The following is a 57671-nucleotide window of genomic DNA, read 5'->3' on the forward strand; positions in this document are numbered from 1 at the left end:
TGGCGTAGTCGGTGATGACGGATGGGAGAATATTCAGGTAGGGCACGGACTGGGTATCGGCAAAGCCTTCACTGAATTTCAAGAATGGGTAAAGAAGCTTAAGAACAGGGGTATTATCATTGCAGTATGTAGCAAGAATGATGAGAGTAAAGCCAAAGAACCGTTCGAGAAAAACCCTGAGATGGTCCTCAAACTTGATGACATTGCAGTTTTTGTTGCTAACTGGGAGAACAAGGCAGATAACATTCGCACCATTCGGGATATTCTTAACATAGGATTTGACTCGATGGTGTTCCTTGATGACAATCCCTTCGAGCGCAATATGGTGCGCGAACATGTTCCAGATGTCACCGTACCCGAGTTGCCCGAAGATCCGGGTGAGTATTTGGAATTTCTTTATACACAGAATTTATTTGAGACAGCCAGCTATAATGAAGGTGACAAAGATCGTACTAGACAATATCAGGTAGAAGCCAAGCGTGTATCGCTACAGAGGAGCTTTACCAATGAGGCCGATTTTTTGAAGTCACTCAATATGGTGAGTGAGGTAGGTGGTTTCAATAAATTCAACACTCCTCGTGTGGCGCAGCTGTCGCAACGCAGCAATCAGTTCAACCTTCGTACGGTACGCTACACAGATACCGAAATTTCTGCCATTGAAGCGGATGAACGCTATGTTACTTTCTCATTTACCTTGTCCGACAAGTTTGGCGATAATGGGTTGATTTGTGTTGTCATCGGTGAGAAGCAGGACATGGGAACACTCTTTATCAACACCTGGTTTATGAGTTGCCGTGTACTGAAGCGTGGCATGGAGAACTTTACACTTAATACGATTGTGGATTACGCTCGTACTCATGGTATCTTCCGTATTGTGGGTGAATATCTGCCTACTGCTAAAAATCAGATGGTAGAGGAGCATTATCCACGTTTGGGATTCTGCAAGATAGAGGGTGTCGAAACTGCACAGTACGAACTGTTGGTAGAAAGTTATCAAGTAAGAGAGTGCTATATAAAATCAAATAATTCGAAATAGATTAACAAATTGGAGCGAAATAGCTCCTCTACTTTCCATATTAAAAAATCATCTAAAAAACAAAGAACAATGGAGAAAACTGAAATTTTAGTGAAGGTGCAGGACATCTTCCGCGATGTCTTGGATAACGAAGAGATTGTATTAAATAATGATACTTCTGCCGATGACATTGAGGAATGGGACTCATTGAGCCATATCCAGCTTATTGTAGCCATTGAGAAGCATTTTAAAATTAAATTCACCTCAAAGGAAATACTCTCTTGGAACAATTTGGGAGAGATGATTGCTTGTATTGCCACTAAATAATCATAGCAAAAACAAGGGACAATAATGGTCGTTAATTCAATCAGCTTCCTTCTCTTTTTTGCAGTAGTTTTCATTGTATATTACCTGCTGAAGGGAAAGGATGGAAAAAGACAAAATCTATGGCTGCTTGTTGCCAGTTACTTTTTTTACGGGTATACTGAGTGGCGCATGCTTCCACTGCTCATTTTTACTACCTTATTCTTCTATGGTCTGGGTATTGCGATAGGATATTATAATGAAAAAGATGAAAAGAAAGCTTCTTTTTTGACTACTTTTAGTGTATTGGGAGGGATAAGCATTCTTCTTTACTTTAAGTACCTCAACTTCTTTGTTGAATCATTTAGCAACTTTTTTAATGCAGTCGGCCTTCATACCAATGGGTATGCTTTTTCTATTATAATGCCGCTTGGTATAAGCTTTTTTACCTTTAAGCTTATCAGCTATGTGATAGAAGTTCATCGCCGACACATAGAGCCTTGTCGTAATCTTGTAGCTTTTGCTACTTACATTGGTTTTTTCCCTACTATCTTGTCCGGTCCGATTGACCGTCCCAAACAGTTCTTAGGACAACTCTCTCATAGTCGTACGTTCGACTATGCTATGGTTGTAGATGGAAGCCGCCAAATTCTGTGGGGGATGTTTAAGAAGATGGTGATAGCCGATAATTTGGCCATGATTACTTCCGGTGCATGGGGTAATTATGAGAGTTTACCAGGAAACTTGTTGTTTGCGAATGCTTTACTCTACACCTTTCAAATGTATACAGATTTTTCAGGCTATTCTGATATGGCTATTGGTGTAGGTAAACTTTTGGGTATCAAAGTTGCGAAGAACTTTAATTACCCCTTTTTCGCCCACAATGTTGCAGAATATTGGCGTCGTTGGCATATGTCGCTCACTTCATGGCTTACTGACTATGTCTTTATGCCTTTAAATATACGTTTTCGAGATTGGGGGCTCAAAGGCATATTGTTGGCGGTTATCATAAACTTAATGGCAGTAGGAATGTGGCATGGTGCAAACTATACCTTTGCACTTTTCGGTCTCTATCACGGTTTGCTTTTCATTCCTTTGGTAATGAATGGTTCCTTTATGAAAAAACGCAAGGAAATAGTGGGTAAATATGGCTTGCCCCGATTACAAGATCTCGGAAAGATGTTAGGCACCTATCTGCTCGTTACTCTGGGTTTGATAATCTTTGCAGCACCCAGTGTAACCGTGGCGGGTGATTATGTGTGGCGGATGATAACAGAGATGGCTACAGTACCTAATCACGGAATAATTGGTCAATTTATTATTTCGGAAAAGACATTGCTTGTTCCTGTACTTACTTCATTGGCTCTGATAGTTATTGAATGGAAGAATCGAAAGAGGGAGTATGGGCTTTGCCTGGTAACGGATGTAAGCAATAAATATGTACGTTACCTGATTTATCAAGCAATCATTCTTGCCATCCTTTTCTTCCAAGGTGTAACAGCCACCTTCATGTATTTCCAATTTTAAACTATACAAAGAATGATGAAACAATATATATTTAAGTTGCTATGGGTCGCTGTTCCGGCGTTGATATTTTGTGTCTTTTCATCGTGGGTGCTGTATAAGGGTGGTGAACTCAAAACACTTGATAGAGTAGTAGAAGAGATGGCGGAAGCTCGTAAACAAGGTATTGAAAAACTTGTAGGTTGGGGGTATCAAGACAATGATAAAGCTTTTAAGTTGAGGATGTCTAATAAGTTGCATCCCGATATCCTTGCAGTGGGTACTTCGCGTGTAATGCAATTTCGGGAAGAGTGGTTTGCTGATGAATATTCTTTCTATAATGCAGGAGGTTGTGTGTTTCGATTAGATGAGGTGCGACCCTTTCTGGAACGTCTTACTTTTACACCTAAGGTAGTTATACTTTGTTTGGATCAATTCTTTTTTAAGGAGGTTTGGGGCGATGGAAGAACTGCTAATTATGAATATAACTATGATTTCAATAATATTATATTGTCTAATTTATCTAAAGTAGTAAGTGATTTTGTTACGTGCAAAATTGGCTTTGAAACCTTGATAAAGGATACATTATGTATAGGCATGAATGCTAAGATGAATCAGAATGGTTACCGTCCTGACGGCTCTTACTATTATGGTGCAATCTATGCGGAACCATGCAAAAATTCCGATACCGATTTTAATCAGTTGTTGTCTATTATTGATAGTGGGACAGACTCTCGTTGGGATTATTGTCAAGTGGTGAATAATCAATCTTTGAAGACACTTGCGAATCTGATTACTTATTGTCAACAAAACAGTATTCTTGTGTTATCTTATTTACCGCCCTTTTCGCCTAAAGTATGGAACCATATGGAGGGAATGGGAGATAAGTATATCTATATGCAGAAACTATATGATGAAATCTCTCCTATATTTGCTTCATATCCCCAAGCCTTTTTTTTCGATTATAGTGATGGTGGAATTCTGAATAGCCCCAATCCTGAGTATATTGACGGCTTTCATGGTTCCGATCGTACTTACTTGAAAATGGTGATACAGATTGTTGAAAAGTATCCTGTTTTATCTTGCTACTTTAAAGATGGTAAATGTCTGAGTGATATACTACAAAACTATCCGGTTGTAGGGGTAGCAAGGGAATAAATTATTAGGCTCTTATCGTGTAGTTGATTAGATATCCCTTTGTTCGGACCTACATAACCAAAAATCCTTATTTATTGAAGAATTTATCCCTTTAATATAGGTTTATCTACTTTACGATTATACCCATCAATGCAAGGATTGGTGTATTTATATGTAAAAGCCTAAATGTTATCAGGAAGAAGTAGGTTTGAAAATAAGGTAATCAATGCTTTAACTAAAAGAAGTCTTCTTAGATATAAAACAAATAATAAAATCAATATGAAAGTCGTTATTCTTGCTGGCGGATTCGGTACTCGAATATCTGAAGAATCTGCTTACAAGCCTAAGCCTATGATAGAAATAGGTGGGATGCCTATTTTGTGGCATTTGATGAAAGTATATTCATACTATGGAGTTAATGAGTTTATAATCTGTGCCGGATATAAGCAGCATAAAATTAAAGAATGGTTTTCGGACTACTTCCTTCATACATCGGATATTACTTTTGATTTTACCAATGGCAATGAAGTGATTGTGCATCAAAAGCATATTGAGCCATGGAAGGTAACGGTTATTGATACGGGGCTTGGCACAATGACCGGTGGAAGAATCAAGAGGATAAAAGACTATGTGGGAAATGAGCCCTTCATGCTTAATTACGGAGATGCAGTGGGCGATGTAAACCTTAAGGAGTTGCTGGATTTCCATAAGAGTCATGGTAAATTAGCCACTGTTTCGGTATATAATTTCGGTCAAAATAAAGGTGTATTAGATATAAAAGACGGAACAGTCAGAGCTTTCAGAGAAAAGTCTGATTTAGATGGCAATCTGATTAATATTGGTTTTTTCGTATTAGAACCTTCAGTGCTTGAATATATTGAGGGAGATAACACGGTGTTTGAGCAAGAACCTCTGAAGCAATTAGCCGCCGAATCGGAATTAAAGGCTTTTGTTCATCATGGCTTTTGGCAATGTATGGACACTCTGCGCGAGAAACAACATTTAGAGAAACTTTGGTCCACGGGAAATGCGCCTTGGAAAATCTGGAAATAATTAGTAACGATTAATAATATGGCATTTAACAACGTATATAAAGGTAAGAAAGTCCTTGTGACCGGCAATACTGGTTTCAAAGGTAGTTGGCTCTCTGCATGGTTGCTCATGGTGGGTGCTGAGGTTTATGGCTACTCTAACGACGTTCCTACCAATCCCTCAATGTTTGAAACACTGGGATTGGACAAAAAAATTCATCACCATTTTGGTGATATTCGCAATCGTGAGGAGATGAACGATTATGTGCAGCGGGTAAAACCAGACTTTCTTTTCCATTTGGCCGCACAAGCTATAGTCTCTACTTCTTATAAAGAGCCTTTCGATACCATTACAACCAATGTAGTAGGTACTGCTTCCGTGCTTGAAGCTATCCGCAATATTACTTGGGAATGTACTTGTGTACTTCTTACCAGCGACAAGGTTTACGAAAATGTAGAATGGATTTGGGGTTATCGTGAGACCGATGCAGTAGGTGGTAAGGATGTATATTCAGGTTCTAAAGGAGCAGCCGAACTCACCATCAAATGCTATTGGAATTCATTTATTCAGTCTATGCCTAACATTAAATTGGGCGTTGCCCGTGCAGGCAACGTGATAGGTGGTGGCGATTGGGCCAAAGACCGCATTATTGTAGATTGTGTAAAAGCTTTCTCGAATCAAGAAACTGTGGAAATCCGGAGTCCGAAGGCAACCCGCCCTTGGCAGCATGTATTGGAACCCTTGAGTGGCTATTTAAATCTGGGGCAGTATCTTTATGAAGGTAAGGTAGAGAACGGCGAGCCTTTTAACTTTGGTCCTCGTGCAGAGCAAACCAAGACTGTATTTGAATTGGTACAAGATTTGGCTACATTGTGGGGGTTGGATAAAGATCAAGCTGCTAAGCTGACAGGCAATGTTCCTTTTAAAGAAGCAACCCTACTTAAACTTAACTGTGATAAAGCTCTTGTTTATCTCAATTGGCATTCTACCCTCCATTATGAAGAGTGTGTAAAGTTTATTGCTGATTGGTACAAGGCTTTCTATATTGACCGTTACGAAGATATGTATGCTCTTACTGTAAAGCAGATTGAGGCATACGTAGATTCTGCAAAAAAGCAGGGACTTAATTGGGCGGAATAGTATGGAAGGCGTAACATTGCACCCCTTAAAGCATATCACGGTGCCCAAAGGCGATATTTACCATGCCATGAAGTCTACTGACGAAGGATATTGTGGCTTTGGTGAAGCATACTTTTCTCAAATCGAGCAAGGGCAGGCTAAAGGCTGGAAGCGCCACAATCGTATGACACTGAATCTTATTGTTCCTGTAGGTGCGGTTAAGTTCGTTGTTTATGACGATCGTGAAAGTAGTGCAACGAAAGGTAGTTTTGAAGAAATCATTCTATCTCCAGAATTCAACTACCAACGCTTGACAGTGGCTCCGGGTCTTTGGATGGCATTCTATGGAGTAGGCGAAGGCGTTTCCATGCTTATGGATATTATTCCCGAACCTCACGACCCTGAGGAAGCCAGTCGCGTAGCTCTCAGCGATATCCCTTATAATTTCTAATCCCTCTCAATTATTATGAAGATTCTTATCACCGGTGCTACGGGCTTTATCGGTCAGAACCTATTACCGCAGCTTTGTTCTGTTTGTCCGGATGTTGAAGTTCTGACACTGAATCGTTCTGTAGAAAAGGCTGAGTTATTGTTTCCTCAGGATAGGTTTACTAACTTTGTGCATACATCTGCGGACAATTGGGACATGGTAAGGGCTTTTAATCCCAATATAGTGATTCATTTGGCAGCATTGAGCACTGCCGACAATGACATCCGGATAATAGATTCCTTAATTGCTTCAAATATTACTTATGGAGTTCAGTTGCTGTCTGTACTGTCTAATTGTCCTTCGCTAAAATTGTTCGTAAACACCGGTTCTTTTGCTGAATATAGATTAGGGGTGCAGCAGTTTGATAGCGCATACCTTTATTCGGCCACAAAGACTGCATTCCGAACTTTCTTGAATTATTATGCCGGATTATATGCATTCAAATATATTACAGCAGTACCCTATACTGTGTATGGAGGCAATCCTACAGTGAAGCGTTTGATGGATTACATCATTGAATCGCTGGATGCACCCGCGGCAATAGAGATGACGGGAGGAGAACAAATCCTTGATTTTATTCATGTGGATGATATTTCCCGATTTCTCATCTATGTGATTCAGAATCATTGTTCTTTTTGTATGTTAGAGAAAAACGGAGAAGACTTTCATCTTGGCACAGGTCGGGGTACAACTGTCAGGGAGGTTGCGAAGATTATTGAATCGGTGTCCAAACGCCGTTGTAATATCAATTGGGGAGCTAGAGCCTATCGAGATAGAGACACAATGTATGCAGTAGCTCCTATAGCCAAGAATATAGAATTAATCCAATGGAAAGCGCAGATTGAGCTGAAAGTAGGAATAGAACGTTATTTAAACAAACAATAATATGGCACATACATATATAGATACATTATTCGAGGTGTATCCAAATCGAACCGAATATCTCGATTGGATACAATACGAGTTGGATACACGTGTTTATTACTTTGGTAATCACTTTAAAACGCCATTTGGACACAAACGACAGTTGAAATATCGCATCCGTAATTATTTGGCTTCATTCAAGCGGAAAGTTAGCAATATTGATTTTGATGGAGCTATCTTATCAGAAGCTTACGCAAACTGGGGAATCAATGACAAACTAAAGGAAGAAGGTTATAAGGTGTGTATGCTTCCTTGGCATGCTGATCCGGGTTTCAGACTAAGCACTGAATATGCTGCGGTGGCAAATGGGTTGGATTATGGTGACTTTAATTTTTTATTAAGCGAATATTTCATAGATAGAGTTTACAATTTCCGTTCATTTTTTGAGAATTTTCTTCAATGCAATCATATAAAACTTGTGATTTTTGCAAATGATATGACTGCAATAAATAGAATTGCGATATCTGCTTGCAAAAATGTGGGTGTTAAATCAATGATATATCTGCATGGACTGCCTGCCGGTTCTTACAATGCTATAGATAATAATAGAGCAGACTATTTATGCGTATGGGGTGATAGGATGAAAGAATTGTGTGTTAATGCCGGAGTTAATGCAAATAAAGTGATTGTAATGGGCAATGCAAAATATTCTGGTCAAAAATTCCCAGACACTCATCCTGCTTCTTTTGATAATGTGTTGGTTCTGAGTCGCGCAATTTCCGGTGCGCCAAGTGACAGCGTAAAACGTCCGATTGAGAATAGAGGTCTTTCGATTGATTATATTTATATGGTAGAAGAAGCGCTCAAGCGAGTAGGCGTTAATAAAGCTACGCTGAGACTTCATCCGTCGGAAAACGGAGAGTGGTATAAAAAGTTTATTGATTCTGACTTTTATACATTAGATGACAAGTCTTTGATGGATTGCCTGTCAGATAAAACTGCTATTGTATCTCCTGCTTCTACGGTCATGTTCGACGCCTTCCTATGCGGTATTCCCTTTTTTGCTTTTGAACCACACACAATTATAGGTTATGAAGTTGTCCCCCCTTTTGATGGTAGTGAAGAAGAAATGCCTATTGCGAAATCAATAAGTGAATTGGTTGATCATTTGCAGCATAACATTGTGGCATCACATGCACTGATTGATAAATATATTAATCCGGTTGTTGATATGTCTAAAATAAAAGAACTACTGCCCAATGGATAATAGCTATTCCCTGAAATATCTGAAGATATATATATGGCAGGCGATTTCTTTTGTGCTTAGTTTTGTTTCTCTTTTTATAGTTGTTCCATCGTTAAGCTCCATGCCGGGCGTTTATGGCGTTTATAGTTTATGTGTAGGTATGACTATATTTTTGTCATATGCTGATTTGGGCTTTATAAATGCTGGTACTAAATTTGCGTCGGAGTGTTTTGTAAGTGGAAAAATCGAAGAAGAAAAGTCGTATGTAGGCCAGGCTACTTTTGTTTATTCTGTTATAGCATCTGTAATGCTTTTGCTCTTTCTTTGCTTTTCTTATAATCCATGCATCATTCTGTCAGGCATAAATCCTGGTTCTGAGGAATTTTATATTGCCCAAAAGCTGCTTTTAATTTTATCACTGAGTATCCCGGTTTATGTTGTCCAGAAATATGTATTTCTAATATATAATGTCAGACTATTGGACTATAAAGTTCAAAAGGTACAAATATTGGGGGCATTGGTAAGAATAGCGTCTGTTCCTCTTGTCTTCTTCAATGGTAGATATGATATAGTAGGATACTATGGATTTTCACAAATCGTCTTGTGTTGCGCGGCTGTGTATATGCTTTGGAAATCTAAAGAATTTTCTTACGGATTCATATCTATTTTTCGTGTTTGCAGATATAATAAAGTTGTTTTCAGCAAGATGAAGAGTTTGGCCTTCAGTGGAATTTTAGCTTGTGTGTCATGGATTTTATATTATGAGTTAGACTCTTTGGCTATCGGTAAATTCTTAGGAGTTCAGGCTGTGGCATATTATGCAATTGCTTTCTCAATAGCCTCATTCATTCGATCTGCTTTTGCAATCTTCTTTTCTCCTTATAATGTGAGATTCAATTATTTCGTTGGCGAATCTGACTTTCAGGGTTTGGCTTCATTTTGCAGAACTTTGATTTCGTTTTCTTCAGTTTTGGTTATTCCTCCTTTAATAGCACTTATGTGCTTAGCTAAGCCTTTTGTGTTTGCATGGGTGGGGGATGATTACGCTTCTTCTGTTTTAGTGTTTCAGCTATTGGTTGGATGTTTTTTACTTGCTTATATTACTTATCCATTATCATTCTTGCAAACGGCATTGAAACAAGTAAAAGCAATATCAATTGTAAGTATGATTGTACCAGTGGTGTACTGGAGTGTTATTTGTTTATTGATAGATACTTATGGGCTCTATTCATTTGCATTCAGTAAATTGCTGGCATTTGCTATTTCAGCTTTTGTATGTATATTGTTTTCACTGTCAAATATTCAGATTGGCTTTTGGAAGTATATGAATATACTTTTTCTTCGACCTGTCATATATAGTGCTATTCCGGCTCTAATACTCTCATTAATCGCTTATCATTGTATTCCATTTGGAACTGCCAGAATTGATTTGTTGTTCGTAATGGTATGCGTAATGGGTATCTCTGCTGCTGTGTGGGGACTGAATATATTGATAAATAGATTGTTTAGAGAACGTGTTTTTGCAGTCAGTGCTTCTGTTATGAAGCGTAATAAATAGTTTTTTTGATTTCGCAGTGTCATGGAAAGGTTAGTAGTATTTCTGGATAACGAGATTTATGGTGGCAGTGAGAGGCTGATGTATACTGTACTCACGAGTAAACTTATTAGAGAAAACTATATAGTGAATGCTCTTTATGGATATAATAAACCGATGCATGACGGTTTAGTCAGAGATTATGGTGACCGATATGATTCCATATTTACTTCGGCGCCTATATATTGTAATGAGCTATACATTCGAATACACATGTCACAGCTTCCCAAGCTATTAAAGATGACATTTAAATTTCCATTTTGGCTATTTAAGAAGACTGGATTAAAGATTATCTACAACTTTATAGTTCTTTTGTTCTATGTAATCAGAATGAAGCCTGATTTAATTCATATCAATAATGGAGGTTATCCTGCAAGTGTCAATTGCCGTATCATGGTATTTATAGCTTCACTTCTACATAGGAAATGCGTGATGCATGTGAATAATCAGGCTGTAAAACAGCGCTTCCTTGAACCCTACATGGATCGATTCATCAATCGAAAGGTATCTTACTTTATTGTTGCCTCAAAGCTGGCCAAACATAATTTGCTTGTAAACAGACACTTTGATGTCAATAAAATATCTATTGTGCCTAATGCTGTGAAAGAAGAGTCCATAAAGATTAGTAGGGAGGAATTATTGTCGATCTATGGAATATCTAATGACAAAATAGTAGTTCTCGAACTTGCCTTCTTGCAGTATAGAAAAGGACAGCGTTTTCTTATTGAGTCGATTGAAAAAATTAAAGAAGAGACTCCTTTATTGGGCTCAAAACTTCATTTGATTTTATCTGGCTCTGGCGAGGATGAACAGGTTCTGAAGGAGATGGTAAAGGTTAAGAATATGGGGGATATGATAACCTTTACGGGTTATTGTAACAACCCGATAGATTTCATCAATGCTGCTGACATATTTGCATTGCCATCAGTTGCCAATGAAGATATGCCATTGGTAATATTGTCTGCGATGAAACTGGGTAAGCCCATTGTTGCTACCAACTTTGCTGGCATTCAAGAGGAAATTGAGTCGGGAGTTTCAGGCATCCTTATTGAACCTAACGAGCAGACTATTGTTGACAATCTCGTCCATGCTTTGATAGAGATGAGCCATTGCAACAACATCTGGGGCAAAAATGCACAAGTAAGATACGAAGAGCTTTTTTCTCCGAAAATTTACGAACGGAAGCTCTTGGAAATATATTCAAAAAGCTAAAATTAAAATGAAACATATACTTTTATTAGGCGGTTATGGTTTTATAGGGACTAATATTATTAAATATGTAGATAACCATCTAAAAGATAAATACCGTTTTATTGTTTTTGACCGGCTGCCTACTCATATGTACGGCATATCATTCGAATCGATCGAGAAGACTTATACTGGAGATTTTTCTTCAAGAGCGGATATGGAAAAAATATTTTCTGAAAATCAGATTGATATCGTCATACATTCATTATCATCTACAGTTCCTTCCACATCACTTGACCCTAAATTTGATATAGAGTCCAATCTTCTGCCAACGATACAATTTTTAGAATTGCAAGGGAAATACAAAGTACCGTCGATTATTTATTTATCATCGGGTGGGGCCATATATGGAAACGATAGCTTGTGCGCATTTTCCGAAGACCATTTTTCCAATCCAATCAGTTCATACGGAATTACTAAACTTGCTATAGAGAAGTATCTTTATCTTTATCACATGCAATATGGATTCAATTATCTGATTTTGAGACTTTCTAATCCATATGGTCCCTATCACTATTCGCAAAAACAAGGTGTAATTAATATTGCACTTGAAAGAGCTATGAAGAATGATTCGTTCTCTGTTTGGGGTAATGGTGAAGGCACCAAAGATTATATTTATATAGAAGATTTTTGTAATATCTTGTTTGAACTGCTTGATAGTAAAGTTTATAATAAAGTGCTGAATGTAGGATCGGGTGAAACCGTCTCGCTGAATACAATCCTTCGTATAATTAAATCGTATTATCCGAATTTTGAATGGATAAATACTTCTTCATACCCCAATGATATTGCTAATTTCTCTTTGAATATTAATCGATTGAAAACATTCATTCCGGACATTCGGTTTACTGATATAAATAAGGGAATCAATAAAACTTTAAATTGGCTTCTTCATGGGAAAGATTCTATTTAGCATCATCATACCGTCTTACAATAGCGCATTATTTATACGTCGCTGTTTGGACTCACTTCTTAAACAGACTTATTCAAACTGGGAGGCCATAGTGATTGATAATCATTCTACTGATGACACTGTTTCTATTGTCAAAAGTTATGGAGATAGTCGTATTCAATGCTATTTAATACATAACGAAGGTGTAATTGCTAAGTCTCGAAACTATGGAATCACTTTTGCAAAGGGAGATTATGTTTGCTTTTTGGATTCGGATGATTGGTGGAAAGAAAATAAACTCAATACGTGTCTTCTTTATTGCAATCTTAATGAAGAAGTTTTTATTTATCACCAGTTTGAATTATATAGAGAGGAGCAGAGGGGGCTTCACTCTAATAAATCTCAATATAGAGAATTGCCAAACAGCAACAGAGTACGTAACCTACTTTGTAATGGAAATACGATAGGAACTTCAAGCGTTTGTTTATCTCGCTCTATTCTTACGCGGTATCAATTTAACGAAAGCCCTTTGCTTGCTGGAGTGGAAGACTTTGATTTATGGATTCGTATTTTAAATAATGATACTGTTAAGACATTCTTTATAGACCAAGCGTTAGGATTCTATTATGTAGGTAATACGTTTTCTGCATCTGCCAAACAGCTGACAAAGCTTCGCTTCTTGATTGCTCAATATATAGGATGTTTTGATAAGGCTATCCGTAGAGAAATAATTAAATCATGGTATTTCCAAAAGGCAGTGTATCATTATGTGAACTTCAAATTTCCCGAAGCCATTAAATTCTTTCTTATCTCTGCAACATCTAAGTCGAAAAAAATTCGCTGCATATCTATACAAGCTATTGTTAAAAGCAATTTTTTGAGAATATATAACATTTTGAAATGAACATAACGAAATCTTCATTCTTAGTAGGGTGGCTATGTCTATTTTGCCTATTTTATATTCCTTTAAATTTTTCATCATGGATGTTTAATGCTTTGCCATTAGTGTCAGTAAGGTTAATATTAACATTAGTGCTGGTTTTTGTTTTATTTTCTCGTAAAATTTTAGTTACGAAGTCTGAATTTGCATTCTTGTTATTATCTGTAGCTTATTGCACCGCTGAATGGCTATATAATCCGGCGTATAATAAAAATTTCATAAACGATTTGATATTTTTTATGTTTTGCTTCTCTTTTTATATTATACAAAAAGATATGCAAAATTTGAAAGTTAAAGTTATAAAGGTGTGGGTTGGTATCGTTTCATTAGCCTCTATATCATCAGTGCTTTCGTGTGTCTTATATGCTTTTTTACCTTCGACTTTTTTTCCTGCTGGATATGATGGATATGCAACGGTAATTAACCCTTTGGGATTCATTCATTTAGAAACAGGTGGATTTCGGCCAAGTTGGTTCTTTGCAGAACCAAGTTATTTAGGATTTTATTTAGGCGCCAATTTACTGTTTGTTTACCGTTATTATAAAACAAGATTACCCAAGAGTGCATTTAAACTATTTATGATGATTTATCTATTGAGTTGTTTCACCGTTCAATCAGGTACGATAGTAGTTAGTCTTGCATTCTCTTTCTTAATTTCAATTTTCTATAAGTTGGCATTTAAGTCAACTACTACTCTGTATTGGCTGTTAGTGGCTCTTATGATTGTAGTTCTAATAGTTGTATTAGAACTGGACTTAATGGAGATTTACACATCTTACAATCTTCTTTCTTCATTGGGTGATCGACAATCAAGAATGATTTCATCGGCTGAAATCTATCAAGATATGTCAGCATGGGAATATCTTTGGGGCAAAGGAAGTGATTATGTTGCTCTTCTTAACGGTAGAGGTGAGTCGAATACTTATTATAAAATATTTATTGAGCAAGGAACTGTACCGCTTGTATTGTTTCTGATTTATATTAAATTCTTTCTAAGGAAATCTGTTTTTGCCTTGGCTTTTGTTCTTATTGCTTTTAATTCTACTATCTGCCACTTCAGTCCTATGACATTTTTCTATTTTATCGCTTTATATAATTTCTATGGGAGTCAGCATATGGAAGAATCTCGCACATATAGAATAATAGGCAATAGGGTTGTGGCATTGTGATTTTAAATCCTAAGATTGTAGGTATGCATTTCAATTTTCTTAATAACTTCACTTCAAACTCATCAAATGTTGATACGTCTAAATTTGGAGGTGAGTCTGAAACTATATCATACTTGAGATTCCCTCTTATTGTGTTGGTAGTAATGATTCATTCTAAATTTGACGGGGTTGTAGTTAATGGAGTTGGTTTGATGCACGATGGTGGTTTTCCTTGCTATTCTACAATATCTACCCTCGTTTCAAACATTATTGCGAGTATAGCAGTTCCTTTGTTTTATTTCATTTCTGGATTCTTGTTTTTTTTCAAAACTGCATTTTTTAGTTTTGATGTATATTGTAGCAAAATCAAAAAAAGAGCAAAAACTATACTTATTCCTTATTTATGTTGGAATTTATTTGTTATTCTGCTGTTGCTGGCTGCAGAAAGTGTTTTCCCGGGGCTATTATCAGGAAAGAATAAGCTTGTGGTAGATTATACATTTACAGATTGGCTATGGTCTTTCTATGATACTTCGCATATTAATCCAACTGTAGAAGGTGCTTTTCCCATATGTTATCAGTTTTGGTTCTTGCGTGACTTAATGGTTACTATGGTTTTCTCTCCTATCGTTTATCTTGGAGTTAGGTATTTGAAAGTATTATTTATACTATGCTTGGGCATTTTATGGCTTATTAATTTTTTGCCTGCTATTCCTGGTTTTAGTTCAGCTGCTATGTTTTATTTTTCATTTGGTGCTTATTTTAGTATTCATAAAAAAGATTTTGTTGCAACAATGCGACCATTATTGCCTTTATCATTATTAGCATATCTTTTATTGGTTAGTGTTCGATTTATACCTGGTTGTATGAATTCATGGTACATTGAATACGTACATCATTTGAGCATTATACTGGGTATGTTATGTATGATTGCTATTACGTCATACTTGCTTTGTATGGGAAAGATAAAAAGTCATCATTTCCTGACTAATAGCAGTTTCTTTATCTATGCTTTTCATTCAATGCCATTGGTGTTAATTATTAAGTTGTTATTCAAGGCTATTCAGCCTCAGTCGGATTTTACAATCTGCATGCTCTATTTTTTATGTCCAGCAATTACAATTGTGATAGGTCTTGGCTTATATAAATCATTAGTAATTCTTTTTCCAAAATTTACCGCAATCATTACTGGTGGAAGAAAATAATCAAATTCAAGGTCAACAAACATTAATCGTTTTCTGGTAACCTTTAATTTATGAAGAGTAAAATATCATTTTTTCTTCCCTCATTTAATATAGGGGGAGTAGAACGTGTATTTATTAATTATGCTAATGCACTTTCTGACAAGGGATATAATGTTGATTTTGTGGTTTGCAAAGCTGAAGGTGTGCTTTTAGATTTGGTTTCTTCTTCTGTGAAAGTTGTGTCGTTAGGTAATATTCAGCTTCGCTATTCCTTTTTTAAGCTTAGGAAGTATATCAAGAAGCGTCAGCCGGATTCAGTTATTTCAGGTGGAGACTTTCCGAATATAATGTTGATATTGGCAGCTTCTTTTCTATCAAAACGTCCTCAAATAATAATCTCACAGCATAACTATTATAACATTGAGGTGAAAAATCTAGGATTGTGGGCTCGATGTACAACCTTCTTAATGAAACAAATATATCCGTGGTCTGATGTGGTTATTGCTGTTTCAAAAGGAATCATGACTGACCTATCAAACAAAATCAAGTTAAATCCCAAGCAGTTACTTTATTTGCCTAATCCTATTGATATTGATAAAACTATGCAATTAGGTAACTTACCGGTACCATCATTACCGAATAATTTTATCGTTTTTATTGGACGGCTTAGCAAGGTGAAAAACCTCAAATTACTGTTGAACGCTTTTCAACATATAAAGCATCAAGGTTACGAGCTGCTTATTGTAGGAGATGGACAAGAACGAAGTGAACTTGAAGATTGCGCAAATAATTTAGAGCGAAGTTCTAAAATTCATTTTATTGGAGCTGTTCCAAATTCAATGCCTTATTTAAAGCGTGCTAAAGTGTTGGCTTTACCTTCTTTTTCCGAAGCACTGCCAACAGTACTACTTGAAGCTTTAGCTTTCAGTATTCCTATTGTTACAACGCCTAATGCGGGAGCTGTGGAGATATTGCAAGATGCTAAAAATGCGTTTATCTCAGAATCATTTGATAATGTAGAGGAATTTGCTAGTTTGTTGGATAGTGCCATAGTGCATTGCGCTGAAGATGATAGGTCATTATTGAGTAAATACTACACGTTGAACATCCTACCACAACTGGAACGCATATTACAGTCATGATTTATATTTATTTGTATAAACATTGGTTAGATTCCTACTATTACATTTTTATGAAAGCAGGACATTGTAAGTGAGTTGGAGTACAAAGATGTTGCTTTTTTGAGCGAAATTCAATAGAGAATTGTGAAAAAATTATGAATATATTAATAGACTTTACACAAATTCCCATACAAAAAGTTGGGGTTGGAGTTTATGCAAGAGAAACGTTCCTTGAATTATTACGTGGCACAAATAATAAGTATTACTGTTTAGTTCAAGATGATGACAAAGATATGTTGAATACCTTAAAGTCAAGCAAAATAATCTTCGTCAAATCTAAGTGGTTTAGATTTTTTTTCTTTAGATTCTTCTTAGAGCAGTTCTATATACCATGGATTTGTTATAAATATAAAATTAATATTGTCCATAGTTTGCATTACAGTTTTCCTTTAATTCCATTGAGGGCTAAGAAAGTTGTTACCATTCATGATTTAACCTTCTTTATATATCCAAAAGCGCATACAATCTTTAAGAGGTATTATTTCAGATTTTTTATTCGGTTTGCATGTCGATTTGCAGACGAAATTATATGTGTGTCTAACTCAACATTAAATGATTTAAATCTACACATAAAGCCAATTAAATCTGAAACTCAAGTTATTCCCTTAGCTTGTGAGCAACCAAAAGTTTTTGATCTTGAATCGATAAATAATACAAAGGCGAAGTTTGGCTTGCATAGAAAATATTTATTATTTATCGGAACACTGGAGCCACGAAAAAATATAGTCAACTTATTGATTGCTTTTGAAAAAATAGTAAAAAATGACAGTTCTATTGACTTGGTAATTGTTGGCAAAAAAGGCTGGTTTTATAACGATACTTTGACTAAGGTTCAAGAGCTTAACATAGCCAATCGTGTGATTTTTACAGGCTTTGTTACTACTGAAGAAAAGTTTATTATATTGTCAGGTGCGTATGCTTTCATTTATCCTTCTATTTATGAGGGATTTGGTCTTCCTGTTTTGGAGTCTATTACGTACAACATCCCTACAGTAACAAGTAATATCTCTTCATTACCAGAAGTGGTTGGACAAGCAGCAATATTGATAAACCCCAATAATATTGATAGTATATACAATGCTCTTAAAGAAGTGTTATATAATGAAGATACAAGATTGGTATTAGCTGAAAGATGCTCTAAGCAAGCAAAAAAATTCTCATGGGAAATCACTGCTAAAATGACAGAAAATGTGTATGATAAATATCAAGTTGTTAAATGAGAACTGTGAAAGCTTTATATTATCAATGCATATTAAAAGCATTTACATATCTGGGAGAAATAAAAGAAAGCAGTAGGTAGATTTCGAAAAGAGTATCTCGATGTTTTTTAGTAGTGCTTTATCATAGAGAGTTTTACTATCCTATTACAGTTGATAATTGGGGCTTAGTGTGTGTACTTTAGAATGATTCCCCCCCTTTTTCTATCCAGCTATCTTTTTTATTTAATCGTTTGATTTTTTCACTCAAACGAAAGATACTGTAGTTTTTTTGTATAATGAAGTTTTCCCCTTTTTGAAGAAAATAAATGTTATGAAACTTTCTTTTGTCATTGTTGAATACCATTCAGTGGAGGATATTTTGGCTTGTTCTTCATCCATACAAGAGAATATGGAAAAGACATCTTATCAATTTGAGATAATAGTATCCTCTAATTCATTGTATAATTCCGAAAAGCGGAAACAATTACTTGCTGTACATTCTCTATGTAAATGGATTTTTAATGCTGAAAATGGTGGCTTTGCTTATGCAATGAACCAAGGATTAAAAGTGGCTACCGGAGATATTTTGGTGATTATGAATCCTGATGTAAGATTGAAGTCAGGGATTGGAGAGATGGTTGAATATTTCGCAGCCCATGAAAAAATTGGACTGATAGCTCCTATGATTAGAAATACATTGGGTGACATACAAGATAGCTATCGTCATTTTATTACACCATGGCGTTTCTTGGTTAGACATTTGGTTAGAGTTATTGGGCAAAAAAAATTAAAGAAGTATGATAATCCGGTGAATATGGATTGGGTCTGTGGAGCATTTATGATGATGTCTCGTGCATCGTATACCTTTGCAAAAGGTCTGGATGATGGTTATTTCCTTTACTGTGAAGATATGGACTTATGCAAGAGAATGTGGTTGGGAGGTTATAAGGTAATTTATTATCCGATGGCTGAAATAGAGTACGAAGGAACACGTTCTGCAAGATACTCACTGAAGTATGCTCTTGTATTTCTCAAATCTTTATTAAGATATTGGAGGAAGTTTGGCTGTATTGGTTAAAGATTAAGAGTTCTTAATTTTGCATCTGAAGTTGAGACGATTTATATGGGCTGATTAAGGTGCTTGTAGAAAAGGGTAGTTAGGGATTTATCATTTGGCTATATCTATAGCTGATATACAACAAGATATTCATTCTAAATTGAGAAAGATAGCTCCTGCTTTTTTGAGCGATATGGTGAGGATATGTACTATATTCAACTCAATCCTAATGCATGTGGCATTTCTTTTGAAAAAAATATTGAAAAGGTTTACTTTTTCAAGTGTATCACTAACAGCCATGTTCTCGGTTAATATCTTTTATAGAATATTTTCATGAATATACTTATTACCGGAATCCACGGTTTTGTGGGTTCCAATCTTGTTGTGGCTTTGAAGGAAAGCCATACCCTTTATGGGTTGGATATCATTACTCCCGAAAAGGAGGGTGTGACAAAGACTTTTTCTTGGAAGGATATTGAAACTATTTCTTTCCCAATGCAGAATCTTCCTAAATTTGATGCCATTATTCATCTGGCAGGCAAGGCGCATGATACGAAGAATCAGTCTGCCGCTCAGGTATATTTTGATATCAATACTGGATTGACTCAGAAGATATTTGATTTCTTTCTGGAATCGTCTGCAAAGAAGTTTGTATTCTTCAGTTCGGTGAAAGCTGCTGCTGATAGTGTATCTGGAGACATACTGACGGAGGACGTAATACCGGCTCCGGTAGGGCCTTATGGAGAAAGTAAGATAAGGGCAGAAGAATACATTTTCTTGGAACTAAAAAGAAGGGAAGAATTGAAGGTGGCTGATGGTAAGCAGGTGTATATCTTGCGTCCCTGCATGATTCATGGTCCCGGCAATAAGGGAAACTTGAATCTGCTTTACAATGTAGTGAAGAAAGGTATTCCCTGGCCGTTGGGAAGTTTTGAGAACAGACGCTCATTTACTTCGATTGACAATCTTTGCTATGTGGTGGAAGGATTGTTGGTGAAAAACGCGGCGAGTGGTATTTATCATATGGGGGATGATGAAGCCTTGTCCACAAATGAGCTGATATCTTTGATGTGTGTAGCTTTGGGGCGCAAGCCGCATATCTGGAGGATGAATAAGCGGATGATGGAGTTTTGTGCCCGCCTTGGAACTTTGCTTCATCTGCCTTTGAATACGGAACGCTTGCAGAAGTTGACGGAGAATTATGTGGTGAGTAATGCGAAGATAAAGGCTGCCCTTGGCATTGACAAAATGCCGGTGAAGGCGGAAGAGGGAATCGTGAAAACGATAAAGTCGTTTGTTACTCATGTTTAACTATTATATACTGTGTTTGTTGTATGTCCATAAAGAGAGTAGATGCTTCGCTATGCTCTGCATGACGGATGCTAATAATATGAATAGGTCCTAATTTCTTACTTAAGATGTATTATTTGACAGTCTTGGTTCTGCTATTTCTGGCAGAACTTTTTTATTTTAAGATAGCAGATAAGTGCAATATCATCGACAAACCTAATGAGCGGAGTTCTCATACTAAAGTGACTTTACGCGGTGGGGGAATTATCTTCTACTTCGGTGCATTGGCTTATTTTCTGGCGAGTGGTTTTGACTACTTTTGGTTTATGCTGGCATTGACTTTGGTGACGTTCATCAGTTTTGTGGATGATATAAAATCCACCGGACAAATGACAAGACTGCTTTTCCATTTCTCTGCCATGACCTTGATGTTTTATCAGTGGGGGCTGTTTTCCTTGTCTTGGTGGTGGATAGTCATTGCCTTGATAGTCTGTACGGGCATCATCAATGCCTACAACTTTATGGATGGCATTAACGGTATAACCGGTGGTTATTCTCTGGTTATTCTTGCTGCGTTGGCCTATATCAATAAAGAGGTAGTGACTTTTGTGGAAGCGGATTTTATCTATACCGTTATCTGTTCTGTTCTTGTCTTCTGCTTCTTTAATTTTCGTAAGAAAGCCAAGTGCTTTGCCGGTGATGTGGGTTCCGTGAGTATTGCTTTTATCCTTCTTTTCCTGATAGGCAGGCTCATCATTGAAACGGAAGATTTCAGTTGGATAGCCCTTTTATCCGTTTACGGTGTAGACAGTGTTCTGACTATCATCCACCGTCTGATGCTTCATGAGAATATCGGCTTGCCGCATCGCAAACATCTGTATCAGATAATGGCGAATGAACTGAAAGTTCCTCATGTAATGGTTTCTTCTATTTACATGGCAGTGCAGGCAATCATAATCGTAGGATATATAATGTGTTTAGGTTACGGTTATTGGTATTTGGCAGGTATAATTCTTTTGCTTTGTTTTCTTTATATCTGCTTTATGAAGAAGTATTTCGGATTGCACTAGTCGACGTGAGTAATACTGAAATGATGATTAGTAGAATAATGAAAGGCGATGGAGACTAAAATCTCCATCGCCTTTCGTCTTTTTTTGAAATATAAATCGTACCTTTGTGATACACCAATCAGGTTATAATAACATGGAACAGATGCGTAAACTGCCGATAGGCATACAGACTTTTGATAAACTACGTGAAGGGAATTTTCTTTATGTAGATAAGACGGCTATGATTTATCAAATAGCATCTACTTCTACTCCTTATTTCTTGAGCCGTCCCCGTCGTTTTGGCAAGAGCCTGCTTCTTTCTACCTTTGAAGCCTACTTTCAAGGGCGTAAAGACTTGTTTCAGGGCTTGGCCATCGAACAGTTGGAAACGAAGTGGGAACAGTATCCTGTTCTACATCTTGACTTGAATGCCCGGAAATATGAAGCTGCTGCTGACCTGACGGCTATGCTTAATCAGTATCTGGAGAAATGGGAGCTGCTCTATGGTCAGGAGAAGAAAGACCGTAGTCCGGAAGAGCGTTTTGCTTACGTGATAGAGCGGGCATGCACTCAGACAGGAAAGCAGGTTGTTGTGCTGATTGATGAGTATGACAAGCCATTGCTTCAAGCGGTCTTGGATGAGAACTTGCTGGATGAGTATCGGAAAATATTGAAAGCGTTCTACGGTGTCTTGAAGAGCGCTGACCGTTATCTTCGTTTTGTTTTCCTGACCGGAGTGACCAAGTTTGCGCAAGTAAGTGTGTTCAGTGACTTGAACCAGCTGAATGATATCAGCATGAAGTCTCCTTACGCTGCTTTGTGTGGTATTACCAAAGAGGAGTTGGTGAAAACCTTTCTGCCGGAACTTGAGAGACTGGCTAAACGAAGAGGGATATCTTTACAAGAAGTGATTGATTTGATGGAACGTCAATATGATGGTTACCATTTTCATCCGGAAGGTGTAGGAATGTTCAATCCGTTCAGTGTATTGAATGCTTTTGATGCAGAAGAGATGGGGTACTATTGGTTTCAGACCGGCACACCTACTTACTTGGTTGACTTGCTGAAGCAGAGTGATTACGATATACGTCTATTGATAGATGGAGTGGAAGTGCTGGCTTCCGCTTTCTCTGAATATCGTGCGGAAACAAATAATCCTCTTCCGATGATTTATCAAAGTGGTTATTTGACCATAAAAGGGTATGATGATGATGTGAAGCTATACACTTTAGGCTTTCCAAATGATGAGGTTCGTTACGGCTTTCTGAATTTTTTGGTACCCTATTATACCAATGTATCCAATGATGAGACTGGTTTCCACATCGCTAAATTCATGCGTGAATTGAAGAGTGGAGATGTGGAGGCGTTTATGGAGCGTCTTAAGATATTCTTCTCCGGTATTCCGTACGAGTTGAGTGATGATACGGAACGTCATTATCAGGTTATTTTTCATGTAGTGTTTACTTTGCTGGGACAGTTTATCCGGTCCGAGGTTCGCAGCAGCCGTGGTCGTGCGGACGCAGTAGTTCATACTCCTACCGCTATTTATGTTTTTGAGTTCAAACTGGACGGTACAGCCGACGCAGCTCTGAAGCAAATAGATGAGAAGGGGTATCTGATTCCTTATACCTTGGATGGCAGGAAATTAGTGAAAGTAGGTGTGAACTTCAGTAAAGAAACACGGAATATTGATGAATATATTGTCGTGGAGGAATAGGAACGAACAATCCTATATACGGAAAAGGCGATGAAGATTTGATTCTTCATCGCCTTTTCCATATTATAGTATTTCATTTTATTTCTTCATCCTCAGCACCCGTATTCCCGTCCACTTATTATTGTCTTTCAGCATTTGGGACAAGGGGACTTTGGAGACGACCACTTTCTTGTCGGTAGAGGAAGCGTGTACCAGCAGGAGTTTGTTATCCGCATAGAAAGCGATTCCCATGTGGGCTACGTCCAGCCCCGGAGTGTTGGTGGTGATGGCTATGATATCGCCGTCTTTAATCCACGGGAGACCATCGGCGGGAAGTTTGGCTTTGGGAAGATAGTGAACTTCCTTGCCGGACAAGGATTGCTCAATCTTCTTCATTTTGGCTACGTTCTCCGGCGAATTGGCCAGCTGCTTGTAAAGTTGGGGATGGGAAGACATGTAGGAGATAGACAACCGTTCGGTGTCGGGACTCATGGCGCCCGTTACATCTTGAAGGAAGCCGTTGCGTACGCCATTGTTTATCCAGTCGGCAATATAATGCAGGCGGGAAGTGTACCCGTCGATTTTACCGTCACGGTAACGGATTTTTTGCAGGTTATCGGCGAAAGCGCTTTCCGAGATGTCCCCGTCGGCTAATTTGGGAGTGAGTGTCTCTGCCAGCACATATTCCACCAGCGTGGTGCAGTCTACCTCATCGCAGTTGATGACGAGTTCCTCGGGACCATCTGCCTCCAGTGTATGGGCTACGTATGGCACATCCAGATACTTTATTCCATTGCTCAACATATCTTTCCCTCCCTGGGCAGAAACGGAAGTTACCATGGCTGCGGCGCAGAGGGCGCTGAACATAAATTTAGTCATTGTTTTCATTTTTCTCTCTTTTGATTATTATTGTTCTTAAACGTAAAAAGGATGCAGCAAATTTACTACATCCTTTTTATAAAAGCTTAATCCGGAGGGATTAAATTCAATATTGCTGGATTAAATATTTATAATCCTCCTTTTTATCGAACGGAACAAGGGAGAAACCGTATTCAATGGCGTTCTCTTTGCCCGGACGAATCAGATAGGGCTCATGGGCGGTTGCGCCCCAACTGTCGTCTCCACCGACACCCATCATGCGGTAATCAATGAACAAATCGACCATCTTTTCCGGCAGAGGGTCGGTGAGGTGGCGGTGATGGGTCTTTTCGGTACGCGGAGCGCCGTTGTCAATCGTATCGCCGCTGTCCATACTTTCCAGGGGATAGTTGGAGGCGTTCAGCTCAAAGGTGCGGTCGGCGATGAGCAGCAAACCACGTTGCGTCTTATCGGTAAGGGCGCACCAATAGATGTCCGTGCGATGGTTGTTCTCCTGTGGGCGGACATACGGCTCGTACATATCCTTGACCGGGATGGCGTACTCTCCGATGAACTGGGAGGTACGGCGGTCTCGGTAATTCTCTTTCGGACCGCGACCGTAGTAGGTCAAGTCTGTAAAGCTTTCCGGCAACTGCATCCGCAGGCCCACACGCGGTATCATCGGAGCTTGGTCTCCTTCGGCCATGAAGCGGTTGTCTACCTTGATGACTCCGCTGGCATATATCTTATAGGTGATGTTCCAACGGGCCTCTGTCTGCGGAAAACGGTAGGTCACCTTTACTGTCGTGGCATTGCTGCCCGGAGTCACTTGGAAGCTTTCGGCTTTCGGTTCCTGATAGCTTGCCTCTTTCCAGGCTTTGAGGCGGACGGGGAGGTTGGCTCCATAGTCGTTGTCCGTCGGTGCACGCCAGAAGAAGGGACGGGGACCTTGACCGTTCAGTATGTACTCGTGCTTCTTGTATAAATAGGAGGTGAGCAGACCGCTTTGCTTGTCGAAGGTGGCTTTGAAGTCGGGACCGGAGAACGCCACCAAATTTCCCTCTTCCTTAGAAGTGGCGGGCTGCTGTGCCGTAGCCTCTTTCTTGTAGAAAGTATGGACGTAGGTCTGTTCGCGTGCGATGACCGTGCCGGCCGGGAGGAAAGGCTCTGCCGTCTTGATGGCTGCATAGAACTCGATACGCACATCTCCCGTTGTCTGTTTCTCTTTGGGTATGCCGTTCAGGAAGCCGGTGGTTACCGTCTTGCCCGGTGCAGCATGGATATTTTCAATCTTGCCACGGTAGACTTCCTTTCCATGGTCGCGGATGATGTAGTAGAAGTCGTACTTGTCGAGATTGGTGAAAGAGAAATCATTGCGGATTTTCACGGTGGAAGTCTGCTTGTCGAAGTCGAGGAACTTGATGTTCTGGTAGACCTTCCCCATCTCTTCCGTCTGCGGTTTGACACTGCGGTCGGGATATACCACGCCGTTGATGCAGAAATTACCGTCAGAGGGAGTGCCGTTCTCGCCATAGTCGCCGCCATAAGTCCAGTATTTACGGCCATCGTCAGTCTTGGCGGCAAAGCCCTGGTCTACCCAATCCCAGACACAGCCACCCTGGAGGATGGGATATTTTTCGATGATGTCCCAATACTCCTGGAAGTTGCCGAGGCTGTTGCCCATGGCATGGGCATACTCGCAAAGAATGAGGGGACGCGTCATCTCCTTGTTCCGGGCATACTTCTCCAGATAGGAAGGGGAAGCGTACATCGGGCAGTAGATGTCCGTATTCCATTCCAACAGTGCGCGTTCATACTGGATGGGACGGCTGTCGAGCGTCTTCAAGGTGTTGTAGGTGACGTAGAAATTCAATCCGTTTCCGGCTTCGTTGCCCAGCGACCAGATGATGACTGACGGATGGTTCTTGTCCCGTTCGTACATATTCATGGTACGGTCGAGATGGGCATTCATGAAGAGCGGATTGTTTCCCAGCGTACCGCCTACCCGCAAGTCGTAACCCATGCCGTGACTTTCGATATTGGCTTCGTCGATGACGTAGATACCATATTCATCGCAGAGTTCGTAGAAACGTTCCTGCTGGGGATAGTGGCAAGTGCGTACGGTATTGACATTGTATCTCTTCCAAAGCTCGAAGTCTTTCTTCATCAGTTCTTCGGAGACATAGTGACCGGTGTTCTCGTTGTGTTCGTGATAGTTCACGCCTTTCACGAGGATGGGTTGCCCGTTCACCAGCAATTGCTTGTCCTTGATTTCCACTGTGCGGAATCCTACTTTGCAGCTTGTCGCTTCAATCACATCCCCGTTAGGTCGCTTTAGGCTGATGACGAGGGTATAGAGGTTGGGCGTTTCGGCTGTCCATTGCAAAGGTTCCTGGATGGTTTTCTTAGTGAACTCCACTTCTGTCTGGTCACCGCTGACCTGGGTAGAGGACTGGGCTATCTGCTGGTCGTTCTTGTCCAGCAGGCGGTAGCCAACGAGAAATGGGGAATTTTGTCCGCTTTCATTGGTAAACTGCACCTTTACCTTGAGGATACCGTTCCGGTAGTTCTCATCCAAAGGAGACTCCACCTTGAAGTCCGTGAGATGGATTTGAGGCTGGGCATATAAGTAAATGTCCCGTTCGATACCACTGATGCGCCAGAAGTCCTGGCATTCCAGATAGTTGGCATCGGAAAAGCGGTGTATCTGAATGGCAATGACATTCTTCCCTTTCTTGGCAATGGCGCTGACGTTGAAACGCGCCGGAGTCTTTGCATCTTTACTCATGCCTACAAACTTGCCGTTGAGGTAGTAGAAGGCTGCCCCGCGTACGCCGTCGGCACTCAGGAAAATTTCCTTATCGTCCCAGTCTCCCGGAAGAGTGAACTCGCGGCGGTAGGTGCCGGTGGGATTCCATTCTTGGGGAACGTATGGAGGATTGGGCTTGTCCCAATAAGGAGGATAGCCCGAAGAACAGAATTCATAAGGCTGGTTCACATAGATGGGCGTACCGAATCCCTGCAACTCCCAGTTTCCGGGTACATTGATGTCCGGCCAGCGGCTGGCGTCCACACGGTCCATCATGAAGTCCGTGGGGCGGTCGGCGAAGGTTTCCACATAATGGAATTTCCATTTCCCGTTAAGGGACAAGCGGAAGGTTCCGTTCTTGCGGTCATTGATGACGGCATCAGCCTCCGTGACGTAGGAGGTGAACGTGCTGCGGGCAGGCTCCCGGTTGATGCTTGTCAGCTTGGGGTTGGTAATCTCTTCGTAGCGATTGTTCTCCTGAGCAGTCAGGGCAAAGGGAAACGCTGCGAGGCAAGTGAGTAAAAAATACTTTTTATTCATAATTGCTTTTATTTCTTTGTGGTAGGTTCAGAGACCGGGAATACGAGCCCTTCACGCAACCACTTCTCCAGTTCTTCCGTCCATTGACGCTTGTAGGTGAAGTTGTCCCGGAATCCCCAGCCATGTCCGCCGGTAGGGTAGGCATGCAGGCTGGCAGGCACTTTGTGGTCGCGCAAGGCGAGGAAATAGCCAATGCCGTTGATGGGTGGCACTGCGTCGTCGTCCGAAGAAAGCATGATAAAAGCCTGCGGAGTGCGTGGGGACACTTGTCTTTCGAGGGAGTATTTTTGTTCCAGCTCCTGAGATGGATTTTCTCCGATAAGGTTCTTACGGGAACCTCCATGGGTAACGCCTTTCTGCATGGAAATCACCGGATAGAACAAGATCTGGAAGTCGGGACGGGTCTTGTCACCGCTGTATAGTGTGGCAAGCGAAGCTGCCAGATGGCCGCCGGCAGAAGCGCCCATGATGCCTACACGCTGAGGATTGACACCCCATTCGGCGGCATGTTCGCGTACCATGCGGATGGCTTGTTCGGCATCGGAAAGGGGCACTTCATGGTGCCCGTTGGGCATACGGTATTTCAGTACTGCATAGGTGATGCCTTGTGTGTTGAACCAGGGAGCCATGTCGTGTCCCTCGTGCTTCATGGCCAGCCCTCCGTAGCCACCTCCCGGACACATGATGATGGCCATGCCGTTGGGGTGGGAGGCAGGATACACCGTAAGGGTAGGGGTGGTGACATCGGACACCCATTCGTTGTTATGGTTCTGTCCGGAATTGGTCAGTTCGTTGTTATTGGGGGCACCGTTGGGCCATAGGGGCAGCTCAACGGGCTTTTGTGCAGATAACATGGTCGCTGCAAATAGAAAAGATAAAAGTAGAATCTTTTTCATGTTCTTGGTATTTAAAAGTTATTTGGTTTTCATGGAAGCTTTGATGAGGTAGAATATCAGAATGGCATAAGCACCCAGCGCCAGCACTTCGGACCAGGTGTTCTGCAACCATGCATCGTTTACGAGGTTGATTCCTCCGAAACGCATGGCAGCACTTGCCACACCCATCAATGCACCGCCGGCAATGAAACCGGAGGCAAGCAGGGTACCTTTCTCCCCGCGTTCGGCATTGAGAGCGGCATCCTTGCTGCGGCTGGTCACGTACCAGTTGATGGCACCGCCCACTACCAACGGAACATTCAGTTCCAATGGGATGAACATACCCAATGCAAATGCCAGTGCGGGAATCTTGCAGAAATTGAGGATGACGGCCAGCACTGCACCGATGCCGTAGAGCAGCCAAGGAGCACCCACACCGTTCATCAGAGGTTCGATAACGGCCGCCATGGCATTGGCTTGCGGAGCGGCCAGCTGTCCGCTGGTGAAACCGTATGTCTTGTTCAGGATAATCATTACACCACCTACGGTAGCGGCAGAAACGATGGTTCCGAGGAACTTCCAGGTCTCCTGCTTGGCAGGCGTGCTACCCAGCCAGTAACCGATTTTCAAGTCTGTGATGAAGCCTCCCGCCATGGACAGTGCCGTACATACAACACCGCCCATCACCAGTGCCGCAACCATCCCTTCGGGACCTTTCAGCCCTACGGCTACCATGACTACGGATGCCAGGATTAATGTCATCAGCGTCATTCCGGATACGGGGTTTGTGCCCACAATCGCAATGGCATTGGCTGCCACGGTGGTGAACAGGAAAGCGATACCTGCAACAAGCAGGATAGCTACAATGGTATGTGTCAAGTTGCCCTGCATCACATCGAAGTAGAAGAAGAGAACAACCAGCAGCAGCGTGATGATGGAACCGATGGCGATAATCTTCATGGAGATGTCCCGCTGTGTGCGTTTCACACTGGCTTCCACGTTGGACTTACCTCCCATTTCCTTGGCAGCCAGTCCTACGGCACTCTTGATGATGCCCCAAGACTTGATAATGCCGATGATACCTGCCATGGCAATGCCACCGATACCGATGCTCTTGGCATAGTATTTGAAGATTTCTTCCGGAGCCATAGCGCCTATGGTTGCCGTGATTTCGGGGTTCCATTGGTTCAGTACGGAATCTCCCCAAATCATGGACATACCGGGGATGATAATCCACCATACGGCCAGTGAGCCGGCACAGATGATGGACGCGTATTTCAGTCCCACAATATAACCCAGACCGAGCACGGCAGCACCCGTATTAACCTTGAATACCAGCTTGGCTTTCTCGGCCAGCATTTCGCCGAAGCCGCATACGCGGGTAGTGAAATTCTCGTTCCACCAGCCGAAGGTTGCCACGATGAAGTCGTATAGACCTCCGATAATACCAGCCATGAGTAATGGTTTTGCCTGGCTGCCGCCCTTTTCACCGGAGACGAGCACTTGTGTGGTGGCTGTCGCCTCGGGGAAGGGATACTTGCCGTGCATGTCGCTCACGAAATATTTGCGGAAGGGGATAAGGAAAAGAATACCCAGCACACCTCCCAGCAGGGAACTGATAAAGACTTGTGCAAAGGTGACGGTGATTTCTTTCGGATAGGTCTCTTGGAGAATATAGAGTGCCGGAAGGGTGAAGATGGCACCTGCCACGATGACGCCCGAGCTGGCACCGATAGACTGGATAATGACGTTTTCGCCCAATGCGTTTTTGCGTTTGGCGGCACCCGATACGCCGACGGCAATGATGGCGATGGGGATGGCGGCTTCGAATACTTGTCCCACCTTCAGCCCCAGATAGGCGGCTGCGGCCGAAAAGAGGATGGCCATCAGAATACCCCATGTCACCGACCAGGCATTTACTTCTGAATACTTCTTATCCGGGCTCATCAGAGGGTTGTACACTTCTCCCGGTTTCAATTCACGGAACGCATTTTCCGGTAGTCCGGTAATAGGTTCTTCTTCTTGTTTCATAGGTTTTGTAGTTTTATGTTTTTCTTTAATAGACTTCAAAGATAGTGCAAACCGAATGCAGGATAAAATGAGCAAGCTCATTATTATTCTGCTGAGGTGCAGCCTATCTTCGCATTTTAGGCAAAGAAAGCAAAAAAAAAGGAGATTTAAAAAAATCTCCTTAATTCTGTATGGTAAAATGCTTATTTGGCATCTTTAACGGTCATGTCCCCTTCGATAAATAATCGCATGATTTCCGTTTTGGCATTGGTGCGCAGGGTAATGGATTTCTTGAAGTGTCCGGGGTATCTTCCGGTTCCATTATAAGTTACTTTCACTGTTCCAGTCTTTCCCGGTGCTATCGGTTCTTGTGAATATTCGGGAACGGTACATCCGCAGGAAGCTACAGCCTGATGGATGACAAGCGGAGCATCGCCTACGTTCGTAAACTTAAAGGTGTAGCTGACCACAGGACTGTTTTCGGAGAATGTGCCGAAGTTGTGGGTGGTCTGTTCGAATTTGATGTCTGCCTTTCCTTGTGCATAGGCATAACCGATGCTCATAACCAGCAGCATCATATAAAAAACGACTTTCTTCATGTTCTTATCTTTTTTATATTTCAACGGCGCAAAGGTAACCCATTTTCATTAAAATAATGCCTATGGCGTGCGAAATTGTATTAAATCGGGCTCAAAAGGTCTCTGTACGAATGATAAGCAGGGAAAAATAGGGGAAGCGGATGGTCGCTATCCGCTTGCTGTCATTGATATACTTCTCTTCCGGAGTGCCTACATTCTCAAAATAGTGATACCGGTATTCGGGATGCAGGCGGATGCAGCGGTGAATCTCATCGGTGCATCTGGACAGCTTCATGATGACAACCGCACTGTTTTCGCTTGTCAGTTTCTCTATCTCTTCTGTCGTAGTAATGCCGGGTATCACCGTCAGCCGCTCTTCCTGGCTGGCCACATGGAGCCCGCCCAGTGCGCCGGCGGCAATGAAGGCGGGGATACCGGGGATGTGCTTCACGGGGATGCCGTCTGCCTGCAGTTTGTCATATACATAATGTATGGAAGAGTAGAATCCGGCATCTCCTTCGGCAACGATACAGACCTTCTTTCCTTGTTGCCGGAGGGTGGAGCTCTCCATATAGACCTCGTCGTAGGCGCTCAGGGCTTTTTCGCGCTGTTTGCTCATGGGGAGTGGAAAGCGGTGCACCGTGTTTTCCGGAATGTCGAGTTGCAATAGGATGTCGGCTGCGCGTGAAACTCTGTTTCCATCTTTGGCCAGTGTCTCGGGACAGAATATACAGTCGGCTGTCTGCAGGGCTTTCAAGCCTTTTACGGTAATCAGTTCCGGTTCGCCGGGACCGAGAGATACAAATATGACGGGGAACATTTGCATGAAGACATTAAAGGTTAAAAATTAAAGAACAGCAAAACGGCTACAAAAGTGGGGAAATAATCAGTAGCAAACAAGATATTCGCTATCTTTGTTATTTACTAAAACAATCTGTTTTTTATGGATTATCAACTGAACACCCGCTTGAATGGCAACATAGCCATGACTTCCAGCTACCATGAGCGTGCGTCGCTGCAACGTGACAAGACTCTGTATAAATTCATTTGGGTACAGAGCGGTACGCTGACTCTGGAAATAGACCATATCCCCATGCGCCTGGAAAAGGATGAAATCGTGACCTTGACCCCGTTGCATCACCTGGAGGTAAAAGAGGTGGACGGTGAATACCTGACGTTTGTATTCAACAGCAATTTTTATTGCATCTATGGACATGACAACGAGGTCTCTTGCAATGGATTCCTTTTTTATGGCTCTTCCAAGGTGATGAAACTGGCACTTTCTGCCGGGCAGTCTTCCAACTTGCATGACATAGTCCGCATTTTCCGGCAGGAATCGGTCATCCATGACAACTTGCAGGAGGAGATGCTGCGGATTGTCTTGAAACGTTTCATCATTACCTGCACACGCATTGCGCGCCAGCGTTTTGGGGTGGGGCAGGAGAAGGAAAAGACGTTTGACATCATCCGGCAGTATTACGTATTAGTGGACCGGCATTTCAAGGAGAAGAAGCAAGTGCAGGATTATGCCGATATTCTTTGCCGTTCTCCCAAGACACTTTCCAATCTGTTCTCGACCTGCGGGTTGCCTTCCCCTTTACGGGTGATTCATGACCGCATTGAGGCAGAAGCCATGAGATTGCTGCTGTATACCCACAAAAGCGCTAAGGAAATCAGCTCCATTCTGGGCTTCGAAGACTTGTCCGCGTTCAGCCGTTTTTTCAAGAAAATGACCGGCGAGAGTGTCTCGGACTACCGGAAAAGAGTGAAACGGGAAGAATTGCCAACTGTTGCGGAATAATTGCCATTTCGTACGTGGTGGAAAACAAGGAACTTTGCAAAAACAAAAATCAAGTCATATTACTGAAACCATTTAAAAAGTAGAACAAAGATGAAAACGAAATTGCAAAACTTGTTTATGGCTGCGTTGACGCTGGCCGCTTCCACTCAAAAGTTGGGTGTTAATTTGATTCGTGTAGCCATCCTGGTTATTTTCGTATGGATTGGTGGGTTGAAATTCTGGAATTATGAGGCTGAAGGGATTGTCCCTTTTGTGGCGAACAGCCCGTTCATGAGCTTCTTTTATACAAAGAGTGCCCCGGAGTACAAGGAGTATAAGCTGAAAGAGGGCGAGTTCAATGAGGCGAAACATCAGTGGCACGTGGAGAACAATACGTATGGTTTCTCCCACGGTCTGGGCATTCTGATTATGGCCATCGGCATCCTGACATTTCTGGGGATATTCTCTCCGAAAATCGGACTGGCGGGAGCCGCACTTGCCATTGTCATGACGATGGGTACCCTCTCTTTCCTGGTGACAACCCCTGAGGTGTGGGTGCCCGACTTGGGAAGCGGGGAGCACGGCTTTCCGTTGCTGACGGGGGCAGGGCGCTTGGTCATCAAGGATACGGCCATTCTTGCCGGTGCCATTGTCGTACTGTCTGACAGTGCAAAAAGAGTATTGAACCAATTAAGGAAATAGACGTATGAAACAGTATGATGCCATTATCATCGGATTCGGCAAAGGCGGAAAGACGCTGGCTGCCGAGTTGGCAAAACGGAAGCTGGACGTTGCCGTAGTGGAGCGTTCGGAAAAGATGTACGGAGGGACATGTATCAATATCGGTTGCATTCCCACAAAAACATTGGTGCATGCGGCAAAGCATGCGGACAAAGACGCTTCTTGGGAGGTCAAGAAGGCATACTATCGTCAGTCCATTGCAAGGAAGGAAGAGGTCGTCTCTTTCCTGCGTCAGAAGAACTATCACAATCTGGCCGACAATCCTCATATAACGGTCTATACGGGTATCGGCTCCTTTGCAGGTCCGGATGTGGTGGAAGTTGGGATGGTGGAAGGGACATTACAATTGCAAGCTCCCCGGATATTCATCAATACGGGTGCCGAAACCGTCATTCCACCGATAGAGGGGATACAAGGTAACCCACGGGTATATACCAGCACCTCCATTATGGAACTGACTGAGTTGCCGGCACAGCTCGTCATTGTAGGTGGGGGATACATCGGACTAGAATTTGCTTCCATGTATGTTTCATTCGGTTCGCAAGTCACGGTGCTCGAGGGCTCTTCCGAACTGATATCCCGGGAGGACCGGGACATTGCGGACAGTGTCCGGGAGGTATTGGAACAGAAAGGAATCGTTTTCAGGCTGAATGCACGCGTGCAGTCCGTGAAAGACTCTGACGTCATTTACCGGGATGCGGTCACGGGAGAGGAACATCAGTTACACGCAGATGCCATCCTGCTGGCTACCGGCCGGCGTCCGAATACGGCTGGCTTGAATCTGGCGGCGGCAGGTGTAGAGGTGAATGAGCGCGGTGCCATTGTGGTGGACGACTATTTGCAGACTACCAACCCCAAGATACATGCTATCGGTGATGTAAAGGGCGGTTTGCAGTTTACCTACATTTCTTTGGATGATTACCGCATTCTGCGCGAAGACCTTTTCGGGGCGGGAGAACGCAAGGTATCCGACCGTGACCCGGTGAGCTATTCGGTATTCATCGACCCGCCGCTTTCACGCATCGGGCTGAGCGAAGCGGAAGCACGCAAGAAGGGATTGAATATAAAGGTCAACAAGCTGCCGGTAGCCGCCATTCCGCGTGCCAGGACTTTGGGCGATACGAACGGACTCTTCAAGGTAGTGGTAGATGCCGATACGGACAAGATTTTGGGCTGCACGTTGTTTGGGCCGGAATCGAGTGAAGTCATCAACCTGGTGGCAATGGCTATGAAGACCGGGCAGGAATATACCTTCCTCCGTGATTTTGTCTTTACACATCCCAGCATGAGTGAAGCACTGAATGACTTGATGGGCTTTTAAAGATTATTTAGGCACAATATCCGTCAATTTGCAGGAAGAGCATTTGCGTATCTCCCCAAAAATGACGAATATTGTGCCCGAATTCTATAAACCCCAATAGTCATGACCCGGATATCTGCCATAGGCATTGCACTGCTGTGCATTTTATGCGTAACCTCTTGCGGCTTAAAATCAAGACAGACTACTACCGAATCTTCTTCCGAAACGGGCTATTCTCCGGTTACGACAGACACGGCAGCTACCATTGTACCGTGCTATGCCAAAGGCTATACGGTGAAATATCTTCCGCACCATGTCCGTCTGGTGGATATACACGACCCTCAAAAAGAAAGCAGCAGCACTTTCCACTATGCGCTGGTACCGAAAGGCATAAAGCCTGTCGGCATACCGAGCGACTATACGGTGATTGAAACGCCGGTAGAGCACGTCATGTGTATGACATCCCTGCAACTTTCCAACTTCATCCGTCTGGATGCCTGCGATTATGTGGTGGGCATCACCAGTACGCGCCATCTCTTCAACAAGGAGATGAACGACCGTTTGAAGTCCGGCGAGACCGTGAAGATTGGTATCGAAGGGAACTTTGATAATGAAGTGATAATGAGCATGAATCCGGATGTTATCTTTATCTCTCCTTTCAAGCGGGGTGGATATGATGCCATGCGGGAAATCGGTATTCCACTGGTTCCCCATTTGGGATATAAGGAGATGACTCCGTTGGGGCAGGCTGAATGGATAAAATTCATCGGCATGTTCATTGGCCGGGAAGTGGAGGCGAATGAAAAGTTTGCTGCGATAGAGAAGCGCTATAACGAATTGAAGGAACTGGCTGCCAACGTGAAGAAGCGTCCGGTGGTATTCAGCGGCGAGATACGGGGTGGCAACTGGTATGCAGTGGGAGGAAAGAGCTTTCTTGCCGAACTGTTCCGTGATGCCGGTGCGGATTATTTCTTGAAAGACGACCCCCGTTCGGGAGGTGTCACGCTGGACTTTGAAACCGTATACAGCCAGGCGGAGAGTGCCGACTACTGGCGCATTGTCAACAGCTATGACGGGACATTCACGTATGATGCCTTGAAGTCCCTTGACCCGCGTTATGCCGACTTCCGTGCGTTCCGTGAGAAGGGAGTGGTATACTGCAACATGCGTGAGAAACCCTTCTACGAAAGTATGCCCATGCAGCCCGAAATTGTATTGGAAGACTTGATACATGCTTTCCATCCCGATTTGTTGCCTGACTATAAACCGACTTACTACGAACTGCTGAAATGATAAAAAGACCCGTACTTCCGTTGATGTTGCTGACACTGGCATCTATCTTTCTTTTTTTCCTGCTGAACCTGCTTTTGGGGTCGGTTCACATTCCTCTGCGCTCCGTGTGGAACATATTGTGGGGAAATACGGATGAATCCGTTATTTGGCAGAATATTATCTGGAAGTCCCGCGTGCCCCAAGCGTTGACGGCATTGGTGGCGGGAGCAGGGCTGTCAGTCAGCGGTCTGCAGATGCAGACGGTGTTCCGCAATCCGCTGGCAGGGCCTTCGGTATTGGGCATCAGTTCAGGTGCCAGCCTGGGTGTGGCTTGTGTGGTATTGCTGTCCGGGGCGATGGGCGGTGTGGCATTGAGCCGTTTGGGGTATATGGGCGAGGTTGCCTTGTCGGTTGCCGCCATTATCGGTGCGCTGGCTGTGATGGCGCTCATTGTCTATGTCTCCCAGAAGGTGAAGGGCAACGTGACGCTGCTGATAATCGGTGTGATGATAGGCTATGTGGCAAGTGCCGTCATCGGCGTATTGAAATATTTCAGTGTGGAGGAAGATATACGTGCATATGTCATTTGGGGATTGGGTAGCTTTGCCCGTGTTTCGGGCGACCAGATGGTGCTGTTTGTCTGCATCATGGCTGTGCTGCTTCCGTTGTCCTTCCTGCTGATAAAGACGATGAATCTGTTGCTGCTGGGCGATGGCTATGCACGCAATCTGGGACTGAACATCAAGCGGGCACGCCTGCTGGTTATCTCATGCTCCGGTGTGCTGGTGGCTATTGTAACGGCCTATTGCGGTCCGATTATGTTTATCGGGTTGGCGGTTCCCCATCTGTGCCGTGCCATCTTCCACTCTTCGGACCATCGGGTGCTGATGCCTGCCACATTGCTGGTAGGCGCTTCCCTGGCATTGGTCTGCAATCTGATAGCCCGTATGCCCGGCTTCGAGGGAGCTTTGCCGGTCAACTCGGTGACGGCACTGGTAGGTGCGCCGGTAGTGGCTTCTGTACTTTTTAGAAAACGGAAAGGAGAATTGAATGAATAAGGAAACCATACATATAGAGAATCTTTCCATCGGTTACCCCGGTAAGGGGGATGTGAAAGTGGTGGCAGACGGCATTTGCGCCGGAATCAACAGTGGTGAGCTGACTTGCTTGTTGGGAGCTAATGGAGTGGGGAAGTCCACGCTGCTCCGTACGTTGTCTGCCTTCCAGCCAAAACTTGGAGGAAACATATTTATTGAAGGAAAAGAGATTGGGGACTATACCGACAAGCAGCTTTCGCGCGTCATTAGTGTGGTGCTGACAGAGAAGTGCGATATACGCAATATGTCCGTCGTAGAACTGATAGGTCTGGGGCGCAGCCCCTACACCGGTTTCTGGGGAACCCTTTCGAAAGAGGACAAGACTGTGGTGGACAAATCTATCGCCCTGGTAGGCATTCCACATCTGGCACACCGCATGGTGCATACGCTGAGTGACGGTGAACGGCAGAAGGTGATGATAGCCAAGGCGCTCGCCCAGGAAACTCCCGTCATCTATCTGGATGAACCGACAGCTTTCCTTGATTTTCCCAGTAAAGTAGAGATGATGCAACTGCTTCACCAGCTCAGCCGGCAAACGGACAAGACGATTTTCCTTTCTACTCACGACCTGGAACTGGCCCTGCAGATAGCGGACAAAATATGGCTGATGGACAAGGTGAACGGCGTAACTATCGGTACTCCCGAGGACCTTTCGTTGAACGGCAGCCTGAGCAACTTCTTTGCCCGTAAGGGTATTGCCTTTGATTTGGAAACGGGACTGTTCAGGGTAGCCAATGAATATACCTCCCAGATACGCTTGGCGGGCCACGGGCAGAAGTATGCCATGGTGCGCAAGGCACTCCAGAGAAACGGGATTCTGGCAAACCGGAATGTTGAATCGGAGATCTATATCGAAACCGGAGATTTGAAGGGAGACGGCAGCTTCGTATTCCATCGACCGGGCAAGGAGCCGGTAACGGTGTACTCCATTGAGGAATTGCTGCAAATAGTCTTGTCATTCCATTCCCTATGATGCACCATTCTGCAAAGGATAATTATGTCCACTTAACGACGACTCCGGTCCCCCGGCTGATTACGTCATTGGCTGTGCCGACCATCATCAGCATGCTGGTGACGTCCTTCTACAACATGGCAGATACCTATTTTGTGGGTAAAATAAATACCCAGTCTACGGCTGCCGTAGGTATCGTGTTTTCTGTGATGTCCATTATCCAGGCTGTGGGATTCTTCTTCGGTCATGGTTCGGGGAACTACATCTCCCGTAAGTTGGGGGCGCAGGAAACGGAGAGTGCCGAGAAGATGGCATCCACCGGCTTCTTTTTTGCCTTGTTTATCGGAGCGGCTCTGGCTGTGTTGGGATTGTTGTTCCTTACACCGCTTTCCCTTGCTTTGGGGTCGACGCCTACCATTCTTCCGTATACGGAGCGCTATTTGGGAATCATTCTGCTGGGTACTCCTTTTATGACCGCCTCATTGGTGCTGAATAACCAAATACGTTTTCAAGGTAATGCGGCGTATGCCATGGTGGGGATTGTGAGCGGGGCGGTCATCAACGTGGTGCTCGACCCTATCCTGATTTTTGTATGCGATATGGGCATATCCGGTGCCGCACTGGCCACAGTAGTCAGCCAGATATGTAGTTTCATCCTTTTGCTATATATGGGGCGCAGAGGAGGAAATATACGTATACGTTACAGAAACTTTACGCCTACACTGGCTTTCATCAAGGAAATTATTGGAGGTGGAACTCCGTCACTCACCCGGCAGGGACTGGCAAGCGTGGCAACCATTTTGCTGAACGTGGCGGCCGGTGCATATGGTGACGCAGCTATTGCAGGGATGTCCATTGTGACGCGTATCTCTATGTTTATCAATGCTTTCCTGATTGGCTTCGGGCAAGGCTTCCAACCGGTATGCGGATTCAATTATGGTGCCGGGCTGTATGCCAGAGTGCGCCAAGGATTCTGGTTCTGTGTGAAGGTAGGCTTTTTCTTTTTGCTGGTTTGTGCGGTGGCAGGTATGGGATATGCCGAGGAGATTGTCTCCATCTTCCGCAAGGGAGACCCTGCTGTTGTAGCTACCGGTGCGGCAGCATTGCGCTGGCAGTTCATCACCTATCCGTTGGGTGCATGGATTGTGGTCAGCAACATGATGTTGCAGACTATCCGCAAGCCCGTACGCGCTACGATACTTTCCTCTGCCCGTCAAGGGCTGTTCTTCATCCCCCTCATCTTCATTCTTCCTTATTTCTTAGGACTGAAAGGGGTGGAGATGTGCCAGGCGGCGTCGGACATGCTGACCTTCTTCCTCGCCATTCCATTGACCTGCGGGGTGCTGGCGGAGATGAAGAGGAAGGAGGCGGAACAACTGCAACAGCGGCAATCTTGAAGTTTCTGCGTCCCTATTCAATTTTCACGGGAACTATCGGTTGCCGCTTCACTTTATCGAGGGGAGCTGCATGGTACTCGATGCGCCCGAAGTCTATCTGTCTCAAATCAATGCTTCTGATTGTACTGTTGTACATGGTGCGATAGTAGATGATACCGTTTGTCATATCTGTGGCCGATGTCCATTGGGTGGCACTTGGAATATTGGCAGGAACCTGGCCGAGGGGAAACTCGATGCCTACGGGTATATCAAAGTTATTCAGTATCTGAAAACATTGGAGAACGGTTTCCTGTGCGGTATTCTGTGGTGGTGTAGAAGTCTGGTAGAAAGCGGCACGGATAAAGCGGGAAGGGGGAGTCACATCTCCCGGAATTCCCAAAAAGCCGCTTCCCGAACCGAAAGGGGCTATAGTTACATTGCCCAGCGATTTGCTTTCGGCACTGCCCGGGTAGAGGTTCACATAATTGTTTAAGTTGGTCATCTGCCAGTCAAAGCCGGGGGAGTTTGTCAATACTCCCAGTTTGTTTTCATAGAAACGGGGCTGTCCGTCGATGAACTCCAATACCAGTTGGCGGCCGGTCTTGTCTGCAATCCGCCAATGTACGGTGGAGGCGCGCGGGTCAATGGCTATGACCGTCACATTTTCAATAGCCTCCTTTACCTCGTCCACAGTAGAAAAGCTTCCCAACAGCCATGATACCAATTGTAAATCGGCTATGCTCGACGCTTTTCGTGTGGGGGCGTACTCCTCATATTTGCCATATCCGGGAAAGTAGAACAGCCCGGCGGAGAGCCCGGCTTCATTCAGACCTTCGGCCACGAACTCCTTTTGCTCCACTGCCAGGCCTACGTAGCCATAGCGTGAGGTGAACTCCATGCCGGACAGACTGCCTCCGGGTGTCAGTGATTGTTGCGAATAACCGCGCGGTACGATGACGTACTGGCTGTTCAGCTCACTGCCTCCCCATTCGATGGTGCGGGCTACGACGTGCGCATTGTCTTTGGCCGTCAGGGTGATACCGGTACATGCCTCTGCTGTTTGAGGGGCGAAGGTGAGGGCTGTCATTGCAGCCAGCAGGATAGGAATTCTTTTTGCCATATTATTCAGTTTATATTGTTGAGTATCTGTTTGTATACTAAACAACTCTGTATGGCAAAATGTTCCCTTACCAGAACCGGTACCCCAGCGTAAAGAATGCGGCGAAGTTCTTGGGAAAATATCCTCCTTCTTCCGAATGACCTATCATCTGGTTTATCTGCTCATTGACTTTTACCAGTCCCACTTGTGTCTCTGCACCGATGATGAATCTTCTGTATTCAAAAGTAAGTCCCAGGGCAATACCTGCATCGAAACGGTTGTTACCCATTTTCCCGTCTACCATACTGCCGAAAGTGTCTATCTTGAACTGGTATCCTCCCTGCATACTGCTGCTGCTATAATCGTAGGTCTCGCCGGAGGTCTTGCCTGCCACGCCTATGGCCGCATAAGGGCCGACGCTCAGCGAGGCATGATAATCCCTGCCCAGATGGAGGCGGGCCGCTATCATGAGGGGGATTTGCAGATACAGTTCATGCATTTTGGCCTTGCCGATGTGGCTTATCTCGTCTTTACCGCCGATGGACACGAACTCCAATGCGGATTGCAGCACCCAGGTCTTGTTGAGGACATATTCTGCACCGACACCAGCTTTGTAAGCTATTTGGGTGTCACTACTGGAGTGTTTTCCATGAAAATGGGAGGTACCGATTCCTGCTTTTGCATGAAAGGACAGCGGGCTTTGTGCCAGACCGGTCAGTACGGTCATTGCCATACAGACGGTAATGATTATCTTCTTCTTCATGAGTAAATTTTTCCGTTTTCGGTTATGAGTAATATTGTTAGTTCGCCATTGGGCAGTAAGGGGGCACAGTGCCGGTGACAGAGCTTAATCAGTGCCTTGCCAAACTTTTCCAGCAGCTCTTCGGGAATGATGTCCCAGAGTTCGCGCGCCAGGTTCATCTGTCCGATGGCGGCAAGTGTTTCTTCGCTGCATCCCGTCTGGCGTGCCAGGTCTTGGATGAATACCTTGTTCATGGTCACTTTCTTGCTGTGGGTATCCAGATTGCCTTCGGCCAGTTTCACGGCCTTTCCCATCATCACGCCGAGGGTGACGTGCGGTACTTGCTCTTCGGCTGCTATTTTCAAGGTTTCGCCGATAAAGTTGCCGTAATGCACGAAAGCCTGGGTGGGGAGGTCGGGATAATACGCCTTGATGAAACGTTCGCTCTTTGCGCCGGAGCTGATGACGATACGAGGGCTCCGGGTTGCCTTTGCCACTTCCATGGACTTCCGGATGGAATTGACGAAGGCTTCCGAGGAGAATGGCTTCACGATGCCGGAGGTCCCGATAATGGAAATGCCTCCTTCGATACCGAGGCGGGGATTGAAGGTGCGTTTGGCTATCTCTTCTCCACCGGGGATGGAGATGGTAATGAGAATAGGATTGGGCTGTTTGGCAATATGGAGGCGTTCAAGCCATAGCTTGACGTTCTTCTTTATCATTTCGCGCGGGGTATCGTTGATGGCAGAGCTACCGAGCTCAAGTCCCAGACCGGGCATGGTGACGACACCTACGCCTTCGCCGCCGCAGATGATGATGTTGTAGTCGTCCTGGGGAGTGTCTTCCGGCAGCGGGTCGTCTATGCGGAAAGGTATGGCTATATTGGCCACAACTTTCATCCCGTTGGTGATGTCCGGGTCGTCGCCGGCATCCTTGATGACGGTAGCGCTTGTCTCGAACATGCCGTCACCGTTTTCCAGAAGGTCGGAGTGGGGAGTATGGTGCTGAGGCTCTACGGGAACCTGGATGGTTTCTCCGTTGGGAAGGACTACCGGAAATTCCGTAGGACGCTTTTTGAAGTAGATATTGAATACATCCCAGGTGGCGGCTACGGCAGCAGCAGCGGCACATGTTCCGGTGGTCAGTCCGCTGCGCAGGGGGAAGAAGTCGGGTAAATGTTTCTCGACTATGCGGCGCAGGCCATGCTCGCCGTTTACACAGATAAACTTGCCGGATGTCTCGGGACGGCGGATGGCAAAGATGCGTATACCCAGTTGCCGGGCAGCTTCCACCTTCTCGCAGAATCCGCCGGATATCCCGCTTTCCTTGAGGAGGATGGCTTCGGGATGAAGCTGTTTCATTAGGACTTGCTCGTCTTCTCCGGGCGTGTAGTAGTAGAGGTTCTTCTCGGAGAAGCCCTGTTCCCGGGCGAGCTTGCGCGAGCTGTCACGGTCGAGGATGCGGAAGTAACAGCAAGCATTCTGCCACAAAGGCTTCAGCTTACCTATGGTCTGTACGCCGGTCAGTGCAAGTAAGATGAAAATCTTTTCTTTCTGTATCTTCTCGATGGCATCATCATAATCCCTGCACCAGGTGATGTGTTCTTCATCGCGTTCCGGGAAGATACGCTCGAAACGGATGACGGGGATATTCGATTTCACGGAGACTTGTTCCAGAGTCTCATGCAACTGTGTGGCAAAGGGGTGTGCGGCGTCTATCAGCAGCTTTATGTGATGCTGTGCACAGAATGTTTCTATTTCTATTGCATCCATCGCGCCTTGCAGGCGGATGCCATTATGCAGAAGTACGTCCTGCTCATCCCCTTTGGTAGAATAGTAGAAAGTTTTTCCGGCTTCTTCAAGGGTTTGGATGGCTATGCGTCCTTCGGTGGTTCCGCCAAATATTAATATCATGTTTGAATGGTTATGGGTGATTAATCGTTGATTTATTTCCGGTACAGATGCTTGAACTCGTGTGCATAGAGCCGTGACAGACCTTCGCGGTTGCCGATGGCTTCGCCTACGACAATCATGGTTGTCAAGGTGAGGTTATTTTCCTTCACTATCCTGGCAAGGTCTTTGAGTTCCCCCCTGAATATTTGTTCGTCTTTCCATGTCAAGTGGTAGCAGACAGCTACGGGGGTAGTTTCCGGATACTCCTGCAACAGCTCTTCCTGCACCTGCTTCGCAATGCCTGCACTGAGGAAGATGCACATGGTACTTTGTGAGCGTGCCATGAGATGTAGCTTTTCGCGTTCGGGCATGGGCGTGCGTCCTTCGCCGCGTGTTAGGATGATGCTTTGCACTTTTTCCGGAATGGTGAACTGCGACTTCAAGGCAGCTGCTGCCGCCTGGAAGGAGGATATGCCGGGGGTGATGTGGTAGCTCATACCGTGCTGGTCAAAGTAGTTCATCTGTTCCTGAATGGCACCATAGATACATGGGTCACCCGTATGCAGGCGTACGATGAATTTTCCCTTGTCATAGAACTTCTTCATCACTTCAAATTGTTCCTCCAAATCCATGGAAGCGGAGCTGAGTACGGTAGCTCCAGCCTTGGCACAGAGAGTCAGCTCCCTGGGAACGAGACTGCCGGCATACAGAATGAGGTCGGCGCGTTCCAGCATTTGGCGTCCGCGTACGGAAACCAGGTCCGGGTCGCCCGGGCCGGCACCCACTATTTCGATGTGGCCCTGGCGCACAGTTCTTATGTCGAGGGCGGCGGCCACGGTATAGTTCTCTCCTTTCTTCTTGGGCACCAGCAGCCGGGAGTTGTTTGCACTCAGCAAGGCGGCGGCTTCGCTGACGCTGGGGGTACCCATGTGCTTCATGACGGTTTTACTGGGATGGGGCACCTCTATCTCTGCCAGTTCCTCGGCTGTATAGAAGTAGACCGGGAACTTCTTTTGGAGCGCTTTCACTACCGGTTCGTCACTTTTGGCTTTAATCGTGGAGATGGAGGCGATGCTTTGGGGCATGATGCCGTATTCCTTCAGTGTGTTCATAATCTCTTTCTCCACTTTCCGCACGGGACCTGCCAGCCGGGCAAGGCCGATGCCGAGGTGTACGACACAGGGCACGTAGCATATCATAGGCATTTCCGGGAAGTTGGGGACTTGGGGAGATACGCACAGAATCAGTTTGAAGCGTGAAGGTTTAATGTCCTGCACCCGGTAGAATACTTCTACATGAGGCGGCAGGTGCGCCTCCATCCAGTCCGTGCCTTCATTGCGCACCGTGAGCAGCAGGGCGGTGGGCTTGCCGGAAACGAAGAGGCTGATATGCTCGTTCATGCATACTCTTTTTTTCTCTTCGGGCGTCTTGGCAAGTTCTGCCAACAGGAGGGTGGAGGGCTCGGCGTTGATGACCGGAAACCACCCGAAACGTTGGGGCAGGGTATCGAGTCCCCATAGACCGGTGCAGTCGCTTTGCGTGGTGACTACCGGTTCGGCCCCGAGGATATTCGCTACCTGGTGGGTCAGTTCGTTGGCTCCTCCGATGTGTCCGGAAAGTACGGAGATGGCAAATTTACCGGTACTGTCCACGCAAACCACGGCAGGGTCGGTATATTTGTTCTTCACGCAAGGAGCGATGGTGCGGACACAGATTCCCATGGCGCCAATGAAGACAAAGGCATCATAGCGGTTGAAGTTTTCCGCCGTAAATTTGCCGGCGGATTCTATATGTGTGCATCCCTCTTCGTGCCTGAGGGTGAAGATTTCGGAGTCGGGAAGTTCGTTGAGTAGTGATTGGGCTATGCTCAAACCGGCTTCGGAGATTAGAATAATAGCTGTTTTCATAATGGGTATGTTTAAGAAAGCGTGGCTTTCATAATTTCAATGGGGTTATATTCGTTCAAGGCGATATGGGTGGAAGGGTGGAGCACCATTCCGTTCCGCTCGATTCCTCGGAGGAACGCCTCCTTGCTTTCTGCCGATACGGAGTTGAAGACGATGCAACCTTCGGGGTGCAGCATTTGTTTCACCTTCTCTATCATTTCTTCCAGGTGTCCGCCGTGTCCGCCGATGAAGACAGCATCGGGACGGGCAAAGGGAGTGAGGTCGGTGTGCAGGAAATCTCCGGTTACCGCCGTAATGCCCGGCGCGCCGAAGCGGCGGGAGTTGGTGTCCATCAGCTCTTTTCCTTCGGGACGTATCTCAAAGGAGATGACGGCGAGATGGGGGAATTGCAAGCGGGCTTCGATGGAGACGGAACCGGTACAGAAACCGATGTCCCAGAAGACGCGGCGGCGGTTCAGTTCCAATGCCTGCAGGGTGAGCAGGCGGATGGGGGCCTTGGTTATCATGCGGGCGCGTCCGTCAAGATGTGCAAACTTCTCATCGGGGATGCCGAAGGGACGGACTGGAAAGTCCGGAGCTTGTACGCTGCCGTGCAGGGAGGTTGTGCGGCATTGCCTGGGATGGCTGACAAGCAGCAGGCAGTTAGGATGTTCGAAGTCGCCGGCAACCGCTTCCTGGGGTGTCATCCGGCGTATGCGTTCCTTTTCGGGATTGCCGAGATGCTCGCCGATGTATAGTGTGTAGTGAGAGTATCCATATTCCAGTATGCGGGCGGCAATGGTGACCGGGGTATGTTCGCGGTCGGTGAGGATGCCTATTTTGGGGGCACGCTCTATGAGGGCACGGTCGAACTCCTGCCAGGGGCGTCCTGTCAGGGAGACGGTGCGCATGTCGTCATACGGCATGACGAGGCGGTGTGCCAATGTCTGCAAGGAATTGAAAGCGGGATAGAGCAGAATGTCTGCCTCGGGAAGCTTGCGCTTTATGGTATTGGCAAAACCGAAGAACAACGGGTCACCGGACGCGAATACAATGATGGAGTCGTCCGTAGCCGTCTCTTCGAAGCGGGTAAATATTTCTTCATAACGGGAAAAGACGCGGTCCAGCGGCACGGTGATGGAAATCCATTCGGCCCCGGCAGGCAGCAGAGGACCGACAATCTCCTTATGCCGTATGCCACCGGAGAAAACCTTCCCCTTCCGTATCTGCGCCAGTGCTTCCGGTGGAAAGAAGGGGGAACGGTTGTCATCCATTCCTATGATTATAAATCTGTGTTTCATTCAACGGGTAATCTTATGAAAATATCAAGTAATGTAAAGGGGCATAACAAGTAATGTTATCGGTCGTAACAAGTAATGTTATGGAATGTCTTTTTTCACTTACACATCCCTGCCCGGGCGCAACTGCTCCGCATCGTTGTAGCACAACACGGAGTTCACCAGCGTGGCAGCCAAGTTGCTGCCTCCCTTACGTCCTTCTACGATAATCTTGGGTATTTCCGTAAAGGGTTTCACCATGTGTTTGGACTCTTGCACATGCACAAAGCCTACCGGTGCGGCAACAATGCCCGCCGGATGTGCCTTGCCCTTACGTATCAGGTCGCAGAGTTCCATAAGTGCCGTAGGTGCATTGCCGAATACAAAGAAAGCATCGGGATGCTCCTCCACAGCCAGGCGGATGCCTGCCTGAGTACGGGTGATGCCTTTCTCTGCAGCCATCGTCGCCGTGCGCGGGTCGCCGAGGTAACATTTCACCTCTATGCCCAGCCGCTGCAAAGCTCCTTTGCGGATACCGCTGGCTGCCATCGTGACGTCTGTGACAATGGTCTTGATTTCGCCTTTCTCGATGGCTTGATACAAGGAAGCCACGGCACCTTCGTCCGTATGCAGCAGATGCTCCATTTCAAAATCGGCGGTGGTATGTATGGCATGGAGTAAAGCCCATTTATGGTCGAGGGGAATATGCTTGTTCTTCAGTTCCTTTTCGATGGTACGGAAACTACGAATCATGATGTCTTGCCCGATGCCCGTGGCTTCGGTATTCGTGTCCCGGTAATAGCCGCGCGGAGTGATGAAGGCTCCGTTCCATTCGTAGGACTGTGAGTTGCCTATCAATACGACTGTAAACATATCCACCTCTTCGGGATTGAAATCTCCCAGCGTGGTGATGTGTACCGCTTGTTCCGGGCGTCCTGCCTGGCGTACATATCCTACGGGTGTTTCCGGTGAGCGTCCTTCCTGCAGAAAGAGTTCTTTCAAGCGGTAAAGCTGCCAGTAGCGTCCTTCACTTTTGGGGTTGTAGACTGCCGTCACGAAGTCGGCGGCAGCGGCTGCGGTGATACGTCTTTCAATACGCTCCCAGGGAGTCATCAGGTCCGAAAGGGAGATGACGCAGAAGTCATGTCCTACGGGAGCTCCCAGCAGTGAGGCTGCCTTTTGGAAAGCGCTGATGCCCGGCAGCGAAACGATTTCCACGTCGCTGTTCCTTTCCCGCTTCATCTCGTAGACAAGCGGCGTCATACCATAAATGCCCGCATCCCCGGAACTGATGACGCAGACCGTCTTTCCCTGCTCCGCCAGCTCGAAAGCCTGCTCGGCACGGGCGCGCTCACGCTTCATGCCGGTATCTATGCATGCTGTTGAGGGGTGGAGATAAGGGATTACAAATTGGAAATAATACTTATATCCCACCACTACATCTGATTCTTGCAAAGCGGAAATTACGGCGGGAGTCATATCCGATTCATTGCCCGGTCCGATGCCGGCAACAATTATTTTGGGGTGTTTCATATCCATATGTTCTATTGGCATACAAAGATAGAACTTATATTTGATGAAACCGAAAAAACTCTGCGCTAATCCGCGTAATCTGTGGTGAATCCTTATTGTCTAAACCTGTAAGTGCCGGTATTCGCTCGGAGTATAGCCTACGTTCTTCTTGAACACGCGGTTGAAGTGCTGCGAATACTGGTATCCCAGCTCATAGGCAATCTGGCTGACTGTCTTCCCGCTTCCTATAATCATTTCTTTGGCCAGGTCGATGATTTTGTTCTGGATATATTCCTGCGCCGTCTTTCCGGTTTCCTTCTTCACCAAATCTCCGAAATAGTTGGAGGAGAGGAACACTTTGTCTGCGAAGTATTTCACGGAAGGCAGTCCTTCGGTCTGCGGTTTGTCGCTCTGGAAATAGTCGTCTATCAGTGCTTCGAATTTCATCAGGATGTCTTTGTTGGCTGCCGAGCGGGTGATGAACTGGCGTTCGTAGAAACGCATGCAGTAGTCCAGCAGCAGTTCGATGTTGCGTGCAATCAGACCCTTGCTGTGCTTGTCGATGGGGCGTTGGATTTCCATCTTAATCTTCTTCAGACAGTCGAGGAAGATTTCTTTCTCGTCTTCGGACAAATGCAGTGCCTCGGTAGAGGAATAGGAAAAGAAGGAATACTGCTTTATTCCCTGTCCCAGCGAGGTGCCTTTTATCAGGTCGGGGTGGAACAGCAGGCCGGAGGCGCTGGGCTGCATACCTTCCAGCATGTTGACCTCGGTCACCTGGCCCGGGGCGAAGCTGGTTACCGTGCCTTCCTGGTAATCGTAATACTGTTTTCCATAGCGTATGTCTCCGCATTTGGTGTTTTTGAGGAAAAGGGCGTATACGCCATAGTTCAAGGTGAAATGCCTGGGATATCCGGTGGCTTCGGACAAATCGACTACGCTGACCAGCGGATGCAGGGTTTCGAGACCGAACATCTTGTTGTATTGGTCTACAGCATTGAGCTTGATTACTTCTTCCATAAACGTTCCTGTTAGTTTTGTACAAATGTAGAGAATAATCCGGAAAGTTCCATATCGTAGGAGGAGGAATCCGTAATATGGTTACAAATGTCCGTAATCTGTGTACATAGAAAAGAGCTACACCCTTTGTCCGGGATGGTGTAGCCATCCGGAGCAAAGGGTGTAGCCTTGGTATGTAAAAGGTGTAGCCCTTTTACGCTTGCTGGTTATCAATCTTTTAGCATGGCTTTGATGTGTTCCATATAGAGCTGGCGGATGGCTTTGTTTTCGCCCAGTCCCTGCATGCGTACATTCACTTGATAGCCTTGCTTTTCAAGTTCCGTCTTCCACACGCCGGCAATGTCTTCCTTGGTATGGTTGCCGCATACCAACAGCAACGGAACCAATGTCACGCTCTTGGGGCGTGTCTCTTTCAGTTGCAGCAGGGTTGCGTCCAGGGTAGGGTATCCTTCAATGGTGCTGACGTGGAAGTTCTTCAGTCCATGGGCTTTCATCATGAAGTCGAGCATGGCGTAAGTAGCCGTGCTGGGTAGCTGGTTGCCGTGCCCCACATAGACAATGTCTTCTTTCTTTCCCGGCTGTTCGGCGGTCAGTATGTCGATTACCTTCTCGCAATCTTCGACGGAGTAGAGCAGGGGATTCCCCACTTTTATCTCCTTGAAGAAGGGACGGAGCTTGTCTGCATCCCTGCGGACGGAGGTCATCTCACTGCCTTCTATCAAGGTGGTACTCTGGACGTAGATGGTCCGGTAGCCTTCGGCGCGAAGTTTCAGCAGTGCATCCGTAGGGCTGTCTTTGTACACGCCCTCTTTGGCAAGTCTTTTTCGTACAATCGGCGAGATGTATGCTTCGCGCACTGTAAACTGCGGAAAGGCTTCTTGTGCCTCACGGGTCACGACGTCGAGCGTCAAGGCACGTGTCTGAGGGTCCGAACTGCCATAATGGGTGATGAGCAGAGCCGCCTTCTCCTCTTGTTGTGCGGAGGAGAAGAGGCTGATGCCGAGTAAATAGAGAGTGATGAAAAAATGTTTCATAATTGTTGTTGTTTCTAAAAGCGTTATGGAGAAATTATTTTAGTCTGAGTGCCAGGCTGACTACTACCGAACGTCCCGGAGAATACAAGGCGAAGTTCTTGTTCAGCGGGCGGTTGTCTTTCTTGTTGAAGATATTGTCTATGCCGATGCCCGGTTCGATGACAAAGTTGCGGAAGCCGTCGAAGGTATGGCGGGTATTGAGGTTCCAGATGCCGTAGCCCGGAGCATTGCCGTCCGCGTCGCCTGGATAGTAGACTTTGCTTTGCAGACGACCGTTCAGGTTGAGGTTCAAGGTATAGTCGCTCCAGCTGTGTGTATAGTTTCCGGTGATGGTGGCTGTATGGCGTATGCTGCGTTCGATGTTTTGCCATTCGCCTCCTTCGTTCAGACCGCGTCCATAGGCGTAGGTATAGTTTCCGGCCAGGGTGAAGCCCGGGAACAGATTGCCGTTCAAGTTCACTTCAAAGCCTTTGACGGTAGCTTTCTCGAAATTGAAGTAGTTCTTGACACTTAGGTTTTTCGTGGATGAAAGGTCACCGATTTCGGGGAACTCTTCACGCAACTGGTTCTGCTCTGCTTCCGGTAGGTCATCGAATTTAGTGGATTTGGAAGTTACCATGTTCTTTACATAGTTCAGATAGCCGGTGACGGAAGCACTGAAACGGTTGGTGCGGTATTCCATGTTGATGGAGTAATAGTTGCTGCGTTCGGGGTCGAGGTTCTCGTCACCCAATGAGATGGTGGCTCGTGTACCCATTGTCTTCTTGAACATGTGGTAGTAGAGCTCGTCAATTCCCGGAGCGCGGAATCCGGCAGCATAGGTGGCACGTACATTGAAGTTGCCTATGTTGTACATGGCTGCCACTTTGGGGGTGAAGCGTCCGCCCGTCTGTTCGTGATGGTCGTAGCGTACACCCACAACACCGGTCAGATGGTTCCATAGCTTCACTTCATGCTGGCCGTAGGCTGATGTCGTATAGACACTTTTGTCCAAATCGGAGTCGGGACGGCGGAGTACTTCACGGCGATAGTCTACACCGAACACCGTAGTGCTGTTGGTTGTAAAACCGAAGATACCTTTCAACTCGGCATCATGGAATTTCTGAAGCTTGGTAAGCGCATACTGTCCGGGCAGGTATCCGCTGTTTTCTATCAGGTATTTGTAGCGTGATGCGTAATTGTTTCCTGAATAGTCGAACTGGATAACGTTGCGTTTACTCAGTTTGTATTTGGCGCCTGCCCCCCAGTTGTAACCTTCGTAGGTAGTGTTGTACTTGCTTCCGCCGGTGATGTCTTCGCGTTCTACCGGACGTTCGAGTCCGCGGTTGTAGTATCCACCGTTGGCATAGAAGGAAAGCTGTTCCGTAGCATCATAGGTAAACTTCTGCGAAAAGTTATTCGAGCTGTAGCCCAGGGAGAGCGGGGCAATCGTTTCGATGATGTCTTCTCCGTCTTCTGTCAGACGGCTGTTTTGCCAACCGTCGGAGTGGTCGTATTTATAGGAAGTGTAGGACCCTATTTTTCCTTGGGCGATGTCCAGATTCAAGCCTTGGGAGAATTGATTCTTTCTCGTATAGCTGCTATTGCTGCTGAAGGCTACCACATCTTTAGGCTCGTTGGTAATGATATTGATTACACCGCCGATGGCATCCGAACCATAAAGGGAAGAAGCGGCTCCGTTCAGCACCTCGATGCGCTTGACGCGGGTCATGTCTATTTGGTTGAGGTCGATGTTACCGGTGATATCTCCCGTAACCTTGCGTCCGTTCACCAATATCAGTACGTGCTTGTTGGAGAGTCCGTTCATCATCAGATAGGAACCCATCGCGTTCGGACGGAAGGAGAGCGAGGGTACCATCATGGTCAAGGCCTGCTGGAAGTCGGTGATACCGGCACGCTTTATTTCGTTGGCAGTGATAACCGATACCGGAGACGGAGTGTTCTTCAGTCGCTGATGTGTACCCGTACCCGTTACTACGACCGGGTTCAACTCGTGAGTTTTCTTGGTCATATCGTCGCTGTCACCTTTTTCTGCTTGTGCATAGGCACCGGTGGCGATGATTCCTCCCATAAGGAGAGCTGTGAGAAGTCTTTGCTTTATCATATATTGTTTTATTTTATATAACGCTGCAAATGTACATACCATTATCGGAGGGTGAAATACTTAATAGTTGTTATACTGCGATGGCCAAATAGCTATTAATAGGTACTGTATTCCCTTATTCCGGCACATAGATAATCTCTCCATTTTCAAGCTGATAGGCAACTCCCACTTTCTTTCCTCTTTTACCGGAGGTCTTTTGGTCTTCGCTGGGAGTGTATTTCTTGATTTCCTGCCCTTCTTTGGTAATGATTTCCATATTTTCCTTTCCGGGATTCTTCACCATGGTGAAGTCTTCTTTAGAAAACATCTCCGTCATATTGAAGCGGGAGACGAGAGCCACCATCAAGGCTACGGCAAAGACCATCGCTACGTCAAAAAGATTGGCTACCGTACCCATGGGGTCGGAGTCCGAATCGCTGTGCAGTAATCTGTTTCTCTTACTCTTCATAGTTTTCGTATCGTTAGTCCGTTATTCCTTTTCGGCCGTTTGGCGGCTTATCACTTTGTACAGATATTCCAAGTCGTTCATTTCGCGGGCATACCAGCGTTGTTTCACTTGCAGGGTAATGACGCCGACAGCAGCAATGACCAGCCCTACCACTGTAGTGGCAAAAGCCACCTGCATATTGTAGGCCATGGAGGAGATGTCTCCTTGTGCCAGCCCCACCAGTGCGGGACCCATCGGGATGAGGGTACCCATCAGTCCCAACATGGGACCCAGTTTGATGAATGTACGCGAACGTCCCAACTCCTTCTCGGCTTCCATTTCATAGTTGGCAAGCAGGTGTTCGCAGTAGGCAGCGTCGTCCCAGTGTGCGGACAATTTGGACAAGTTGCGGAGGAGAGGGGAGTTGCCTGCCGATGGGAGTTGCTGCAGCAGTCCGTCTATATTCTCTGGGGTGATGTTCTCCAGTGTTTCAGTGAATTGCTTCTGTAATTTCATCCGCTGGTAGAACTCGCCGAAGAAACCTCCCGCAAGGATAATGGCACGTAGAAAGAATAGCAGCAGCAGGACTACGACGGGAACCAGCAGCCCGTTTGAAATCCAGAACAGTGTGTTTGAGATTGTTTCCATATATCTTTTTAGTTTTTAATTCTTTAATTTATTTCAATAGCCCGTAGCAATGATGCTCAATATAACAATGAAAATATTAACAATGAACAGTACTTCCAAGCGCAGTGGTTTATCACCGATAGCATGCCGCAGCAGAAGGCTCCCAGCACAAACTGCAAAGAAAGTAACACCGGCTGCTATCCATGAGAGACTGCCGAAATCTATTCCGGGAAAAGTGAAAAGCAGCAGTGCCAGGACATAGCATATTACTCCGCCTATCAGTATGCCGGGGTATAACTTCAGGAAGAGGGTGACCGCTTGTTTGAAGGCCGTGTTGCGGGTACGCATTTCTGCGAAACAGTCGAAACAGAAAGTTATCATTACGGCGGCTTCCAGAGTGACACATACCGACAAGTTCAACATCTGTGGACGGGAGGCAAAGAAAGCTGCCACCACGGTCTTGGACTGTTCCGTCATCCATGGAGTCACCAGCCACGCAAAAAAGGCACAGCCTGCGGCAACCGTCCACATTCCCCAGCGTGGATAGAACCCCACCTTTAATAGAAAATTGAGGGCAATGAATAGGGCTAACAGATGAATGACGTATTCCATAATACTCTGTTTCTATTTATTCTTTTTCCTTCTCTTCAACAGTACGACCAGTCCGATGAAGGTGATGACGACAAGACTGCCTGCAATCACTCCGTTCACTCTGTTCTTACGTACCGTTTGTTCGGAAGTCAGTTTGTGTTCTTTCAGTACGACATCCTTGCCATCGGTTGCGGATGCTTCGTGTACCTCCTTCATGTTCTGGGTATAGGTCTGCTTCTCGCTATTGTCCAACTGGTCGGCAATGAACGATTGGAGCTTGGCATTGTCACAAACGAACTCTGTGCAGGCGGCACCCTTCTCGCGTGTGATTTGTGCATGTAGGGAGGCGGTGGTTTTCAGTTGCTTATCGGATGCTTTCCAATAACCTTTGCGGGCACTTTCCAGCATGACGGCTGTCATAGCCTGGAATGCGGCGGGATTGACACGGAGGAAGTACTCGTGAATGCCCAGCTTATTCTCATCCTTTATATACATTCTATACAAGTCATTGAACAGTTCTTTGTCCATGGCCGACGGACGCATGACGTGCCAGCCGAAGATGTTGCGGAAGATTTCGCCGAACATCTGTGCCGAACCTTCCCCGCCTTTCATCCGCTCTTGTATAAAGGTAGGGTTCAAGATGGTGGAACGTGTCTCTACGGCAATGGCCTCTTTGGCATCCTGCATGCGGCGGTTAGTCCGGTTGCGGTAGTCTGCCATATAGGCATCCGGTTCTTTACCGGTCACGGTTTTGACGGTGAGCGAGAGTCCACCCGTAAATTCATATACATGATCCAGGGAGATGGGGCCCCACGTGTTACTTTGACGGGGCTGGATGACAACATCCGTTTCGGACAGTGCCGAGGCAAACAAACCTTCCTGGACGTCTCCCCAATTTCCGTCGTCCCCATAAGAGGCCCCCATATTGTTGAGGTATCCTTCGGCTATCTCCTTTTCGCTTTCCCACGAACCGCTGTGCTCGGTATAGGCCATCATACCGGTACTGTATCCGCTGTTGACCGGTCCGAATACACGCATCACAGACATTTCACGGGCACGTTTGGGGGAAGTTCCCTTTTCTACCAGTAATTTCTCCTGCAACAGTGTACCCGATGCCACATAGTTGGGATAGGTCTCATCTCCGGCTTCCGATGCCAGACGTATAGCATCGGTCAATAGTTTCAAGCGGGAACCGGCTATGTCGCGTAGCTGTCCGGACACTTGCACCAGCACATTGATACGCGGACGCCCCAGTTCTTCACTGGGCACCAGTTTCAGGTCAACCACTCTACCTTGGTCGTCGCGTACGGGTTCTACTCCCAACATCCAGAATACTTGGGCCAGCGTGGCTCCTTCCGTATTGATGAATTCGCCTGCCCAGAAGGTATAGCTTACTTTCCGAGGATATTCGCCGTGCTTGCTGATGTACTGTTTTAAAGTCGCTTCTGCCAATCGCTTTCCATCTTCCCAAGCCCTTGGGGTGGGAGTATTCTCGGCGTTGATGCTGTACATGTTGCGTCCGGTGGGCAGAACGTTCGGGTTCAGTACGGGGTCACCTCCCGGCGCAGGGAATACGGTTCCTCCGCTGAGTGCACGCACCATGGCATTCTGTTCGTTGACGGGGGAGGCAAGCAACTGTTCGCGATAGAGTAGGGCGGGGCGAAGCTCCGGTGCTACAGATGCAGTATCCTTGGGCAGATTCTGGAGTAAGGCGGTCAGTCTTTTCCTGGCGGCAGGCAAGTAGTGGTGGGCTATATAGGTGAAGTCTTGTAACTGCTCTGTGGTGATTTTGCCTTTATCGCGGTCCTTGCGGGCCGTTTCGTATGCCAGCGGGTCGGCAGCGACGGCGAGAGTGGTAGTCAGCAGGTCGCGGTCAGAATAAGGCTCGTTCATGGTGTAGTACGCACCCAGTATCTTTTCGTTGGCTATCTCTTCGGTGAAGGCATCCAGACGTTCCAACTCCTTGGTTGTGTAGGGGTCACTGGAGATGGAGTCGAGGTTGAGGTCGCGATGCAGTCCCAGACGCATGGCTTCTTTTTTGATACTTATTCCTAGGGTTCGGTGTTTTTCGGTACCTTCGTCCAGCACTTTGTGAATATCTTCGAGCAAGGCCAAATAGCGTTGGCGCATACCGCTCTCCACGTAGGGTGGAGTGAGATGGGTGACCAGTACGGCATGTGTCCGGCGTTTGGCAATGATACCCTCGCCTACGTTTCCGGTGGTATAGAAATAGAAGTGGGGGAGGTTACCAATCAGTACATCCGACCAGTCGGCCTGCGACTGTGCCACATTCTTTCCGGGCGTGTATTCCAAGTTGCCGTGGGTGCCGAAGTGAATCACTGCATCTGCCTTGAATCCTTTTTGCATATACAGATAAGGAGCCAGGTAGCTGTGGGGCGGCGCTACCGGCATTCCATGCACCAGTTTGAACTCATCATCTCCCAATGCCGGGCGGGGCTGGGGGAAGAGTAGGATATTGCCGAATTGCAGGCAGGTAATGGCAATACTGTCCTCTGTTACCAGCAGATTGCCGGGCGCATCTCCATATCTGTCTGTCACTTCCTGATATTTCTCGGGAAGGAGTACTTCGTGTGCCCATTGTTCGTATTGCTCGGTAGAAAGCCATATCGGGTGTGCCGTTTTCAAAAACTGTTCTTGTGCTCCTTTGGCATACGAACCCATGACGGCACCGTCACGATGTATCCGCTTGCCGAACTCCTCTACAGTAGCAGGCAGTCCACTGACGTCGTACCCTTCCGAACGCAGGCGTTTCAAGAAGTTATAGAGTGAAGGAATCACTTCCATACCGCTTGCCAGCAGGGCGTCTTTTCCCGGAGTCTTGAAGTAACAGATAGCAACGCGCTTTTCTTTGTTGGACATGTCTCTCAAGGACATGTACTTGGTAATATGGTCCACTACGGCATCTATCCGTTCATTTTCAGCGGTGTACAGATAGTATCCTTGTTTGTTTTCGTTTTGGGTAGCGATGCAGAGGGGTAGCATGCCTCCATCTATCTCAGGCACCACTACACGGGCGGTCAGTGTGCCACCGCTGACGGGGGTATCCGGGTCCAGCCATTCCTCGTGGGGCTGAATCAGCGGGAAGGGCATGAATAAAGGAATGTTTTCCTGGTGCAGCCAGTTGATGAGTGAGTCATTGCCCAGCCGTCCCATAGGCAGGTAGACTACTGCATCGGGATGGAGGGTACGTATCATATCGGCACGCGGTTGACCTCCGGCTGTGAAAGGATAGACATTGAAGCCTGCTTGTGTCAAGCACGTGATGAGGGAATCTACGTGGGCACGGTTTCCTTCCATCGGAAAGTTGAGTCCGGAAATCAGGGCAAGGTTGCGTCCGTCCTCATGGTAGAGATTTTTTTCTTTCAGATAGGCGGTCACCTCTTGCGGAGTACTGAAGTAGCGGCCGTATTCGCGGTGGTAGAACATGTTCTCCAGCAATGGGATGGGAGGCTCGTAATCCTGGTGTCCCCACCGGTGGGGAGTGGCGATGTGGCGCAGGTAGAGTAAGGCATTCCGGTAGTTGTGCTTGTTGCCGTTCTTGAGATACTCCCGTAGCGTATGCTGTTGTTCATTGGTAACATTGTGATTGAGGGAGAGGGTGAAATTTCGTAACGTATTCGTAAAGACCGGTACTCCGCTGGCACCCACCCGTTCCACTTCGGCAATCTGGCCGTCGTCAAGGTATAGCCCTCTGCTGTACATCACGATGGCATCATAGCCGGAAAGGTCCTTCACCTCTTCTTTTTTTATGCAGGTGACTTCTATCCGGGCGCAGTCATTGTTCAGGGCAATGTCGGCAGCTTGTGCCAGGGTTGCGTTGATAATAAGTATACGTGTAGGAGCAAGCCAGTACTGATAGGCCGCAAAGCTGCAGACAATCAATAGGGCTATGCTGCCGAGGAATATTCCAAGTCTTTTCTTATTCATACAAGTTTATTCTCGTTAATAGCGTTTTTGTCTTTTACAACATTTTCTTCTTATATAATTCACACTTAACGCCACACCCGTGATGCAAACGGCTGTACCTCCAAGCAGCAATACCCAAAGCACAGTCTTGCGCAGGG

48 protein-coding genes (2 of these 48 cut by a window edge) are annotated in these 57671 nt (G+C 45.5%); 28 read left to right on the plus strand and 20 right to left on the minus strand.

Annotated elements, in window-relative coordinates; translation table 11 throughout:
* From DWZ67_RS03805 to DWZ67_RS03910, 21 genes are all read left to right on the plus strand, one after another.
* A protein-coding gene (locus DWZ67_RS03805; protein WP_229077902.1) for an HAD-IIIC family phosphatase crosses the window boundary here: on the plus strand, positions 1-1036 show its 3' portion. 668 nt of this gene lie to the left of the window's left edge; only the last 1036 of its 1704 coding nucleotides appear in the window; the start codon falls outside the window, past its left edge; its stop codon occupies positions 1034-1036.
* Positions 1037-1105: 69 nt separating this feature from the next.
* Positions 1106-1342 carry an acyl carrier protein gene (locus tag DWZ67_RS03810; protein ID WP_057255960.1) on the plus strand — a complete coding sequence of 79 codons (237 nt, stop codon included), beginning with the start codon at positions 1106-1108 and terminating at the stop codon, positions 1340-1342.
* 24 nt (positions 1343-1366) lie between these two features.
* Positions 1367-2845 (plus strand): MBOAT family O-acyltransferase, encoded by a 1479-nt coding sequence (locus DWZ67_RS03815; protein ID WP_057255958.1) that lies wholly within the window; start codon positions 1367-1369, stop codon positions 2843-2845.
* 12 nt (positions 2846-2857) lie between these two features.
* Positions 2858-3979 (plus strand): hypothetical protein, encoded by a 1122-nt coding sequence (locus DWZ67_RS03820; RefSeq protein WP_057255957.1) that lies wholly within the window; start codon positions 2858-2860, stop codon positions 3977-3979.
* 258 nt (positions 3980-4237) lie between these two features.
* Positions 4238-5011 (plus strand): glucose-1-phosphate cytidylyltransferase, encoded by a 774-nt coding sequence (gene rfbF / locus DWZ67_RS03825; RefSeq protein ID WP_057256105.1) that lies wholly within the window; start codon positions 4238-4240, stop codon positions 5009-5011.
* An 18-nt stretch (positions 5012-5029) separates the two neighbouring features.
* Positions 5030-6130: a CDP-glucose 4,6-dehydratase gene (rfbG, locus tag DWZ67_RS03830; protein ID WP_057255951.1), complete on the plus strand. Its 1101-nt coding sequence runs from the start codon at positions 5030-5032 to the stop codon at positions 6128-6130.
* Position 6131: 1 nt separating this feature from the next.
* Positions 6132-6560 (plus strand): hypothetical protein, encoded by a 429-nt coding sequence (locus DWZ67_RS03835; RefSeq protein ID WP_057255949.1) that lies wholly within the window; start codon positions 6132-6134, stop codon positions 6558-6560.
* Positions 6561-6575: 15 nt separating this feature from the next.
* On the plus strand, positions 6576-7484 hold the full coding sequence (locus DWZ67_RS03840; protein WP_057255947.1) for an NAD-dependent epimerase/dehydratase family protein: 909 nt from the start codon (positions 6576-6578) through the stop codon (positions 7482-7484).
* A gap of 1 nt (position 7485) precedes the next feature.
* Positions 7486-8730 (plus strand): hypothetical protein, encoded by a 1245-nt coding sequence (locus DWZ67_RS03845; RefSeq protein WP_057255945.1) that lies wholly within the window; start codon positions 7486-7488, stop codon positions 8728-8730.
* Positions 8723-10267, plus strand: a complete 1545-nt coding sequence (locus DWZ67_RS03850; protein WP_117922762.1) for a hypothetical protein — start codon at positions 8723-8725, stop codon at positions 10265-10267. Before DWZ67_RS03845 ends, DWZ67_RS03850 begins: the two co-directional genes overlap by 8 nt.
* A 21-nt stretch (positions 10268-10288) precedes the next feature.
* The gene (locus tag DWZ67_RS03855; RefSeq protein ID WP_057255941.1) at positions 10289-11515 is read left to right on the plus strand and encodes a glycosyltransferase; all 1227 of its coding nucleotides are present in this window, start codon (positions 10289-10291) and stop codon (positions 11513-11515) included.
* 7 nt (positions 11516-11522) lie between these two features.
* The gene (locus DWZ67_RS03860; protein ID WP_117713480.1) at positions 11523-12464 is read left to right on the plus strand and encodes an NAD-dependent epimerase/dehydratase family protein; all 942 of its coding nucleotides are present in this window, start codon (positions 11523-11525) and stop codon (positions 12462-12464) included.
* Positions 12445-13347: a glycosyltransferase family 2 protein gene (locus DWZ67_RS03865; RefSeq protein WP_057255938.1), complete on the plus strand. Its 903-nt coding sequence runs from the start codon at positions 12445-12447 to the stop codon at positions 13345-13347. Before DWZ67_RS03860 ends, DWZ67_RS03865 begins: the two co-directional genes overlap by 20 nt.
* Positions 13344-14552 carry a hypothetical protein gene (locus DWZ67_RS03870; RefSeq protein WP_117951787.1) on the plus strand — a complete coding sequence of 403 codons (1209 nt, stop codon included), beginning with the start codon at positions 13344-13346 and terminating at the stop codon, positions 14550-14552. The genes DWZ67_RS03865 and DWZ67_RS03870 overlap by 4 nt, the downstream gene beginning before the upstream one ends.
* Positions 14549-15736, plus strand: a complete 1188-nt coding sequence (locus DWZ67_RS03875) for an acyltransferase family protein (RefSeq protein WP_227239037.1) — start codon at positions 14549-14551, stop codon at positions 15734-15736. The genes DWZ67_RS03870 and DWZ67_RS03875 overlap by 4 nt, the downstream gene beginning before the upstream one ends.
* 50 nt (positions 15737-15786) lie before the next feature.
* Positions 15787-16857, plus strand: coding sequence for a glycosyltransferase (locus tag DWZ67_RS03880; RefSeq protein WP_117713482.1), 1071 nt, complete (start codon positions 15787-15789; stop codon positions 16855-16857).
* A gap of 134 nt (positions 16858-16991) precedes the next feature.
* Positions 16992-18116 (plus strand): glycosyltransferase family 4 protein, encoded by a 1125-nt coding sequence (locus DWZ67_RS03885; RefSeq protein ID WP_117713483.1) that lies wholly within the window; start codon positions 16992-16994, stop codon positions 18114-18116.
* Positions 18117-18426: 310 nt separating this feature from the next.
* Entirely contained in the window at positions 18427-19173 is a 747-nt protein-coding gene (locus tag DWZ67_RS03890) for a glycosyltransferase (RefSeq protein ID WP_117713517.1), read from the plus strand.
* A gap of 312 nt (positions 19174-19485) precedes the next feature.
* Positions 19486-20463: an NAD-dependent epimerase/dehydratase family protein gene (locus DWZ67_RS03900; protein ID WP_117713484.1), complete on the plus strand. Its 978-nt coding sequence runs from the start codon at positions 19486-19488 to the stop codon at positions 20461-20463.
* Positions 20464-20570: 107 nt separating this feature from the next.
* Positions 20571-21512: an MraY family glycosyltransferase gene (locus DWZ67_RS03905; protein ID WP_117713485.1), complete on the plus strand. Its 942-nt coding sequence runs from the start codon at positions 20571-20573 to the stop codon at positions 21510-21512.
* A 133-nt stretch (positions 21513-21645) separates the two neighbouring features.
* Positions 21646-23208 (plus strand): ATP-binding protein, encoded by a 1563-nt coding sequence (locus DWZ67_RS03910; protein WP_057255927.1) that lies wholly within the window; start codon positions 21646-21648, stop codon positions 23206-23208.
* Positions 23209-23286: 78 nt separating this feature from the next.
* On the opposite strand, the gene DWZ67_RS03915 is transcribed toward DWZ67_RS03910, so the two are convergent.
* The 6 genes from DWZ67_RS03915 to DWZ67_RS03940 all read right to left on the minus strand — a co-directional run bounded on the left by DWZ67_RS03915 (position 23287) and on the right by DWZ67_RS03940 (position 31677).
* Positions 23287-24075, minus strand: coding sequence for an N-acetylmuramoyl-L-alanine amidase-like domain-containing protein (locus tag DWZ67_RS03915; RefSeq protein ID WP_005829430.1), 789 nt, complete (start codon positions 24073-24075; stop codon positions 23287-23289).
* A gap of 97 nt (positions 24076-24172) precedes the next feature.
* A complete protein-coding gene (locus DWZ67_RS03920) occupies positions 24173-27394 on the minus strand; it encodes a glycoside hydrolase family 2 TIM barrel-domain containing protein (RefSeq protein ID WP_057255925.1) in 3222 nt (1073 codons plus the stop codon).
* An 8-nt stretch (positions 27395-27402) separates the two neighbouring features.
* Positions 27403-28290, minus strand: a complete 888-nt coding sequence (locus tag DWZ67_RS03925) for an alpha/beta hydrolase (protein WP_016273621.1) — start codon at positions 28288-28290, stop codon at positions 27403-27405.
* A gap of 18 nt (positions 28291-28308) precedes the next feature.
* Positions 28309-30300 carry an OPT family oligopeptide transporter gene (locus DWZ67_RS03930; protein ID WP_005829422.1) on the minus strand — a complete coding sequence of 664 codons (1992 nt, stop codon included), beginning with the start codon at positions 30298-30300 and terminating at the stop codon, positions 28309-28311.
* Positions 30301-30482: 182 nt separating this feature from the next.
* Entirely contained in the window at positions 30483-30878 is a 396-nt protein-coding gene (locus tag DWZ67_RS03935; RefSeq protein WP_120138370.1) for a DUF1573 domain-containing protein, read from the minus strand.
* A gap of 91 nt (positions 30879-30969) precedes the next feature.
* Positions 30970-31677 carry a precorrin-2 C(20)-methyltransferase gene (locus tag DWZ67_RS03940; protein WP_016273623.1) on the minus strand — a complete coding sequence of 236 codons (708 nt, stop codon included), beginning with the start codon at positions 31675-31677 and terminating at the stop codon, positions 30970-30972.
* A 123-nt stretch (positions 31678-31800) separates the two neighbouring features.
* Here DWZ67_RS03940 and DWZ67_RS03945 point away from each other — a divergent pair, with 123 nt between their 5' ends.
* The 7 genes from DWZ67_RS03945 to DWZ67_RS03975 all read left to right on the plus strand — a co-directional run bounded on the left by DWZ67_RS03945 (position 31801) and on the right by DWZ67_RS03975 (position 39396).
* On the plus strand, positions 31801-32658 hold the full coding sequence (locus DWZ67_RS03945) for an AraC family transcriptional regulator (protein WP_005836651.1): 858 nt from the start codon (positions 31801-31803) through the stop codon (positions 32656-32658).
* 90 nt (positions 32659-32748) lie between these two features.
* On the plus strand, positions 32749-33339 hold the full coding sequence (locus DWZ67_RS03950; protein ID WP_044468336.1) for a DUF417 family protein: 591 nt from the start codon (positions 32749-32751) through the stop codon (positions 33337-33339).
* A 4-nt stretch (positions 33340-33343) separates the two neighbouring features.
* A complete protein-coding gene (locus DWZ67_RS03955; RefSeq protein WP_120138157.1) occupies positions 33344-34699 on the plus strand; it encodes an FAD-dependent oxidoreductase in 1356 nt (451 codons plus the stop codon).
* Positions 34700-34801: 102 nt separating this feature from the next.
* Positions 34802-35971, plus strand: a complete 1170-nt coding sequence (locus DWZ67_RS03960) for an ABC transporter substrate-binding protein (protein WP_120138159.1) — start codon at positions 34802-34804, stop codon at positions 35969-35971.
* On the plus strand, positions 35971-37008 hold the full coding sequence (locus DWZ67_RS03965; RefSeq protein ID WP_034529853.1) for an iron ABC transporter permease: 1038 nt from the start codon (positions 35971-35973) through the stop codon (positions 37006-37008). The genes DWZ67_RS03960 and DWZ67_RS03965 overlap by 1 nt, the downstream gene beginning before the upstream one ends.
* Positions 37001-38020, plus strand: coding sequence for an ABC transporter ATP-binding protein (locus tag DWZ67_RS03970; protein WP_016273630.1), 1020 nt, complete (start codon positions 37001-37003; stop codon positions 38018-38020). Before DWZ67_RS03965 ends, DWZ67_RS03970 begins: the two co-directional genes overlap by 8 nt.
* Positions 38017-39396 (plus strand): MATE family efflux transporter, encoded by a 1380-nt coding sequence (locus DWZ67_RS03975; protein WP_005829402.1) that lies wholly within the window; start codon positions 38017-38019, stop codon positions 39394-39396. The genes DWZ67_RS03970 and DWZ67_RS03975 overlap by 4 nt, the downstream gene beginning before the upstream one ends.
* 13 nt (positions 39397-39409) lie before the next feature.
* Here DWZ67_RS03975 and DWZ67_RS03980 read toward each other — a convergent pair whose 3' ends face one another.
* The 14 genes from DWZ67_RS03980 to DWZ67_RS04045 all read right to left on the minus strand — a co-directional run.
* Positions 39410-40495 carry a linear amide C-N hydrolase gene (locus tag DWZ67_RS03980; protein ID WP_005836659.1) on the minus strand — a complete coding sequence of 362 codons (1086 nt, stop codon included), beginning with the start codon at positions 40493-40495 and terminating at the stop codon, positions 39410-39412.
* Positions 40496-40562: 67 nt separating this feature from the next.
* Positions 40563-41237 carry an outer membrane beta-barrel protein gene (locus DWZ67_RS03985; protein WP_009038553.1) on the minus strand — a complete coding sequence of 225 codons (675 nt, stop codon included), beginning with the start codon at positions 41235-41237 and terminating at the stop codon, positions 40563-40565.
* A complete protein-coding gene (gene cbiD / locus DWZ67_RS03990) occupies positions 41234-43129 on the minus strand; it encodes a cobalt-precorrin-5B (C(1))-methyltransferase CbiD (protein WP_120138161.1) in 1896 nt (631 codons plus the stop codon). Before cbiD ends, DWZ67_RS03985 begins: the two co-directional genes overlap by 4 nt.
* Positions 43130-43161: 32 nt before the next feature.
* The gene (gene cobM / locus DWZ67_RS03995) at positions 43162-45015 is read right to left on the minus strand and encodes a precorrin-4 C(11)-methyltransferase (RefSeq protein WP_120138163.1); all 1854 of its coding nucleotides are present in this window, start codon (positions 45013-45015) and stop codon (positions 43162-43164) included.
* An 11-nt stretch (positions 45016-45026) separates the two neighbouring features.
* Positions 45027-46295 carry a precorrin-6y C5,15-methyltransferase (decarboxylating) subunit CbiE gene (gene cbiE / locus DWZ67_RS04000; RefSeq protein ID WP_119958416.1) on the minus strand — a complete coding sequence of 423 codons (1269 nt, stop codon included), beginning with the start codon at positions 46293-46295 and terminating at the stop codon, positions 45027-45029.
* A 99-nt stretch (positions 46296-46394) separates the two neighbouring features.
* The gene (gene cobJ, locus DWZ67_RS04005; RefSeq protein WP_120138372.1) at positions 46395-47804 is read right to left on the minus strand and encodes a precorrin-3B C(17)-methyltransferase; all 1410 of its coding nucleotides are present in this window, start codon (positions 47802-47804) and stop codon (positions 46395-46397) included.
* 99 nt (positions 47805-47903) lie between these two features.
* Positions 47904-48803, minus strand: a complete 900-nt coding sequence (locus DWZ67_RS04010) for a helix-turn-helix domain-containing protein (RefSeq protein WP_005836667.1) — start codon at positions 48801-48803, stop codon at positions 47904-47906.
* Between the two features lie 209 nt (positions 48804-49012).
* On the minus strand, positions 49013-49837 hold the full coding sequence (locus tag DWZ67_RS04015; RefSeq protein WP_118696504.1) for a sirohydrochlorin cobaltochelatase: 825 nt from the start codon (positions 49835-49837) through the stop codon (positions 49013-49015).
* 34 nt (positions 49838-49871) lie between these two features.
* Positions 49872-51941 (minus strand): TonB-dependent receptor plug domain-containing protein, encoded by a 2070-nt coding sequence (locus DWZ67_RS04020; RefSeq protein WP_207888801.1) that lies wholly within the window; start codon positions 51939-51941, stop codon positions 49872-49874.
* Between the two features lie 115 nt (positions 51942-52056).
* A complete protein-coding gene (locus tag DWZ67_RS04025; protein ID WP_005829376.1) occupies positions 52057-52389 on the minus strand; it encodes a DUF2149 domain-containing protein in 333 nt (110 codons plus the stop codon).
* A gap of 21 nt (positions 52390-52410) precedes the next feature.
* Positions 52411-53016, minus strand: coding sequence for a MotA/TolQ/ExbB proton channel family protein (locus tag DWZ67_RS04030; protein WP_022401019.1), 606 nt, complete (start codon positions 53014-53016; stop codon positions 52411-52413).
* Between the two features lie 33 nt (positions 53017-53049).
* Positions 53050-53607, minus strand: a complete 558-nt coding sequence (locus tag DWZ67_RS04035; protein ID WP_087332496.1) for a hypothetical protein — start codon at positions 53605-53607, stop codon at positions 53050-53052.
* Between the two features lie 12 nt (positions 53608-53619).
* On the minus strand, positions 53620-57534 hold the full coding sequence (locus DWZ67_RS04040) for a cobaltochelatase subunit CobN (protein WP_120138167.1): 3915 nt from the start codon (positions 57532-57534) through the stop codon (positions 53620-53622).
* Between the two features lie 15 nt (positions 57535-57549).
* A protein-coding gene (locus DWZ67_RS04045; protein WP_057087696.1) for a PepSY domain-containing protein crosses the window boundary here: on the minus strand, positions 57550-57671 show its end. It continues 1393 nt past the right edge of the window; only the last 122 of its 1515 coding nucleotides appear in the window; the start codon falls outside the window, past its right edge; the stop codon is at positions 57550-57552.

This window comes from Bacteroides sp. AF34-31BH (assembly GCF_003602795.1).
Lineage (GTDB): Bacteria > Bacteroidota > Bacteroidia > Bacteroidales > Bacteroidaceae > Bacteroides > Bacteroides uniformis.

Excerpts from the sequence above, each read along its gene's own strand:
- DWZ67_RS04030 (WP_022401019.1), bottom strand. The coding sequence starts at position 53,016 with ATGGAAACAATCTCAAACACACTGTTCTGGATTTCAAACGGGCTGCTG.
- DWZ67_RS03915 (WP_005829430.1), bottom strand. The coding sequence starts at position 24,075 with ATGAAAACAATGACTAAATTTATGTTCAGCGCCCTCTGCGCCGCAGCC.
- DWZ67_RS03945 (WP_005836651.1), top strand. The coding sequence starts at position 31,801 with ATGGATTATCAACTGAACACCCGCTTGAATGGCAACATAGCCATGACT.
- DWZ67_RS03840 (WP_057255947.1), top strand. The coding sequence starts at position 6,576 with ATGAAGATTCTTATCACCGGTGCTACGGGCTTTATCGGTCAGAACCTA.
- DWZ67_RS03835 (WP_057255949.1), top strand. The coding sequence starts at position 6,132 with ATGGAAGGCGTAACATTGCACCCCTTAAAGCATATCACGGTGCCCAAA.
- DWZ67_RS03860 (WP_117713480.1), top strand. The coding sequence starts at position 11,523 with ATGAAACATATACTTTTATTAGGCGGTTATGGTTTTATAGGGACTAAT.
- DWZ67_RS03980 (WP_005836659.1), bottom strand. The coding sequence starts at position 40,495 with ATGGCAAAAAGAATTCCTATCCTGCTGGCTGCAATGACAGCCCTCACC.
- DWZ67_RS03820 (WP_057255957.1), top strand. The coding sequence starts at position 2,858 with ATGATGAAACAATATATATTTAAGTTGCTATGGGTCGCTGTTCCGGCG.
- DWZ67_RS03940 (WP_016273623.1), bottom strand. The coding sequence starts at position 31,677 with ATGTTCCCCGTCATATTTGTATCTCTCGGTCCCGGCGAACCGGAACTG.
- DWZ67_RS03910 (WP_057255927.1), top strand. The coding sequence starts at position 21,646 with ATGGAACAGATGCGTAAACTGCCGATAGGCATACAGACTTTTGATAAA.
- cbiE (WP_119958416.1), bottom strand. The coding sequence starts at position 46,295 with ATGAAACACAGATTTATAATCATAGGAATGGATGACAACCGTTCCCCC.
- DWZ67_RS03880 (WP_117713482.1), top strand. The coding sequence starts at position 15,787 with ATGAAGAGTAAAATATCATTTTTTCTTCCCTCATTTAATATAGGGGGA.
- DWZ67_RS03905 (WP_117713485.1), top strand. The coding sequence starts at position 20,571 with ATGTATTATTTGACAGTCTTGGTTCTGCTATTTCTGGCAGAACTTTTT.
- rfbG (WP_057255951.1), top strand. The coding sequence starts at position 5,030 with ATGGCATTTAACAACGTATATAAAGGTAAGAAAGTCCTTGTGACCGGC.
- DWZ67_RS03845 (WP_057255945.1), top strand. The coding sequence starts at position 7,486 with ATGGCACATACATATATAGATACATTATTCGAGGTGTATCCAAATCGA.
- DWZ67_RS03855 (WP_057255941.1), top strand. The coding sequence starts at position 10,289 with ATGGAAAGGTTAGTAGTATTTCTGGATAACGAGATTTATGGTGGCAGT.
- DWZ67_RS03960 (WP_120138159.1), top strand. The coding sequence starts at position 34,802 with ATGACCCGGATATCTGCCATAGGCATTGCACTGCTGTGCATTTTATGC.
- DWZ67_RS04040 (WP_120138167.1), bottom strand. The coding sequence starts at position 57,534 with ATGAATAAGAAAAGACTTGGAATATTCCTCGGCAGCATAGCCCTATTG.
- DWZ67_RS03900 (WP_117713484.1), top strand. The coding sequence starts at position 19,486 with ATGAATATACTTATTACCGGAATCCACGGTTTTGTGGGTTCCAATCTT.
- cobM (WP_120138163.1), bottom strand. The coding sequence starts at position 45,015 with ATGAAAACAGCTATTATTCTAATCTCCGAAGCCGGTTTGAGCATAGCC.
- DWZ67_RS03920 (WP_057255925.1), bottom strand. The coding sequence starts at position 27,394 with ATGAATAAAAAGTATTTTTTACTCACTTGCCTCGCAGCGTTTCCCTTT.
- cobJ (WP_120138372.1), bottom strand. The coding sequence starts at position 47,804 with ATGAAACACCCCAAAATAATTGTTGCCGGCATCGGACCGGGCAATGAA.
- DWZ67_RS04015 (WP_118696504.1), bottom strand. The coding sequence starts at position 49,837 with ATGAAACATTTTTTCATCACTCTCTATTTACTCGGCATCAGCCTCTTC.
- rfbF (WP_057256105.1), top strand. The coding sequence starts at position 4,238 with ATGAAAGTCGTTATTCTTGCTGGCGGATTCGGTACTCGAATATCTGAA.
- DWZ67_RS03935 (WP_120138370.1), bottom strand. The coding sequence starts at position 30,878 with ATGAAGAAAGTCGTTTTTTATATGATGCTGCTGGTTATGAGCATCGGT.
- cbiD (WP_120138161.1), bottom strand. The coding sequence starts at position 43,129 with ATGATATTAATATTTGGCGGAACCACCGAAGGACGCATAGCCATCCAA.
- DWZ67_RS03930 (WP_005829422.1), bottom strand. The coding sequence starts at position 30,300 with ATGAAACAAGAAGAAGAACCTATTACCGGACTACCGGAAAATGCGTTC.
- DWZ67_RS03810 (WP_057255960.1), top strand. The coding sequence starts at position 1,106 with ATGGAGAAAACTGAAATTTTAGTGAAGGTGCAGGACATCTTCCGCGAT.
- DWZ67_RS03890 (WP_117713517.1), top strand. The coding sequence starts at position 18,427 with ATGAAACTTTCTTTTGTCATTGTTGAATACCATTCAGTGGAGGATATT.
- DWZ67_RS03870 (WP_117951787.1), top strand. The coding sequence starts at position 13,344 with ATGAACATAACGAAATCTTCATTCTTAGTAGGGTGGCTATGTCTATTT.
- DWZ67_RS04020 (WP_207888801.1), bottom strand. The coding sequence starts at position 51,941 with ATGATAAAGCAAAGACTTCTCACAGCTCTCCTTATGGGAGGAATCATC.
- DWZ67_RS03950 (WP_044468336.1), top strand. The coding sequence starts at position 32,749 with ATGAAAACGAAATTGCAAAACTTGTTTATGGCTGCGTTGACGCTGGCC.
- DWZ67_RS03955 (WP_120138157.1), top strand. The coding sequence starts at position 33,344 with ATGAAACAGTATGATGCCATTATCATCGGATTCGGCAAAGGCGGAAAG.
- DWZ67_RS03975 (WP_005829402.1), top strand. The coding sequence starts at position 38,017 with ATGATGCACCATTCTGCAAAGGATAATTATGTCCACTTAACGACGACT.
- DWZ67_RS03865 (WP_057255938.1), top strand. The coding sequence starts at position 12,445 with ATGGGAAAGATTCTATTTAGCATCATCATACCGTCTTACAATAGCGCA.
- DWZ67_RS04010 (WP_005836667.1), bottom strand. The coding sequence starts at position 48,803 with ATGGAAGAAGTAATCAAGCTCAATGCTGTAGACCAATACAACAAGATG.
- DWZ67_RS03815 (WP_057255958.1), top strand. The coding sequence starts at position 1,367 with ATGGTCGTTAATTCAATCAGCTTCCTTCTCTTTTTTGCAGTAGTTTTC.
- DWZ67_RS04025 (WP_005829376.1), bottom strand. The coding sequence starts at position 52,389 with ATGAAGAGTAAGAGAAACAGATTACTGCACAGCGATTCGGACTCCGAC.
- DWZ67_RS03970 (WP_016273630.1), top strand. The coding sequence starts at position 37,001 with ATGAATAAGGAAACCATACATATAGAGAATCTTTCCATCGGTTACCCC.
- DWZ67_RS03850 (WP_117922762.1), top strand. The coding sequence starts at position 8,723 with ATGGATAATAGCTATTCCCTGAAATATCTGAAGATATATATATGGCAG.
- DWZ67_RS04035 (WP_087332496.1), bottom strand. The coding sequence starts at position 53,607 with ATGGAATACGTCATTCATCTGTTAGCCCTATTCATTGCCCTCAATTTT.
- DWZ67_RS03925 (WP_016273621.1), bottom strand. The coding sequence starts at position 28,290 with ATGAAAAAGATTCTACTTTTATCTTTTCTATTTGCAGCGACCATGTTA.
- DWZ67_RS03985 (WP_009038553.1), bottom strand. The coding sequence starts at position 41,237 with ATGAAGAAGAAGATAATCATTACCGTCTGTATGGCAATGACCGTACTG.
- DWZ67_RS03885 (WP_117713483.1), top strand. The coding sequence starts at position 16,992 with ATGAATATATTAATAGACTTTACACAAATTCCCATACAAAAAGTTGGG.